At 65.0% G+C, this 56,128-nt stretch carries 53 protein-coding genes and 1 pseudogene (2 of these 54 cut by a window edge); 25 read left to right on the top strand and 29 right to left on the bottom strand.

The window, feature by feature from the left end:
* Positions 1–1,021: the 3' portion of an MFS transporter gene (locus ACSHT2_RS23445; RefSeq protein WP_440642911.1), read on the top strand. 605 nt of this gene lie to the left of the window's left edge; 1,021 of the gene's 1,626 nt are visible here — the last part of the coding sequence; the start codon falls outside the window, past its left edge; the stop codon is at positions 1,019–1,021.
* 65 nt (positions 1,022–1,086) lie between these two features.
* On the opposite strand, the gene ACSHT2_RS23440 is transcribed toward ACSHT2_RS23445, so the two are convergent.
* Entirely contained in the window at positions 1,087–1,560 is a 474-nt protein-coding gene (locus ACSHT2_RS23440) for a secondary thiamine-phosphate synthase enzyme YjbQ (RefSeq protein WP_440636818.1), read from the bottom strand.
* A gap of 8 nt (positions 1,561–1,568) precedes the next feature.
* Complete coding sequence (locus ACSHT2_RS23435) at positions 1,569–2,087, bottom strand: hypothetical protein (protein WP_440636816.1); 519 nt, start codon at positions 2,085–2,087, stop codon at positions 1,569–1,571.
* Between the two features lie 359 nt (positions 2,088–2,446).
* Here ACSHT2_RS23435 and ACSHT2_RS23430 point away from each other — a divergent pair, with 359 nt between their 5' ends.
* From ACSHT2_RS23430 to ACSHT2_RS23410, 5 genes are all read left to right on the top strand, one after another.
* Positions 2,447–2,821, top strand: a complete 375-nt coding sequence (locus tag ACSHT2_RS23430) for an AtpZ/AtpI family protein (RefSeq protein ID WP_440636814.1) — start codon at positions 2,447–2,449, stop codon at positions 2,819–2,821.
* A gap of 112 nt (positions 2,822–2,933) precedes the next feature.
* Positions 2,934–3,683, top strand: a complete 750-nt coding sequence (locus tag ACSHT2_RS23425; protein ID WP_370137631.1) for a F0F1 ATP synthase subunit A — start codon at positions 2,934–2,936, stop codon at positions 3,681–3,683.
* 53 nt (positions 3,684–3,736) lie between these two features.
* Positions 3,737–3,967: a F0F1 ATP synthase subunit C gene (locus ACSHT2_RS23420; protein ID WP_007599451.1), complete on the top strand. Its 231-nt coding sequence runs from the start codon at positions 3,737–3,739 to the stop codon at positions 3,965–3,967.
* Between the two features lie 66 nt (positions 3,968–4,033).
* Positions 4,034–4,600 (top strand): F0F1 ATP synthase subunit B, encoded by a 567-nt coding sequence (locus ACSHT2_RS23415; RefSeq protein ID WP_440636812.1) that lies wholly within the window; start codon positions 4,034–4,036, stop codon positions 4,598–4,600.
* Positions 4,601–4,605: 5 nt separating this feature from the next.
* Positions 4,606–5,091, top strand: a complete 486-nt coding sequence (locus ACSHT2_RS23410) for a F0F1 ATP synthase subunit B family protein (RefSeq protein ID WP_440636810.1) — start codon at positions 4,606–4,608, stop codon at positions 5,089–5,091.
* 194 nt (positions 5,092–5,285) lie between these two features.
* On the opposite strand, the gene ACSHT2_RS23405 is transcribed toward ACSHT2_RS23410, so the two are convergent.
* The 5 genes from ACSHT2_RS23405 to ACSHT2_RS23385 all read right to left on the bottom strand — a co-directional run bounded on the left by ACSHT2_RS23405 (position 5,286) and on the right by ACSHT2_RS23385 (position 10,626).
* Positions 5,286–5,939 carry a hypothetical protein gene (locus ACSHT2_RS23405; protein ID WP_440642910.1) on the bottom strand — a complete coding sequence of 218 codons (654 nt, stop codon included), beginning with the start codon at positions 5,937–5,939 and terminating at the stop codon, positions 5,286–5,288.
* 160 nt (positions 5,940–6,099) lie between these two features.
* The gene (locus ACSHT2_RS23400; RefSeq protein WP_028178162.1) at positions 6,100–6,687 is read right to left on the bottom strand and encodes a GNAT family N-acetyltransferase; all 588 of its coding nucleotides are present in this window, start codon (positions 6,685–6,687) and stop codon (positions 6,100–6,102) included.
* Between the two features lie 41 nt (positions 6,688–6,728).
* Positions 6,729–8,018 carry a M16 family metallopeptidase gene (locus tag ACSHT2_RS23395; protein WP_440636808.1) on the bottom strand — a complete coding sequence of 430 codons (1,290 nt, stop codon included), beginning with the start codon at positions 8,016–8,018 and terminating at the stop codon, positions 6,729–6,731.
* A complete protein-coding gene (gene thrC, locus ACSHT2_RS23390; protein ID WP_440636806.1) occupies positions 8,015–9,433 on the bottom strand; it encodes a threonine synthase in 1,419 nt (472 codons plus the stop codon). The genes ACSHT2_RS23395 and thrC overlap by 4 nt, the downstream gene beginning before the upstream one ends.
* A gap of 548 nt (positions 9,434–9,981) precedes the next feature.
* Complete coding sequence (locus ACSHT2_RS23385) at positions 9,982–10,626, bottom strand: response regulator transcription factor (protein ID WP_124161277.1); 645 nt, start codon at positions 10,624–10,626, stop codon at positions 9,982–9,984.
* An 86-nt stretch (positions 10,627–10,712) separates the two neighbouring features.
* On the opposite strand from ACSHT2_RS23385, the gene ACSHT2_RS23380 reads away from it, so the two are divergent.
* The gene (locus ACSHT2_RS23380; protein ID WP_440636803.1) at positions 10,713–12,044 is read left to right on the top strand and encodes a histidine kinase; all 1,332 of its coding nucleotides are present in this window, start codon (positions 10,713–10,715) and stop codon (positions 12,042–12,044) included.
* A gap of 10 nt (positions 12,045–12,054) precedes the next feature.
* On the opposite strand, the gene ACSHT2_RS23375 is transcribed toward ACSHT2_RS23380, so the two are convergent.
* The 9 genes from ACSHT2_RS23375 to coxB form a co-directional block, all read right to left on the bottom strand.
* Positions 12,055–12,420: a YybH family protein gene (locus tag ACSHT2_RS23375; RefSeq protein ID WP_440636801.1), complete on the bottom strand. Its 366-nt coding sequence runs from the start codon at positions 12,418–12,420 to the stop codon at positions 12,055–12,057.
* Between the two features lie 117 nt (positions 12,421–12,537).
* Complete coding sequence (locus ACSHT2_RS23370; protein WP_440636799.1) at positions 12,538–13,290, bottom strand: SURF1 family protein; 753 nt, start codon at positions 13,288–13,290, stop codon at positions 12,538–12,540.
* Positions 13,287–13,688 (bottom strand): DUF983 domain-containing protein, encoded by a 402-nt coding sequence (locus ACSHT2_RS23365; RefSeq protein WP_440636797.1) that lies wholly within the window; start codon positions 13,686–13,688, stop codon positions 13,287–13,289. Before ACSHT2_RS23365 ends, ACSHT2_RS23370 begins: the two co-directional genes overlap by 4 nt.
* Before the next feature lie 96 nt (positions 13,689–13,784).
* A complete protein-coding gene (locus tag ACSHT2_RS23360; protein ID WP_319337807.1) occupies positions 13,785–14,681 on the bottom strand; it encodes a cytochrome c oxidase subunit 3 in 897 nt (298 codons plus the stop codon).
* 77 nt (positions 14,682–14,758) lie between these two features.
* Positions 14,759–15,403: a cytochrome c oxidase assembly protein gene (locus ACSHT2_RS23355; protein ID WP_440636795.1), complete on the bottom strand. Its 645-nt coding sequence runs from the start codon at positions 15,401–15,403 to the stop codon at positions 14,759–14,761.
* Positions 15,404–15,408: 5 nt separating this feature from the next.
* Entirely contained in the window at positions 15,409–15,573 is a 165-nt protein-coding gene (locus ACSHT2_RS23350) for a CoxF protein (protein WP_212457868.1), read from the bottom strand.
* Positions 15,574–15,580: 7 nt separating this feature from the next.
* A complete protein-coding gene (locus tag ACSHT2_RS23345) occupies positions 15,581–16,525 on the bottom strand; it encodes a heme o synthase (protein ID WP_440636793.1) in 945 nt (314 codons plus the stop codon).
* A 61-nt stretch (positions 16,526–16,586) separates the two neighbouring features.
* Complete coding sequence (gene ctaD / locus ACSHT2_RS23340; protein ID WP_440636791.1) at positions 16,587–18,212, bottom strand: cytochrome c oxidase subunit I; 1,626 nt, start codon at positions 18,210–18,212, stop codon at positions 16,587–16,589.
* 86 nt (positions 18,213–18,298) lie between these two features.
* Positions 18,299–19,153 carry a cytochrome c oxidase subunit II gene (coxB, locus tag ACSHT2_RS23335; protein WP_440636789.1) on the bottom strand — a complete coding sequence of 285 codons (855 nt, stop codon included), beginning with the start codon at positions 19,151–19,153 and terminating at the stop codon, positions 18,299–18,301.
* Between the two features lie 460 nt (positions 19,154–19,613).
* On the opposite strand from coxB, the gene ACSHT2_RS23330 reads away from it, so the two are divergent.
* From ACSHT2_RS23330 to ACSHT2_RS23315, 4 genes are all read left to right on the top strand, one after another.
* The gene (locus tag ACSHT2_RS23330) at positions 19,614–20,147 is read left to right on the top strand and encodes an invasion associated locus B family protein (RefSeq protein ID WP_319337796.1); all 534 of its coding nucleotides are present in this window, start codon (positions 19,614–19,616) and stop codon (positions 20,145–20,147) included.
* A 118-nt stretch (positions 20,148–20,265) separates the two neighbouring features.
* On the top strand, positions 20,266–21,693 hold the full coding sequence (tldD, locus tag ACSHT2_RS23325) for a metalloprotease TldD (protein ID WP_440636787.1): 1,428 nt from the start codon (positions 20,266–20,268) through the stop codon (positions 21,691–21,693).
* Positions 21,690–22,469, top strand: a complete 780-nt coding sequence (gene lepB, locus ACSHT2_RS23320; RefSeq protein WP_440636785.1) for a signal peptidase I — start codon at positions 21,690–21,692, stop codon at positions 22,467–22,469. Before tldD ends, lepB begins: the two co-directional genes overlap by 4 nt.
* 48 nt (positions 22,470–22,517) lie before the next feature.
* Positions 22,518–23,084 (top strand): nucleotidyltransferase family protein, encoded by a 567-nt coding sequence (locus ACSHT2_RS23315; RefSeq protein WP_440636783.1) that lies wholly within the window; start codon positions 22,518–22,520, stop codon positions 23,082–23,084.
* A 143-nt stretch (positions 23,085–23,227) separates the two neighbouring features.
* Here ACSHT2_RS23315 and ACSHT2_RS23310 read toward each other — a convergent pair whose 3' ends face one another.
* The 3 genes from ACSHT2_RS23310 to ACSHT2_RS23300 form a co-directional block, all read right to left on the bottom strand.
* Positions 23,228–23,794, bottom strand: a complete 567-nt coding sequence (locus ACSHT2_RS23310) for a PAN domain-containing protein (RefSeq protein ID WP_440642909.1) — start codon at positions 23,792–23,794, stop codon at positions 23,228–23,230.
* A 166-nt stretch (positions 23,795–23,960) separates the two neighbouring features.
* Positions 23,961–25,331: a glutamate--cysteine ligase gene (locus ACSHT2_RS23305; protein ID WP_440636781.1), complete on the bottom strand. Its 1,371-nt coding sequence runs from the start codon at positions 25,329–25,331 to the stop codon at positions 23,961–23,963.
* Between the two features lie 99 nt (positions 25,332–25,430).
* Positions 25,431–25,925, bottom strand: a complete 495-nt coding sequence (locus ACSHT2_RS23300) for a MarR family winged helix-turn-helix transcriptional regulator (RefSeq protein ID WP_440636779.1) — start codon at positions 25,923–25,925, stop codon at positions 25,431–25,433.
* A 125-nt stretch (positions 25,926–26,050) separates the two neighbouring features.
* Here ACSHT2_RS23300 and ACSHT2_RS23295 point away from each other — a divergent pair.
* Positions 26,051–26,375: pseudogene (locus ACSHT2_RS23295) on the top strand (glutathione S-transferase N-terminal domain-containing protein); the annotation flags it as partial.
* 231 nt (positions 26,376–26,606) lie between these two features.
* Complete coding sequence (locus ACSHT2_RS23290; RefSeq protein WP_440636777.1) at positions 26,607–26,915, top strand: hypothetical protein; 309 nt, start codon at positions 26,607–26,609, stop codon at positions 26,913–26,915.
* 417 nt (positions 26,916–27,332) lie between these two features.
* Here ACSHT2_RS23290 and ACSHT2_RS23285 read toward each other — a convergent pair whose 3' ends face one another.
* From ACSHT2_RS23285 to ACSHT2_RS23270, 4 genes are all read right to left on the bottom strand, one after another.
* On the bottom strand, positions 27,333–29,546 hold the full coding sequence (locus ACSHT2_RS23285) for an FAD-dependent oxidoreductase (protein ID WP_440636775.1): 2,214 nt from the start codon (positions 29,544–29,546) through the stop codon (positions 27,333–27,335).
* A gap of 19 nt (positions 29,547–29,565) precedes the next feature.
* On the bottom strand, positions 29,566–30,774 hold the full coding sequence (locus ACSHT2_RS23280) for an acetyl-CoA C-acetyltransferase (protein ID WP_440636773.1): 1,209 nt from the start codon (positions 30,772–30,774) through the stop codon (positions 29,566–29,568).
* Positions 30,775–30,831: 57 nt separating this feature from the next.
* Positions 30,832–32,622 carry an acyl-CoA dehydrogenase C-terminal domain-containing protein gene (locus tag ACSHT2_RS23275; protein ID WP_440636771.1) on the bottom strand — a complete coding sequence of 597 codons (1,791 nt, stop codon included), beginning with the start codon at positions 32,620–32,622 and terminating at the stop codon, positions 30,832–30,834.
* A gap of 96 nt (positions 32,623–32,718) precedes the next feature.
* On the bottom strand, positions 32,719–33,102 hold the full coding sequence (locus ACSHT2_RS23270) for a nuclear transport factor 2 family protein (RefSeq protein WP_440636769.1): 384 nt from the start codon (positions 33,100–33,102) through the stop codon (positions 32,719–32,721).
* Positions 33,103–33,301: 199 nt separating this feature from the next.
* Here ACSHT2_RS23270 and ACSHT2_RS23265 point away from each other — a divergent pair, with 199 nt between their 5' ends.
* The 4 genes from ACSHT2_RS23265 (at position 33,302) to ACSHT2_RS23250 (ending at position 39,608) form a co-directional block, all read left to right on the top strand.
* Complete coding sequence (locus ACSHT2_RS23265; RefSeq protein WP_440636767.1) at positions 33,302–33,892, top strand: PadR family transcriptional regulator; 591 nt, start codon at positions 33,302–33,304, stop codon at positions 33,890–33,892.
* Between the two features lie 306 nt (positions 33,893–34,198).
* Entirely contained in the window at positions 34,199–37,579 is a 3,381-nt protein-coding gene (locus ACSHT2_RS23260; RefSeq protein WP_440636765.1) for a hypothetical protein, read from the top strand.
* A 344-nt stretch (positions 37,580–37,923) separates the two neighbouring features.
* Complete coding sequence (locus ACSHT2_RS23255; RefSeq protein ID WP_440636763.1) at positions 37,924–38,841, top strand: sulfite exporter TauE/SafE family protein; 918 nt, start codon at positions 37,924–37,926, stop codon at positions 38,839–38,841.
* Positions 38,838–39,608: a TIGR02186 family protein gene (locus tag ACSHT2_RS23250; RefSeq protein ID WP_440636761.1), complete on the top strand. Its 771-nt coding sequence runs from the start codon at positions 38,838–38,840 to the stop codon at positions 39,606–39,608. The genes ACSHT2_RS23255 and ACSHT2_RS23250 overlap by 4 nt, the downstream gene beginning before the upstream one ends.
* A 114-nt stretch (positions 39,609–39,722) precedes the next feature.
* Here ACSHT2_RS23250 and ACSHT2_RS23245 read toward each other — a convergent pair whose 3' ends face one another.
* Entirely contained in the window at positions 39,723–40,634 is a 912-nt protein-coding gene (locus tag ACSHT2_RS23245) for a DMT family transporter (protein ID WP_440636759.1), read from the bottom strand.
* Between the two features lie 98 nt (positions 40,635–40,732).
* On the opposite strand from ACSHT2_RS23245, the gene ACSHT2_RS23240 reads away from it, so the two are divergent.
* Positions 40,733–41,596 (top strand): LysR family transcriptional regulator, encoded by an 864-nt coding sequence (locus tag ACSHT2_RS23240; RefSeq protein WP_440636757.1) that lies wholly within the window; start codon positions 40,733–40,735, stop codon positions 41,594–41,596.
* A gap of 23 nt (positions 41,597–41,619) precedes the next feature.
* On the opposite strand, the gene ACSHT2_RS23235 is transcribed toward ACSHT2_RS23240, so the two are convergent.
* The gene (locus ACSHT2_RS23235; protein WP_440636755.1) at positions 41,620–41,877 is read right to left on the bottom strand and encodes a hypothetical protein; all 258 of its coding nucleotides are present in this window, start codon (positions 41,875–41,877) and stop codon (positions 41,620–41,622) included.
* Between the two features lie 206 nt (positions 41,878–42,083).
* Between ACSHT2_RS23235 and ACSHT2_RS23230 the strand changes: the two genes are divergently transcribed.
* A complete protein-coding gene (locus ACSHT2_RS23230) occupies positions 42,084–44,600 on the top strand; it encodes a glycogen/starch/alpha-glucan phosphorylase (protein WP_440636753.1) in 2,517 nt (838 codons plus the stop codon).
* 225 nt (positions 44,601–44,825) lie between these two features.
* Positions 44,826–45,641: an acyl-CoA thioesterase gene (locus tag ACSHT2_RS23225; RefSeq protein ID WP_440636751.1), complete on the top strand. Its 816-nt coding sequence runs from the start codon at positions 44,826–44,828 to the stop codon at positions 45,639–45,641.
* 237 nt (positions 45,642–45,878) lie between these two features.
* On the opposite strand, the gene ACSHT2_RS23220 is transcribed toward ACSHT2_RS23225, so the two are convergent.
* The 3 genes from ACSHT2_RS23220 to ACSHT2_RS23210 all read right to left on the bottom strand — a co-directional run bounded on the left by ACSHT2_RS23220 (position 45,879) and on the right by ACSHT2_RS23210 (position 51,188).
* Positions 45,879–47,495 carry a phosphoenolpyruvate carboxykinase gene (locus tag ACSHT2_RS23220; protein WP_440636749.1) on the bottom strand — a complete coding sequence of 539 codons (1,617 nt, stop codon included), beginning with the start codon at positions 47,493–47,495 and terminating at the stop codon, positions 45,879–45,881.
* Positions 47,496–47,779: 284 nt separating this feature from the next.
* On the bottom strand, positions 47,780–50,374 hold the full coding sequence (locus ACSHT2_RS23215; RefSeq protein WP_440636747.1) for a CHAT domain-containing tetratricopeptide repeat protein: 2,595 nt from the start codon (positions 50,372–50,374) through the stop codon (positions 47,780–47,782).
* Positions 50,375–50,438: 64 nt separating this feature from the next.
* Positions 50,439–51,188: a HugZ family protein gene (locus ACSHT2_RS23210; RefSeq protein ID WP_440642908.1), complete on the bottom strand. Its 750-nt coding sequence runs from the start codon at positions 51,186–51,188 to the stop codon at positions 50,439–50,441.
* Positions 51,189–51,429: 241 nt separating this feature from the next.
* On the opposite strand from ACSHT2_RS23210, the gene ACSHT2_RS23205 reads away from it, so the two are divergent.
* The 5 genes from ACSHT2_RS23205 to ACSHT2_RS23185 all read left to right on the top strand — a co-directional run bounded on the left by ACSHT2_RS23205 (position 51,430) and on the right by ACSHT2_RS23185 (position 55,413).
* Positions 51,430–52,131 (top strand): response regulator transcription factor, encoded by a 702-nt coding sequence (locus tag ACSHT2_RS23205; protein WP_008542552.1) that lies wholly within the window; start codon positions 51,430–51,432, stop codon positions 52,129–52,131.
* Positions 52,132–52,246: 115 nt separating this feature from the next.
* A complete protein-coding gene (locus ACSHT2_RS23200; RefSeq protein WP_440636746.1) occupies positions 52,247–54,043 on the top strand; it encodes a stimulus-sensing domain-containing protein in 1,797 nt (598 codons plus the stop codon).
* Positions 54,040–54,564, top strand: coding sequence for an HPr kinase/phosphorylase (locus ACSHT2_RS23195; RefSeq protein WP_440636744.1), 525 nt, complete (start codon positions 54,040–54,042; stop codon positions 54,562–54,564). Before ACSHT2_RS23200 ends, ACSHT2_RS23195 begins: the two co-directional genes overlap by 4 nt.
* A 133-nt stretch (positions 54,565–54,697) precedes the next feature.
* Positions 54,698–55,099 (top strand): PTS sugar transporter subunit IIA, encoded by a 402-nt coding sequence (locus ACSHT2_RS23190; protein ID WP_024339151.1) that lies wholly within the window; start codon positions 54,698–54,700, stop codon positions 55,097–55,099.
* Positions 55,096–55,413, top strand: a complete 318-nt coding sequence (locus ACSHT2_RS23185; RefSeq protein WP_271531350.1) for an HPr family phosphocarrier protein — start codon at positions 55,096–55,098, stop codon at positions 55,411–55,413. The genes ACSHT2_RS23190 and ACSHT2_RS23185 overlap by 4 nt, the downstream gene beginning before the upstream one ends.
* Positions 55,414–55,648: 235 nt before the next feature.
* Here the strand turns inward: ACSHT2_RS23185 and ACSHT2_RS23180 are convergent, their stop codons facing one another.
* On the bottom strand, positions 55,649–56,128 hold the final stretch of the coding sequence (locus ACSHT2_RS23180; RefSeq protein ID WP_440636742.1) for a glycosyltransferase family 39 protein. The gene runs 1,149 nt beyond the window's last position; 480 of the gene's 1,629 nt are visible here — the last part of the coding sequence; the start codon falls outside the window, past its right edge; it ends in the stop codon at positions 55,649–55,651.

Genomic DNA, 56,128 nt, shown 5'->3' with positions numbered 1-56,128 from the left:
CCTCAACGAATCGCCGATCTTCCAGAAGATGAAGGACGAGGGGAAGGGTTCGAAGGCACCGCTGACGGAAGCCTTCGGCAACTGGCAGAACGGCAAGCTCGTGCTGCTCGCCCTGCTCGGCGGCGTGATGGGCCAGGGCGTGGTCTGGTACACTGGCCAGTTCTACGCGCTGTTTTTCCTGCAATCGATCCTGAAGGTCGACGGCTACACCGCTAACCTGCTGATCGCCTGGTCGCTGCTGCTCGGCACCGGCTTCTTCATCGTGTTCGGCATGCTGTCCGACAAGATCGGCCGCAAGCCGATCATCCTCGGCGGCTGCCTGATCGCGGCGCTGACCTTCTTCCCGATCTTCAAGATGATCACCACCAACGCCAACCCGGCGCTGGAGAAGGCGATCGAGCAGACCAAGGTCGAGGTGGTGGCCGATCCCGCAGGGTGCGGCGACCTGTTCAACCCGGTCGGCACCCGCGTCTTCACCGCACCCTGCGACACCGCGCGCGCCTTCCTGTCGCTGTCGTCCGTCAAGTACTCGACGACACCCGGTCCCGCCGGCTCCGGCGTGAAGATCATGATCAACGGCAAGGAAGTGCCCTACACGAACGCCAAGGACGGCAACCCGGCGGTTCTCGCCGCGGTGCAGGCGGCGGGCTATCCGAAGGCGGGCGACGCCGGCATCGTGAAGATGGCGCATCCGCTCGACATCTTCCGTCCGCAGGTGGCGGCGATCATCGGCCTGCTGTTCATCCTGGTGCTGTTCGTCACCATGGTGTACGGCCCGATTGCCGCAATGCTGGTCGAACTGTTCCCGACCCGCATCCGCTACACCTCGATGTCGCTGCCCTACCACATCGGCAACGGCTGGTTCGGCGGCCTTCTGCCGGCGACCGCCTTCGCCATCGTGGCCTCGACCGGCGACATCTATGCCGGCCTCTGGTACCCGATCATCTTCGCGTCCATCACCGTCGTGATCGGTTTCTTCTTCCTGCCTGAAACCAAGGACGTCGACATCAAGGCGACCTGATCGAAGCAGCGATCGACAACACGAACCGGCCGCGGACTCCCCGCGGCCGGTTTTGTTTTGAGCGCTTACTGATTGCTGCCGATGAATTGCAGCACGACCTCGCGGCGGTGCGGACGGCTGCGATGCTCGATCAGATAGATCGCCTGCCAGGTGCCGAGCGCGAGCTTGCCGTTCAGCACCGGGACCTGGAGCGAGGTCCCCGTCAGCATCGTCTTGATGTGCGCGGGCATGTCGTCGGGTCCCTCTGTGTCATGGGTCCACCCGGCGTTCTCCGGTGCGAGCCGTGACAGTGCCGTGGTGAGATCAACCAGCACGGAGGGATCGGCGTTCTCCTGAATCGTCAGCGAGGCCGAAGTGTGGCGGATGAACAGCGTCAGCGCGCCATCGCGCGCGCAGGCCTCATTGATGAATTTCGCAGCTTCGCTGGTGAGATCGACGAAGTCTCGCCCGGGTGTCGGCACCGTCAACAGGGCGGTACTGATGACCGTGGCCTGCACGATCGATGGCACCGAGCGCGTCAGCTGTTTTTCAGGCGTCATTCAAACTCTCAAATCTTCCCCGACACGTCCTTCTGCACGCGGTTGGCCATGTCGATCAGCCGCCGCCAGGCTTTTTCCAGGAACGACATCACGCGATCGACGTCCTGGTCGCTCGGCAGCGGAATCTCGATCTTGCGCTCGCCTTCGGCGACCTTGGGCTCCGCCTTCTTCAGCGGGTCGGATTTCGGCAATGCCTCGTCGATCTTGCCCGACACCGTCGGTCCGGCCGCGAGCTGTCCCTTCAGCCTCTCGACCTCGGCCTGGAGCCTGCCGATCTCGGCGTCGAGTGCGGTCCGCTCGTCGGGCACCGCGTAGCAGGCCCAGCCGGCGTCGTTCTTGGCGCAGGTCGATACCGTGCCGGTGCGAGTGTCGAGCCGCAGCACGCCCTCGGGGATGGGAGTCATGCTGTAGCGACCATTTTCGCCGTCGGGCCCGGATTGCGCGGCCACGAGGCCGCCGCTGACGATCATCACCGCGGCCGCCGCCGCAAGCCGCCATGATGTTGTGGATGACTTCGCTGGTCTCATCGCCCTCTCCGCCACGGCGCTACTGCGGCTTCTGCGCAATTCTACACCCCCATCGAGCAATCCGCCGCCAAAAACCCGCCTCTGAAATCAACGAACGCGATGGCTTCTTTGATCCAGGCAGTGCGGCGAAAGGACAGCTACATCCACCGATCGAGAGGAGACCTGCTGCGGTGCGGCGTCACGCTGTGTGCAGCGCTGCCGCGCACGCCAATATCATCAAATGAATCAGATACATAACCGAAATCGACGCAATCGTGACTTGGCTTGACTTGATTATGGGCCATCAGTATGGTCCGCGCGGCTTTTGAGGGTGACGGGCGCAATTTCCATTCAGCCGCAGCGTTTCGGGTCTTCGTTGCATGACACAGGGCACGGGACACGGCGAGAATGAAGATCGCGATAGATCGTCCAAGGAAGCCGCGCTTTCCGAACGGCTCGGAAGTCTTGATCAGCGGTTGTCCGAATTTCGCGACCGCCGGAGCAAGACCGAGCAACCCGCAGGTGACGGTGGAGACAGAGCGGCCAGAGCCTCGGCAATGGCGCTTGGTTTCCGGTTATCCTCGGAGTTGATCGCCGGCGTCGCTGTCGGAGCGGGGATTGGCTGGGGGTTCGACCGCTTGCTGTCGACGTCGCCCTTCGGATTTATCGTGTTCCTGCTGCTGGGCTTCGTGGCTGGCGTGGTGAACGTGGTGAGAACGGCGGGCGCGGGTCAAAACAGGCGCGGTGATTCGTAGCCGGTCCCCACCAGGAGAGGAATGATCGTGCCGGCCTCGCCGGTACGGGCCGGCCCGGCCGGCAGACCGAGACCCGCCGGCATTGCCCGGCAGACCAAGAGATGCCGCGCTGATGAAAATCGACCCGATCCACCAGTTCAACATCGAGCCTCTCTTCACTCTGGGCCATATCGGCAATCACACGATCGCCTTCACCAATTCGTCGCTCTACATGCTGGTGGCGGTGGCGATCATCTCGATCCTGATGCTTGCCAGCGGCACGCAGCTGGTTCCCGGGCGCCTGCAGTCGGTCGCCGAAATCTCCTACGAATTCGTCGCCTCGACCATCCGTTCGACGGCCGGCGCGGAAGGCATGAAGTTCTTCCCGCTGATCTTCTCGCTGTTCATGTTCATCTGCGTCTCGAACCTGGTGGGGATCATTCCCTATACCTTCACGGTCTCGAGCCATTTGATCGTCACCGCGGCGCTCGCGTTGTTGGTGTTCTTCACGGTCCTGATCTACGGCATCTACAAGAACGGCCTGAAATTCTTCAAGATTTTCGTTCCCCACGGCGTCCCCATCTACATCCTGCCGCTGGTCATGTTCATCGAGATCCTGTCGTTCTTCCTGCGGCCGGTCTCCCACAGCGTTCGTCTCTTCGCCAACATGCTGGCCGGCCACATCGCGTTGAAGGTGTTCGCAGGCTTCGTCGCCATGCTCGGCTTCTCGCTCGGCGCCATCGGCTGGGTCGGCGGCGTGCTGCCGCTGGCGCTCACGGTCGCGCTGACCTCGCTCGAGATCCTGGTCGCGTTCCTCCAGGCCTATGTGTTCGCGATCCTGACCTGCATCTACCTCAACGACGCCATTCATCCGGGACACTGAGCGGTCCGGGGAATTTCCACCCACAACCCCATCTTTCTTCCAAGGAGTCTAAAATGGATCCGGCAGCAGCAAAACTTATCGGCGCGGGCATCGCGTGCATCGGCATGGGCGGTGCGGGCGTCGGCGTGGGCGTGATCTTCGGCAACTACCTCGCCGCAGCCGTGCGCAACCCGTCGGCCGCTCAGGGCCAGTTCGGCAACCTGATCTTCGGCTTCGCCGTGACCGAAGCGCTCGGCATCTTCTCGCTGCTGATCGCGCTGCTGCTGCTGTTCGTTCCGCTCTGAGGACGACGTTTTTCGCGCCGTTCCCATTCCTTGGGACGGCGCGTGTGACAGCAACAGGAGAACTCCATGGCTGAGAGTCATGGCGGCGCGAAAGGTCCGGCGGCGGGAGCTCACACCGAGGCTGACGGTGGTCACCACGGTGGCGGTTTTCCGCCGTTCGAGAGCAGCAGCTTTGCTTCACAGCTGGTGTCGCTCGCGATCTTCTTCGTCCTGCTTTACGTGATCGTGTCCAAGCTCGCCCTGCCGCGCATCGGCGGTGCGATCGAGGCGCGTCAGAACAAGATCGAGGGCGACCTCGCCGAAGCGCAGAAGCTGAAGGACCAGTCCGACGCGGCGCTGAAGGCCTATGAAAGCGAGCTCGCTGCGGCGCGCACGCGGGCACAGGCGATCGGCAACGAATCCCGCGACAAGGCGAATGCGCAGGCGGAAGTCGAGCGCAAGGCACTGGAAGAACAATTGGCGGCCAAGCTCGCCGGGGCGGAGAAGACCATCGCCTCGACCCGCGCAGCCGCCATGAGCAACGTCCGCGGCATCGCGGCCGATGCGGCAGGTCAGATCGTGCAGCAGCTCACCGGCGTCGTTCCGGACGCCGCGTCGGTCAATGCCGCGGTCGATGCGTCCTTGAAGGGTTAGTCGAGATGTTCTTCGAACCTGAATTTTGGGTCGCCGTCGCCTTCGTGATCCTGATGGTCGTGTTCGGCTATCTCGGGGTCTTCAAGATGGCGATGACGGCGCTGGATCATCGCGCCGAACGCATCAAGGCCGAGCTCGACGACGCCGCGCGTCTCAGGCAGGAGGCGGCCAAGGTGCTCGCCGACTACAAGGCGCGCAGTGCCACGGCCGAACGCGAGGCTGCCGACATCATCGCCAACGGCAAGGCCGAAGCCGAGCGCATCGCGACCGAGGCCAAGGCGAAGATGGAAGACTTCGTGGCCCGCCGGACCAAGACCGCGGAGAGCAAGATCGCGCTCGCCGAGGCCCAGGCGCTGGCTGACGTCCGCGCCGCAGCCGCGGAAGCCGCCGTCCAGGCCGCTTCCACGATCCTGTCGCGGTCGGTCAAAGGCCAGGTCGCCGACGACCTGCTCGCCAAGGGCATCAACGAGGTTCGGCAGAAGCTGAACTGAGAGCGTCGCCTTCACCAGACAGCAAAAGCCGGCGCGATGAGCGTCGGCTTTTTTTGTCGTCTGAAAGACCCTCGTGTCCCGGACGCGGCGCGGCATGCAATGACGGGACGCTGAGCCGGGACCAGCTGTGCCGCGGCTTGGCCCCCGGCTCTGCAGCACTGAAGAAGCGCCGCGTCCGCGGCACGAGTCTTACCTTACTTCTTCTTCCGCCCCTTCGGCTCGGGCGCGAGCGCCTGCGGGTCGAAGCCGACATAGAAGATGTAGGAATCGGCATCCTTGGCCGAGGGCACTGGATAGCTCAGATCCTCGGCGACAAAGGTAAAGGGCACGCTGCCGCCTTCCGTCATCTCGACCGTGGTCCGGTAGGCCTTCGAGGCGATCACCTTCTCACCGATGCCGCCCTGCACCACCGCGACGCGTAATGGGACGTCGACCGTAGCAGGCGCACCGGCGGGACCGGCGATGACGCGGCCCTGGATTCCGATCCGGGCGGTGATGTCGCCGCCGTTTCGGGCGCATTCGCGCGCCATCTTGGTGATTGTGGCCTGGAAGCGGATGTCGTTACCGACAGCCTGCTTGCCGCTCGCACCGACCGCATAGGTGGAGGCACCGGCGCGCACGGTGACCTGCGGGCAATCGAGGTCGTCATCGGCTGGTGGCTGGCCGGGCGCGGGCGCCGGATTGGGCTGCGCCGGCTCGTCCGGCTTGCCACCGAACAGGCTCTTGAAGCGGTCGCTCAAGGATTGGGCCGCCACCGGCGAGACGCACGCGAGCGCAATCGAGAGCGCCAACGCGACCGCAGTCCCCCGCCGCAACGCTTTCCGCGATGACCGAAACTCCTTCACCATCGACACCCATACTCCATCACAATATCCCGACCCAACCACCGGCCGGCCCGCGCCGTTATATCGCCAAAATCGGCGAACCCAAGGCGAACAAACAAGGCAGGCGAATAGTGCAGCAAACAAGGCGGGACCATCAAAGATCTTGGCCGCACCGGATGGCAGCTCAGCCGCGGAAATCCTCGTGCAGCAGGCCGAACAGCAGGTGATCCTGCCAGACCCCGTTGATGCAGAGATATCGGCGCGCCAGGCCCTCGCGCGAGAAGCCGCACTTCTCCAGCACCCGGATCGACGGCGCATTGGTGGGGATGCAGGCCGCCTCGACTCGGTGCAGATTGAGCTCGCCGAACAGCGTCGGCAGCAGCACCCGCAGCGCGGCCGTCATGTAGCCGCGATGGGCATGAGGCTGGCCGACCCAATAGCCGATGGTGCCGGCCTGCACGATGCCGCGCCGGACATTGGCCAGCGTGATGCCGCCGACCAGGGCGCCGTCGAGTTCACGGAAGATCAGAAAGGGATAGGATCGGTCCGCGGCAATGTCTTCGGAATAGCGGCGCAGGCGGCGCCGGAAGCCGGACCGGGTGAGATCGTCCGAGGGCCAGATCGGCTCCCAGGGCGTGAGATAGTCGCGGCTGGTTTCCCGCAAATGAGCCCATTGCAGGAAGTCCGACATTTGCGGCGCGCGCAGCAAAAGCCCGTTGCCGCGCGGCGCGAGGGTGGCGGGTCCACTGGATGGCAGGCGAAAGAGGGCCATGGTGATGCTTTCCGGGGCGGGGCGCCCTTGGGACGCGGCTCCTAGTGCAGCCGCGCCTTGGCGCGCGCCCGGGTCAATCCTTCCGCGAAAGATACCGCCGTGTCCAGACCCCTGCCGCTGCCCAACGCGACAACAGCGGGCCGGCTCCGCAACAGCAGCGCACGCGCCGCGTCCCTTGTCGATTCGACGCTGACGGCATCGATCCGGGCCACCAGTTCCTGCGCCGTCTGCGGCCGCCCGTAGGCGAGCACATGCCGGGCCAGCTGCTCGGCGCGGGAGGAGCAGCTCTCCAGTGCCATCAGGAGACCCGCCTTCATCTGCGCCTTGGCCCGGGCGATCTCGGCCTCGGTCAGCGTCTCCACCGAATCATTCATGATGTCGACCACGACCTCCATCATCTCCGGCGCGTCGGCCGGGTCGGTGCCGGTGTAGAGGCCGAAGAAGCCGGTGTCGGTATAAGGCGCGTGGAAGGTGTAGATGGAATAGCAGAGACCGCGCTTCTCGCGCACCTCCTGGAACAGTCGCGACGACATTCCGCCGCCGAGGATGTTGGTGAAGACCTGGAGCGAGAACAGCGACGGGTCGCTCTGCGGCACGCCTTCCAGCGCCAGCGTCAGATGCGCCTGCTCGAGCTCGCGATGCACCACCTTGTTACCGCCCTTGCCGAATTGAGCGGTTTGCGGCTTCGGCCCCGGCGTCCCCTCGAAACTGGCAAAGCGCCTCTCGACCTCGGCGACCACCTGGCTGTGATCGACCGCGCCGGCCGCCGCCACCACCATGTCGGGCCCGCGATAGTGCGTCGAGAGGTAGCCGCGCAGCATGTCGCGGTTGAAGGTGCGCAGCGTCTTGGCCGTGCCGAGCAGGGAACGACCCATCGGCTGGTCGGGATAGCAGAGCTCGTTCAGATGCTCGAACACGACGTCGTCGGGCGTATCCTGCGCGGCACCGATCTCCTGCACGATGACGTTCTTCTCGCGCTCCAGCTCGTCGGGCTCGAAGGCGGGATTGGCGAGGATGTCGGCGAGCACATCGAGCGCGAGCGGCACGTCGGCCTTGAGCACCCGCGCGTAGTAGGACGTGGTCTCGGTCGAAGTACCGGCATTGAGGTCGCCGCCGACCGCCTCGATCTCCTCGACGATCTCGCGCGAGGAACGCTTGGTCGTGCCCTTGAACGCCATGTGCTCGAGCAGGTGCGAGATGCCGTGCTCGTTCGGCTTCTCGTCGCGTCCGCCGACGCCGGCCCAGACGCCGAGCGCCGCAGTCTCAAGATGGGGCATCTCGTCGGTGACGACGGTCAGGCCGGAGGCAAGTTTGGTCATCTCGACGCTCATCCGGCAACTCCTTGCTTTGCGGCGCGGCTGAACGACAGCACGAACCGCTCGACCTCGGCCTGATCGTTCTTCATCACCCTCATGTGTTCGGATTTGGTCATCAAGCCGTCGAGCCAGACCGGCAGTTGCGGCCGCTGGCCGCAGGCCGCCTCGACGGCATCGGGGAATTTGGCCGGATGGGCGGTGGAGAGCACGATGCTCGGCACCCTCGTGTCGGTGGTGTCGCGGTCCGCGACAGCGAGCGCCACTGCCGTATGGGGATCGACCAGTTCGCCTGCTTCGCGCCAGGCGGCGCGGATCGCAGCCGCAGTCTCGGTCTCGTCGGCGCGCCCTGCATCGAACTCCTCGCGGATTGCGGCGAGCGTTGCATCGGGCAGCACGAAACGTCCGGACTGCTTCAGCGACTCCATCAGACGGCGCACGCCTGCTGCATCGCGCCGGCTCGCCTCGAACAGCAACCGCTCGAAATTCGACGAGATCTGGATGTCCATCGACGGCGACGCCGTCGCGTGCACCTCGCGCACCTCGTAAATTCCGGTCTTCAGCGTCCGCGCCAGGATGTCGTTGACGTTGGCGGCGATGCGCAGGGTGCGCACCGGCAGCCCCATGCGCTTGGCGACGTAGCCGGCGAAGATGTCGCCGAAATTGCCTGTCGGCACGACGAAATCGACCGCGCGCGCCGGCGCACCGACGGCAACGGCGGAGGTGAAATAGTAGACCACCTGGGCGACGATGCGCGCCCAATTGATGGAATTGACGCCGGACAGCGAGGTCGCATCGCGGAATCGATGATTGTTGAACATCCCCTTCACGATCGCCTGGCAATCGTCGAAGGTACCCTCGATGGCGAGCGCATGGACGTTGGCCGCGCCTGTCGAAGTCATCATTCGCCGCTGCACCTCGGAGATGCGACCGTGCGGAAACAGCACGATGAGATCGACATTCTCGAGTCCCGCAAAGGCTTCGACCGCGGCGCCGCCGGTGTCGCCGGAGGTGGCGACCACGATGGTGGTGCGCTGGCCGCGCTTGGCAAGCACGTGGTCCATCAGCCGCGAGATCAGCTGCATCGCCACGTCCTTGAAGGCGAGCGTCGGACCGTGGAACAGCTCCAGCACGAACTGGTGCGGCGACATCTGGCGCAGCGGCACCACCGCGGGATGGCGGAAGGTGGCATAGGCCTCGTTCGCCATACGACCAAGCTCGGCATCCGTGATCTCGCCGCCGGCGAAGGGACGAATCACATCGACCGCAACCTCCCAATAGGGGCGGCCGAAGAAGCCGGCGATCGTCTCGGTCGGGAGTTCCGGCCACGTCGCCGGCACATACAGGCCACCGTCGCGGGCAAGCCCGGTCAGCATCACGTCACAGAAGCCGAGTTCGGGGGCCTCGCCCCGGGTCGAGATATAACGAGTCAAACTGCCCTCCAAAGGCCGGACCGAACCGAGGCCAGGTCCTTAAGCCTTTGATTTTACGAAATTACTTGATAACAGCCAGAGGCCTTGGGCTACCATAAAGTGTTTTGCGGCATCGGGAAACCGCTTCCGGCGCTCCCCCCGTCCATTGAAAAAGGGCTGCGGCATTGCCGCAGCCCTTCTCTTGGAAGGTCTGTCGTTGTGTGCAGACCGGTTTGCTTCGTCGGGGTCGCCGCCCGTCAAAACTGTTCTGGCAAGCTTTCGTCGCCTGTCACGAAATCGTCAAGGGCCAAAACCGTGCCGGCCGAAGAATGTTCCTATTTTTCCCGCCACGCTTCGAGCGCCGACTGAAACCGTACAGCCGGGGGTCTATTCCAAATGCGACTTTTTCCCGAAAGATTGTCCGCTGCAGGAACGAATACAGCCTCGGCCCATTGTGTCCGCGGATGGGTGTCAGCCCGTTGTCCATGCATTGCCCGGCCAACGGCGGCGTCGATCCGTCGACCGAACCGCTGCATCCTGGAGCAGCCGGTTCGGTCTCTGGCAGAAGGTCAGTTCATCCCGATTTCCACTGCGATCCGGATCAGGTCGGAGTGGTTCTTGGCGCCCAGCTTCTGCTTGAGCAGGGATGTGGTGTTGGCCACGGTTTTGTAAGAGATACCGAGCGCCTCGGCGACCTCGACGATCTTGTCGCCGCGTCCAAGCAGGCGGAGGATTTCGAGTTCCCGCGGCGTCATTTGCGAGGCCGGATTGGCTTTGATCGCCGCACCGGAGAACGTCACGGCTTCCGCAAGCTGCGGCGAGATGAAATTGTCGCCCGCGACCACCTTGCGCACCGCTTTGAGCAGCATCCGGGGATCGTCGCCCTTGGAGACATAGCCCTGCGCTCCAAGCTCGACTGCCCGCACCACAAAGGCCGGATCGTCGTTCATGCTGAACATGATGATCTTGGCGTCGGGATCGTCCTTGCGGATGCGTCGCATCAGCTCGAAGCCGGAGACATCGGGCAGGCTGATGTCGATCACGGTGACGTCGGGCCGCTTGCTGACATAGGCGCGATGCCCGGATTTGGCGTCGCTCGCCTCGTCAATGCGAATTGAATGGTCGGATGCGAACAGGGTGCGGCAACCGGACAACACCACGGGATGGTCGTCGACGATCAGGACCCTGGTCGCCAGCTTGGCGGTATCTTGCATCGCGCACTCTCTTGTTTTCCGACTCATAGACCGGCGGGAACAAATGGAAAGAGTAAATCCCGCCGATGCGCGTTAGAATTGGCCTAATGTGGCAACGACTTTCGTTCAGGACGCAACTGTTTCTTCCGCTCGGCGCCAGCTTTCTGGCAGCGCTGATCCTGGCGGGCGCGCTGCTCCAGATATTCGCAACGGGCCAATTGGCGGCGGAGAACGAGCCGAGACGGCGTTCGACAGAGGCCATCGCCGCCGCGCTCAACCACACCCTGCGCACATCGGACAATCCACGGCAGACGCTCGAGGCCTTTGTCCATTCTTTGGACACCTCCTCCGATATCCAATTCCGCGCGCTGGATGCAGGTCCCGCGCCGTCGCCGAAGGACGGCCTGCACAAGCCGCATGGCGTGCCGCAATGGTTCATCGACCTTCTCGCCATCCCCGACATGGATGCGGCATCCCCGGTGACGATCGACGGCAGACGCATCGGCGATATCGTATTCCTGCAGGATATGTCGGCTGATCTGTTCGAGAAATGGATCGGCTTTCTCGCGCTCACCAGCCTGGTCGCCGTGCTGATGGTTCTTACCGGCACGATCGCCTATGTCTTGGCGGGATCGGTCTTGCGACCCCTGCGAGATCTCGGCCAAGGTCTCACGCGAATAAGACGGGGCGATTACGCCAGGCCGATTCCGGTCGGGGGTCCGCCGGAAATCCGGCAAGGCTGCGAAGAGGCGAATGCGCTGGCCGCAACGCTGGCGCAACTGAGCCAGGACAATCGCGATCTGCTGCACCGCCTGGTGTCGCTCCAGGACGACGAGCGGCGCGATCTCGCCCGCGAATTGCACGACGAACTCGGACCGCTGCTGTTCAGCATCCGAGCCGGCACGATCGCGCTGGTCGAGGCTGCGCCGCCAGTAGGACATTTCGGCAGTTCGGTACAGGACCTGCTGCAATCGGTCGAGGCGCTCCAGCAGACCAATCGCCGTATCCTCGATCGGCTGCGGCCGCTCTATATCGAGGAGCTGGGCCTATCGACCAGCGTGCAGACGCTGCTCCGGACCTTTCGCAATCAGGCACCGCATATCATCCTGACGGACACGATCGACGCCGATCTGAACATGATCGGCGGGCCGTTGGCCCAAACCGTGTATCGGCTGATCCAGGAGGCACTGACCAACGTGCTGCGCCATGCCAACGCCAGCAGCGCTCATGTACGGGCGACCGTCGCCAGCGAGACGCTCGCCATCGAGATCTCCGATGACGGCGGCGGCTTTCCTGCGGGCAACGTCTTCGGCCGGGGCTTGACCGGCATGCATGAGCGCGTGCGCGCGCTCAGCGGATCGCTGTCCCTGTTGCGCGTGGATGAGCGAACTTACGTCCGCTGCCGTCTTCCTGTCGACACGACGCGGGACGCGCCATGATCAGGCGAGACTAGCATACGCAGCCATCATGCGCGTTCTGGAGTGCGGGCTCGCATACCGTGCTGCGGATCTTGCCTTCCGGGCTGAAGCGAAACGAGGCCTGAATGCGCAGCGCGCCGGCGACGGAATATTCGAGATCGACGCCGTGGGGCGCCGGATGGATTTCCTCCAGCCCGAAACCTACCGACAAGAAGGCGCTGAGCCGCGGCTGCCAATAGGCTTCGAGTTCGCCCCGTCCCTGATATCGCTGCGTGCCGTTGCACGTGCATTCGAGCTGGGCGTCGTCGGCATAGAGATCGAGCAGCGCCGTGAGGTCGCCCTTCCGGCAGGCGTCCACCCAATCGACGATAATTCCCATCTGGTCGAAATCGCTCACGCCGCAATCCTGTCTGCCGCGGAAAGTACCAGCGGCTTAGGACCACACTCGTGAATATGCGCTGAATAATAAACTCCGGGCGATACCGGGTTCCCTTCGAGATTGTTCCGGATAGGCTCAGCTCTGCCGCCGGCCTCTTGCCCACACGGCGAAGGCGATCAGAACGGCGCCTGCAAGCGTGAACCAGGTCATGGCATATTGCAGGTGATCGTCCTTCAGATTCACGTCGAGCGGCCCCGGACGCGGAACGCCATTCGCAGGCGAGGGATGTTCGAGATCGACATAGAAGGGCGCAACCGCGCCCCAGCCGAGCGCGCTTGCGATTTCCAGATGATCGCGCACGAACCAGAGCCGCTTGTCGCGATTCTCCGCCGGTGTCAGCCAGCCTGGCGCCTCGGGAAAGCGCAGATAGCCGGTGAGCGCCACCGGCTGGCCCGTGACGAGCTTCTTCACCGCGCGATCCTCGACACCGCGATCCTGCATCGTGTTCTCGACGAACCCCGCATCGATCACGACCTGCTCGCCCGTGGGTAGTCGCGCCGGCAGGAACGCCCAGGTGCCCGGGCCGGAAGCGTCCTTGCGCACCGCGGAGCCGGAGGAATAGACCATCGCATCGGGCAGGGCTGCGTAGGTGGCGGTGAAGCTGACGCGGCGGAATTCATCGCGAGCAGGATTCAGCGCGGTCCACACCGCCGGCGGCGGCAGTGCGACGGGCGCCGCCGCAAGCCGCTCGGTGAGCGCCGCTATCAGCTCGTGCTTGGCGGTCCGGCGCTGCAGCTGCCAGACACCGAGCGCGACGAACGCGGCCGTCAGGAACAGCGTGAACAGCGCGAAGCCGCCCACGCGGGCCTTGCGCGCAGGCTCGTTCATTTCTCGCGATCGATCAACCGGCCCGGCGCCGCCTTGTGATGGAACTGCAGCGCAATCAGCAGCGATTTCATCGCACGCAGCGGCAGCAGCGTGGTGGCGAGGATCAGCGGCAGCCAGAGCGCCGCATGCAGCCAGAACGGCGGCTGGTACTTGACCTCGACGACGAGCGCGCAGCCGACCACGATGGCGCCGGCGAGCATGATGATGAAGATCGCCGGACCGTCGCCGCTATCGATGAAGGCGTAGTCGAGGCCGCAACGGTCGCACGCGGGCGCGAGCGTCAGGAAGCCCGCATAAAGCTTGCCCTGGCCGCAGCGCGGGCATTTGCAGGCAAGCCCGCGCATCGCGCTTTGCAGGACGGTGGTTTCGGACTGGGATGTGCCGGCGGTGTCGTTCATGATGGCGGACCCTATCACAGTTTCCGCCGAACTTTCGGCGGCCGGCAAGCGAAAGGGCGGCCCTGCGGCCGCCCTTTCTGATCGGTTCGATGCAACTTAGTGCGCGGCGTGGGCCATGGTCTCGGCGCCGCGTCCCCAGACGTAAATGCAGAGGAACAGGAACAGCCAGACCACGTCGACGAAGTGCCAGTACCAAGCGGCGAATTCGAAGCCGAGATGCTGCTTCGGCGTGAAATGGCCGGCATAGGCGCGGAACAGGCAGACCAGCAGGAAGATGGTGCCGACCAACACGTGGAAGCCGTGGAAGCCGGTCGCCATGAAGAACGTCGCGCCGTAGACATTGCCGGCGAAGGAGAACGCCGCGTGGCTGTACTCATAGGCCTGCACGCAGGTGAACGCCGCACCGAGCACGACGGTGAGGATCAGGCCGTATTTCAGGCCCTGGCGGTCGTTCTCGAGCAGCGCATGGTGCGCCCAGGTCACGGTGGTGCCGGAGGTGAGCAGAATCAGCGTGTTCAGGAGCGGCAGATGCCAGGGATCGAAAGTCTCGATGCCCTTCGGCGGCCAGGTGCCGGGGACCGAGCAGGCGCCGGGCTGGGTGCCGAGGCCGCAGCCGAACACCGCGTCGCGGGTGGCATGGACGGCATCGGCCGGAAACAGCGCGGCATTGAAATAGGCCCAGAACCAGGCGACGAAGAACATCACCTCGGAGGCGATGAACAGGATCATGCCGTAACGGTGATGCAGCTGCACGACACGGGTGTGGTCGCCCTTGTACTGAGCTTCCTTGATCACGTCGCCCCACCAGCTCGCCATGGTGTAGAGCACACCCACGGTGCCGACGCCGAACACGATCGGCGCGGCAGAGAACATGTGGTGCATCCAGGCGATCGCGCCGACCGCCATGATGAAGGCCGAGAGCGAGCCGACGGCCGGCCAGGGAGAGGGATCGACCAGGTGATAGTCGTGATGCTTGGTGTGCGCCGTAGCCATTCCGTCTCTCTCCTCAATCCCGTGCCTGTCAGGCACTTATCCCCTTGTTTCCAACCGCCTGAGCGTGAGCCCGGCGGTCAAAGATTTCCCTTGCGTTTGTCGTCCCCGCTGGCGGCGAGCGGCTTCACCACCGGATCGCGCACCGGATAGAACGTGTAGGACAGCGTGATCGTGCTCAACCTGTCATTCTCGTGGTCACTGGCGATCGACGGATCGACGTAGAACACGACCGGCATCTCGCGCTTCTCGCCGGGCGCCATGGTCTGCTCGGTGAAGCAGAAGCAGTTGATCTTCTGGAAATAGGAGCCGACCGTCAGCGGCGCGACGTTGTAGGCGGCCTGGCCCGCAGTGGTGCGCGCGGCCTGATTGGTCACGGTATAGAAGACGGTCACGACCTGGCCGATATTGACCTCGATCTCGCTCTGCTCCGGCTCGAACTTCCAGGGCAGGCCGGCCGCGACGTTGGAATCGAAGCGCACCGAGATCTTCCGCGCGATCGGGCCGCTGGCCGGCGCAGAGGTCGCGACCTGCGTCGTGCCGTTGAATCCGGTGGCGCGGCAGAACCAGTTGTAGAACGGCACCGCTGCGTAGGAAGCACCGACCATCAGCGCGACCACGCCGCCGCAGATCGAGGCGACCAGCGCGTCGCGGCCAAGGCCATCGAGACGGCCCTTGGTGGCCGTCCGGCTCTGATCCCGCGATATGGTCGGCTCGTGATCCATGTTTCCTACATCGGCCGCACTAGCACCGCCGGTCCCTTGACCATGGTGACGGCGAAGAACAGCAGCACGAGCACGCCGAGCGCGAGCGCGATTGCGATCGAACGCTGACGACGGCTCTTCTTCTGCGCCTCGGTGAGGACGATTCCATCTGGCTCAGGTTTGTCAGCCATTCCTGCCTCATGCGCCCCCAACCATCGGAGCAAGCGCCCGGTACACGACCTCGGCCAGCAGGGTCGCGAACAGCGCGAACAGATACAGGATCGAGAAGGCAAACAGCTTGCGAGTCGCGCGCAGCGACTGGCTGCGTTCGCGGCGCATATAGACGTTGATCGCGAGCACCAGCATACCGGCGCCGAGGATCAGCGAGACGATGCCGTAGACGGCATCGAAATAGCCGAGCGCCCAGGGCGCCGCGGCGACCGCGATCAACACGATGGTGTAGAGCAGGATCTGGAGACGGGTCGCGTCGGGCCCGGCGACGTTGGGCAGCATCGGAACGCCGGCGCGCGCGTAGTCGTCGGAGCGGAACAGCGCCAGCGCCCAGAAATGCGGCGGGGTCCAGAAGAAGATGATGGCGAACAGCAGCAGCGGCTCGACGTCGACCGTGCCCGTTACCGCAGCCCAGGCCACCACCGGCGGCAGCGCGCCGGCGGCGCCGCCGATCACGATGTTCTGCGCGGTCCAGCGCTTCAGGCCCATCGTATAGATCACGACGTAGAAGAAGATGGTGAAGGCAAGCAGCGCGCCGGCGATCCAGTTGACGAGGATGCCGAGGGTCATCACCGAGAAGAAAGCGAGCGTCATGCCGAACGCCATGGCTTCGGGACGGGTGATGCGGCCGCGCGGGAGCGGCCGGTTCGCCGTGCGCGACATCTTGGAGTCGATATCGCCTTCGAGCGCCATGTTGAGCGCCCCGGAGGCGCCGGCACCGACCGCGATGCAGAGCAGCGAGGTGATCGCCAGCACGGGGTGGAAATGCCCGGGCGCCATCGCCATCCCGACCAGCGCGGTGAAGATGACCAGCGACATCACCCGGGGCTTGAGCAGCGCGAGATAGTCGCCAACCTCCGCTTCGGAGATGCGGGGATTGATGTCGATGGCGTTCTGGTCGAGGACGGACACTTAGATCTACTCACTTCGTTATAGCGCCGCGGCGCCCGTCACGGGCGCCGCGGAAGATTGCTTACTGCACGCGGGGCAGCACTTCGAACTGGTGGAAGGGCGGCGGCGAGGACAGCGTCCACTCCAGCGTGGTCGCGCCGGCACCCCAGGGGTTGTTGCCGGCCGGCACCTTGCGGGCGAAGGCGTCGATCACGCAGTAGAGGAAGATCAGCACGCCGAAGCCGGAGATGTAGGAGCCGATCGAAGAGACCAGGTTCCAGCCGGCGAAGGCATCGGGATAATCGACGTAGCGGCGCGGCATGCCCGACAGGCCGAGGAAGTGCTGCGGGAAAAACACCATGTTGACGCCGACGAAGGTGACCCAGAAGTGCGCCTTGGCCAAAGTCTCGTTGTACATGTAACCCGACATCTTCGGGAACCAGTAGTACCAGCCGGCGAAGATCGCGAACACCGCACCGAGCGACAGCACGTAGTGGAAGTGCGCGACGACGTAATAGGTGTCCTGCAGCACGCGATCGACGCCCGCGTTCGCCAGCACGACACCGGTGACGCCGCCGATCGTGAACAGGAAGATGAAGCCCACCGCCCAGATCATCGGGGCGCGGAATTCGATCGAGCCGCCCCACATGGTGGCCACCCAGGAGAAGATCTTCACGCCGGTCGGAACCGCGATGACCATCGTGGCCGCGACGAAGTAGGCCTGCGTCGCCGAGGACATGCCGACCGTGTACATGTGATGCGCCCACACCACGAAGCCGATGCCGCCGATCGCGACCATGGCGTAGGCCATGCCGAGATAGCCGAACACGGGCTTGCGCGAGAAGGTCGAGACGATCTGGCTGATCATGCCGAAGCCGGGCAGGATCAGGATGTACACCTCGGGGTGACCGAAGAACCAGAACAGATGCTGGAACAGCACGGGGTCGCCGCCGCCGTCGGGTGCGAAGAACGTCGTGCCGAAATTGCGGTCGGTGAGCAGCATGGTGATCGCACCGGCGAGCACCGGCAGCGACAACAGCAGCAGGAACACCGTCACCAGGATCGACCACACGAACAGCGGCATCTTGTGCAGGGTCATGCCGGGCGCGCGCATGTTGAAGATGGTGGTGATGAAGTTGATGGCACCGAGGATCGACGAGGCGCCCGCCAGATGCAGCGACAGGATCGCGAAGTCGACGGCCGGGCCCGGATGGCCGGAGCTCGACAGCGGCACGTACATGGTCCAGCCGGCGCCGACGCCGTTGGCGCCCGGCTCGCCCTCGACGAAGGTCGACATCAGGAGCAGCGCGAAGGACGCCGGCAGCAGCCAGAACGAGATGTTGTTCATGCGCGGGAACGCCATGTCGGGCGCGCCGATCATCAGCGGCACGAACCAGTTGCCGAAGCCGCCGATCATCGCGGGCATGACCATGAAGAAGATCATGATCAGGCCGTGGGAGGTCACGAACACATTGTAGGTGTGCGTCTCGTGGAAGACCTGCACGCCCGGGTACATCAGCTCGGCACGGATCGCGATCGACATCACGGCACCGATGACACCGGCGATGACCGCGAAGATCAGGTACATCGTGCCGATGTCCTTGTGGTTGGTCGAGTAGACGTAGCGGCGCCATCCGGTCGGATGGGCGTGCTCGTCATGTCCGTGGTCTTGGGCGTGATCGCCGTGTGCCGCTGCGCTCGTTGCCATTTTCAAATCCTGCCTTGCGTCCCGTTCGGACCTTGGGAGGTCCCGCCCTTTTATCGCTTTCAGTCCCTCAAGCCGTCACCCGACGCTTACTGCGTCGGGCCGGCCGCGGAGGCGTAGGTGCTGGTGCCGCCGCTCGCATATTTCTTCTTCGCCGTCTCGACCCAGGAGGCGAACTCCTGGTCGCTCACCACGCGCACGGCGATCGGCATGAAAGCGTGATCCTTGCCGCACAGTTCCGAGCACTGACCGTAGTACATGCCCGTCTTGGTGGCCTTGAACCAGGTCTCGTTCAGGCGGCCCGGAATGGCGTCGATCTTGATGCCGAAAGCCGGCACCGCGAAGGCGTGGATGACGTCGGCGCCGGTGGTCTGGACGCGAATCACCTTGTTGACCGGCACCACCATCTCGTTGTCGACGCCGAGCAGGCGGGGCTGCTTGTCCTGCGCCATCAGCGAATCGAACTCGAACTTGCCGTTGTCGGGATAGGCATAGGACCAGTACCACTGCTTGCCGGTCGCCTTGATGGTCAGATCCGCCTTCGGCACGTCGAGCTCCAGGAACAGAAGCCGGAAGGACGGCACCGAGATGCCGACCAGGATCAGCACCGGAACGAGCGTCCAGGCCACCTCGATCAGCGTGTTGTGAGTGGTCCGCGACGGCACCGGATTGGCCTTCGCGTTGAACTTGATGACCACGATCACGAGCAGCGCCAGGACGAACAGCGTGATCAGGGTGATCAGCACGAACAGGAAATTGTGGAACCAGATGATGTTGTCCATCACCGGGGAACCGGACTGCTGGAGCGTCCACTCCCACGCCGCCGGTTGCCCAAGCTCGGCGAATGCCGCACCACCCGTCGCCAGCGTGATGCCAGCCGCCGCCAAGGCGATGGTGGCCAATCCCAGCAATTGCCGGCCCACCCGACCCATCGACATCCTCATGCCGTTCGCGCTCCCCTTACGAAATCACCCCAAGTGCATTCCCCTGTTTCCGGGAAACGCTTATTCGACCCGCCAGTCCGACAAACCGCCACGCAAGAATACCTCTAAGAGGAATTGGGGCCAGATCGCTAGAACGCGAAATCAAGCCTCTCAAACCATAATTCTTGATCTATCGCAATGCAGTCTTGAGCTCGGTCTGTCAGCCATCACCGGCAAGATATTTCCTAGAAACATCAAACAAAAATACCGTTTCCCGGGATGCCGCGGCTTGACAGCGGAATTGCCCGCGGTAGGCACTGGCGGATGGCCGCGCAGGAGCCTGATTCGCGCGGACGGCTGCGGCGCGAGGCGGCGCGGAATTTGCTTGGGAATCGCCTTCAAGACGCCGTCATTCCCGTATCACTCCGCCGGATTAGTCCGCCACGCGCGAGCGACCCAGGCGAGCAGAGGGACCGACCCGATGGGGCTTTCGAGATCGATGGCAAAGCCGGCTAACGGCCTTCCGGCGCTGGCCGCCCTCCTGGCTGCAATCGTCCTCCTGGTACTCCCCGGCCTCGCCCATGCGCAGGGCGCGGTCCGCTCCGTCCATGGCGACTGGCAGATCCGCTGCGACACCCCGCCCGGCGCCCAGACCGAGCAATGTGCCCTGATCCAGAGCGTGGTGGCGGAAGACCGCTCCAATGCCGGCCTGACCGTGATCGTGCTCAAGACCGCCGACCAGAAGAGCCGCTTGATGCGCGTGGTCGCCCCGCTCGGGGTCCTCCTGCCCTCCGGCCTGGGCCTCAAGCTGGACAACCAGGACGTCGGCCGCGCCGGGTTTGTCAGATGCCTGCCCAACGGCTGCGTGGCGGAAGTGGTGATGGACGACAAGCTGCTCGGCCAGCTCCGCAGCGCCAAGACCGCTACCTTCATCATCTTCGAGACCCCCGAAGAAGGCATTGGCTTCCCGCTTAGCCTGAACGGGCTCGGCGAGGGCTACGACAAGCTGCCGTAGCGGCGGATGGGGCGCCGGTGAGCGATCCTATTGTTTCCGTAATGTGAGGCTTGGCGCCCTCGCGGAACCGGTCCGAAACCATTATCTTGCCTCACAGCCCCCGATAATGGACGGACGCATGACCAACCCTGCAACAACCTCCCTGCTCGACCGTGCCAATCTCGACCGCGACCAGGTTCGCAACGAGGTCGCGCGCGGGCTTTCGGGCGCCGACGACGGCGAATTGTTTCTGGAGTACAGCCAGACCGAAGCGCTGATGTTCGACAATGGGCGGCTGAAGCAGGCGACCTACGACACCTCGCAGGGGTTCGGCCTGCGCGCCGTCAAGGACGACGCGGTCGGCTACGCCCATTCCTCCGACGTGTCGCTGCCGGCGCTGATTCGCGCGGCGGACGCGGTCGCAGCCGTGCGCGGCGGCTATTCGGGCAGCTTCGCGGCACCGCCCCCGCACACCAATGTGCGGCTCTATGGCGATGACAATCCGCTTGATGCGCCCGGCTTCGAGACCAAGGTCAAGCTGCTCGCCGAGATCGACGCTTACCTGCGCGACAAGGATCCGCGGGTGCGGCAGGTCAGCGTCAGCCTTGGCGCGACCTGGCAGGTCGTCGAGATCCTGCGGCCCGATGGCGAAAGCTATCGCGACATCCGTCCGCTGGTACGCGTGAACATTTCCGTCGTCGCCGGCCAGGGTGACCGCCAGGAGAGCGGCAGCAAGGGCTATGGCGGCCGCGCCGGCTACGCCGAATTCATCGAGACCAGGTCCTGGCGCGAGGCCGCCGACGGCGCACTGCGCGAGGCACTGGTCAATCTGGAATCAATTCCGGCACCGGCCGGCGAGATGGACGTCGTGCTGGGCGCCGGCTGGCCCGGCGTGATGCTGCATGAAGCGGTCGGCCATGGCCTGGAGGGCGACTTCAACCGCAAGAAGACGTCGGCGTTTGCGGGACTGATGGGCCAGCAGGTCGCGGCCAAGGGCGTCACCGTCGTCGACGATGGCACCATTGCCTCGCGGCGCGGCTCGCTGTCGATCGACGACGAGGGCACGCCGACCAACCGCACCGTGCTGATCGAGGACGGCATCCTCGTCGGCTACATGCAGGATCGCCAGAACGCACGCCTCATGAACATGAAGCCGACCGGCAACGGCCGCCGCCAGGGCTATGCCCATGTGCCGATGCCGCGCATGACCAACACCTACATGCTGGCGGGCGACCGCGATCCGGCCGAGATCCTCGCCTCGGTCAAGAACGGCGTCTTCGCAGCGAATTTCGGCGGCGGCCAGGTCGACATCACCTCGGGCAAGTACGTGTTCCAGTGCACCGAGGCCTACAAGATCGAGAATGGCAAGCTGGGAGCGCCGCTGAAGGGCGCCATGCTGATCGGCAACGGGCCGACCGACCTGCATCGCATCCGCATGGTCGGCAACGACCTTGCGCTCGATACCGGCATCGGGACCTGCGGCAAGAACGGTCAGGGCGTGCCGGTCGGTGTCGGCCAGCCGTCGCTGCTGATGGAACGCATCACGGTGGGTGGAACCGGCGCATGAGCGTGGAAGACAAAGTGACTGTCACCCCCAAGCGGAAAAGCAGCGGCTGGGGTAGCCAACTCGTGCAGCTCGCCGGCATCGTCGCCGCGGTCTTCATCGCCAAGGGCGCGCTCGCCGAGCCGTTCTACGTGCCGTCGGGCTCGATGGAGCCGACGCTGCTGATCGGCGATGCGCTGCTCGCCTCGAAATTCCCCTATGGCTACGGCACCTCGTCGCTGCCGATTCAGATCAGCCTGCCCGAGAGCGGCCGGGTGTTCGCGGAGACGCCAAAGCTCGGCGACGTCGTCGTGTTCCGCTGGCCCGGCGACCGCTCGCAGGCCTGGGTCAAACGCGTCGTGGGGCTGCCCGGCGATCGCATCCAGATGCGGCAGGGCCAGCTCTTCATCAACGACCGTCCGGCCGAGCTGAAGCCCGACGGCGTCGGCGCCGCCGAGGACGACCGTGGCGGCAGCGAGCCTGCCTATCGCTATGTCGAGACGCTGCCGAACGGCGTCTCGCATCTGATCTTCAAGATGCGCGACAACGGTCCGCTCGACAACACGCCCGAAGTGACGGTGCCGGCCGGGCATCTCTTCGTGCTCGGAGACAATCGCGACAATTCCGCCGACAGCCGCGTGCCGCTGCGCGCCGGCGGCGTCGGCCTGTTGCCGATCGACAATCTGATCGGCCGTGCCGATGCCGTGCTCGGCTCCTGGGATCTCGGCATGCGCGGCCAGCCGGTGTGGACCTGGCTGTCCGGGTTCAGGCTGACCCGGTTCTTCACCGCCGTGCATTGACGACGAACACCTGCATCTTTCCTGCCAGCGAGAGCGGGAGCAGCAGCGATGACCCGCGACGAATTTGTCGCTTCTGTTCTGCGGAATCACATCAACGCCGCGATCATCGACGAACTCCGTCGTCTCGCGCTGTCTGACGGCTGGCTGGTCGCCGGCTGCCTGGCGCAGACGGCGTGGAACGTGCTCACGGGCCGCCCGGTCGATCATGGCATCGCCGATTACGACGTGTTCTATTTCGATCCCGACACCTCGTGGGAAGCGGAAGATTTGGTCATCCGCAGGCTGCAAGCGGGGCTCGCGCATCTCGGCGCCAGGATCGAGATCCGCAACCAGGCGCGCGTGCATTTGTGGTATCCCGGCAAACACGGCCTGCCCTATCCACCGTTGACCCGCGCGACGGACGGCATCGACCGCTTCCTGACGAAGAATACGCAGCTGGGTATCCGGCGCCCCGGCGGGGAATTCCAAGTCTATGCGCCGCACGGGTTCGACGACATCGCGAAGTTGATCGTGCGGCCGAACAGGGCGCCGAATTTTTCCGCGGCCAATTACGAGGCGAAGGCTGCGCGATGGAAGGCGCTGTGGCCGGAGCTCACGGTGATGGCGGCGGAGTGAGCAAGACTCTCGTGTCCCGGACAAGGCGTCGCGACGCGGCGCAGAGCCGGGAGCCATCGTGCAAAGATTGCGGGGCCGCAATGGGCCCCCGGTTCAGCAGCGCATCACTTTGTGCTGCGCTCGCCCAGGCACGAGTACGAGCATCACCGCACCACGCCCGACGTGAATCCCGCCTTGCGGCGCGGCGGCTTGATCTCCTTCTTCAGGAAACAGCGTGCTTCGCGCCCGACATAACCGGGACGGGCATAGGTGAAGGCGCGGCATTTGTTGTCGGCGGTACAGGCAGCCTTGCAGGCCTCCACACCTTCCCCGTCCTTCAGCTCGAAATTGCGCAGATCGCCGCCAGGGCGGTCGATCGACGTCTCGACGCCCTCGACGCGCGGCTCGATCACGCCGGCGCCGCGCACCCCGGAGATGCAGCAACTTCCCGGCACGCGCGGCGGCACGGTGTTCTTCAGCCAGCAGACCGCCGAGCCGCCTTCGACGTCGGGATAGCTGAAGCTCCAGGAGCGGCAGCGGCGATCACGCTCGCACAGCAGCGCGCAATCCTCGGGATCGCCCGACGTGACCGGCGTGCTGAAGTAGTCGCCGCCGGGCCGATCGAACGCCGTCTGGGCAGGCGCCGGCACGCTCGCAAATGCAAGCGAAAGCAGCGCTACACATGCCGCGACGCTGGCCATGACGGCCCCGGACAGGCGGCCCTTCCCCATCGGAACAGCTTTCGAGTTATTGACGACGCTCAGGTTTTTCGAGCCGGCCATTTGATCGCCGCAAACCTGTATGGGCGATGAACGGCTCAAGTCCCGATCGTTGGCCTAAAGCATGATCCGGAAAAGTGTGACGCGGTTTCCGAGAAGATCATGCGCAAACAAGCTCCTAGAACGCGTACTCGGCGTAGACCGGTTCCACCGAGCCCTTCCAGGGACCGTTGAACTTCTCCAGCATCTCCTCCGCCGGCGTCCGGCCGGAATCGATGATGCGATCGAGCGGCTCGAGGTGCCGGGTCTCGTCGCGGCCAAGCTGGTCGATCTGGCCGCGCCGGCGCAGGCCGGCATGTGCCAGAACGAGGCACTCCTTGGCGATCTCGAACAGATAGCGATCCTTGATCCGCGACTTGAAGCCGAAGCGCGGCACGTCATCGCGCAGGGCCTGACGCTCATGCGCGGTCCAGTGCTTCACCATGTCCCAGGCGGCGTCGAGCGAAACGTCGTCGTAGAGCAGCCCGACCCAGAACGCCGGCAGCGCCGGTAAACGGCCCCACGGACCGCCGTCGGAGCCGCGCATTTCGAGATAGCGCTTGAGCCGCACTTCCGGGAAGATCGTCGAGAGATGGTTGGCCCAGTCCGACAGCGTCGGACGCTCGCCGGGAAGATTGTTGTTGCGGCCGTCGAAGAACGCGCGGAACGAGGAGCCCGACACGTCGATGTACTCCTCGCCGCGCTTGACGAAATACATGGGCACGTCGAGCGCGTAATCGACATAGCGCTCGAATCCCATGCCGTCCTCGAACGCCCACGGCATCATGCCCGCGCGCGCGTTGTCGGTGTCGCGCCAGATCTCGGACCGGAACGACAGGAAGCCGTTCGGCTTGCCCTCGGTGAACGGCGAGTTGGCGAACAGCGCAGTCGCGACCGGCTGGAGCGCGAGCGAAACGCGCAGCTTCTTGACCATGTCGGCTTCGGAGGAGAAGTCGAGATTCGTCTGCACCGTGCAGGTCCGGTACATCATGTCGAGGCCGTACTGACCGACCTTCGGCATGTAATTGGTCATGATCTTGTAGCGGCCCTTGGGCATCACCGGAATATCGGCGCGCGACCAGGACGGCGTCATGCCGAGCCCGAGAAAGCCGATGCCGAGCGGCGTTGCGATCTCGCGCACCTGTGCCAGATGCGCCATCAACTCGCTCTGGGTCTGGTGCACATTCTCGACCGGCGCGCCGGACAGCTCGAACTGTCCGCCGGGCTCGAGCGAGATCGCGCCGCCACCGGTGACGTCGTAGAGGCCGATGATGTTGCCCTTCTCCATGATCGGCTCCCAGCCGAGCAGGAGCTTCATGCCTTCGAGCAGCGCGCCGATGCCGCGTGCACCTTCGTACGGCACCGGACGGTGTCCTTCGAGCGTGAACGGCGTCTTCTCGTGCTCGGTGCCCATGCGGAATTCGGACGGGTCCTTGCAGCCCGCCTCGAACCACGCGACGAGCTCGTCGCGCGATTGCAGCGGCGTCATATCGATCTGGTCTCGCGCCATATCAAACTCTAATCAAAAGGCGCTTCGACCGAACGCGCGCGGGTGACAGGGATGGCCCGCGAACCCACCGGTTGCACGGACGAGCGGTTTGCCGCGCGATCATCGCGACGGCATGCTTTCGTTGACGCCCGCGGGCGGCAGTTTCATCTCGCCGCACGAGCAGCCCAGGCGATCGAGCAGATTGCTGAGCTTGACGGCATCGGTATCGGACAGTTTCGAGCCGACATATTTCTCGATCGCGGCCGAATAGGCGCCCCACATCCGCTTCTGCAACTCGCGGCCGGCTTCCGTGATCTCGACGAACTGGCCGCGCTTATCGATCTTGCATTCACGCCGCGAGGCGAGGCCCTCGTCGACCAGGCGGTCGATCAGCCGCGAGGTAGAATATTGAGGGATCAACATTTGCCGCTCGAGTTCGACCGGCCGCAGCTCGCCCGAGGGCGCCCGCGACAATTCGAGCAGCGCGTCATACCAGGCCAGCGGTGGGAAGCCGGCCTTCTTCAAGTCCTGCTCGACGCAATCGAGCACGCGGCTCTGCACCCGCATCAGGCGGATCCAGGCGGCTGTTGCCTCGGTCGATGGTCTGCGTTTCATGGTTCCGCTCAAGCTCGTCGCCCGTCTCTTACTCCATTCGATGCACCTGCATCAATATTGACTATTTCAAGCAGGTGCATGTAGTTGCCCTTTCGGCCGAACCAAGCATCCGGCGGAGAAATTCCGTGAAACCGTACGATTCGACCGGTGCCTGCCCGCTGTCCCCACATCGCCCTCCTGCAAGCCGGCCTGCCCTGTGAGCTGGTCGAGGTCGAATCGGCGCCAAGAGGCTCGAAACGGTTGGGGATTATCTAAAGCCGAACCCTGGGGCCAGGTCCCTGCGCTGGGCCTCGACAGCGGTGAGATCGTGACCGAAGGCCCGGTGATTGTCCAGATGATCGCCGTCAGGCCTCAGCCGAGGCGCTGGCGCCGGCCCGCGACAATTCCGAGCACCACGAGCTGAATTTCCTCACCTCCGAGGAGCGCAAGAGCTTCGGTCCGTTGTTCGCAGAGCACGACCGGCGAGGCGACGAAGAACTCGGATCGATCCAACTCTTTGCCCGCATTATTCGCAAAATCCGAATATCTAAGATGCACTGACATCAATTTTACGAGCATTGTCAGGGTTAACGATAACTCTGCGTCGTGCACTCCGCAGCCGTCACAATCCTTGTGAGAGCACTCCACTTGGCTCAGCTTCAGCGAGGAACACGACGCAGACCACCGGACTGGGAAGCTATTGTGACGGCTGTACTCCTTCTCCTGCTCGCGAGCGCAATCACTGGCTTGGCGACGGGACTAATCTTCCGAGTCTGGACTCTGTTGCTGGTCTCGCCGGCCACCGCGATCCTTACCGCAGCGGTCCTTCAGACCTCGGGCTTTGGATTTTGGACGGGCATTCCAATCGTCGTCGGCTGCCTGATCGCCGGCCAGCTCGCCTATTTGGCAGCGACGTTCTACCTGCACAGAGGGGAGCTCTCAATGCAGGACGACATCGACGGCGAGCCAGGCAAGCACGGCCATCGCGACATCAAGAATGAGAACGAGTAGGACCAGGCCGACCCACGAGGGAATTTTTCTGCGCCGACGGAGGAACCCGCGGCGCGGCCACGACCGACCCAGCAGCAATGGGGGCGCGTATCTTGCCGTAACGCCGGCTGCGCTGTCTTGAGACACCGTGGGGATCATTGCGGGACACCTTCAATGCTACTGGGCCATCCGGTGGATCATCAGCAAGAGCGGTGCCAGGGCGGAGCGTGGCTGCGACGGGAAGCGTGACACGGAAACGCGTCAACATTGCGAACCATGTGATCGGCGACGACGTCGAAGGAACATCTCCAGGAGACAGTTGCCTCATGAACATGATCGGGCCGCGCATTCTCGCCGTTCGGAGACGAAAAATAAAAAGGCCGGATCAATGATCCGGCCTTGCTGTTCTCGGATGCGCAGCCCGGGCTACCGGCAATCCTAGGCCGCCGCCTTCTTCGGCGCGAAGCGTCCGTAGAAGGTCTCGCCCTTCGCAGCCATCTCCTCGAGCAGCTTCGGCGGGGTGAAGCGCGAGCCGTACTTGGCCTCCAGCTTGTGGCAGAGCTCGACGAACGCCTTCGTACCCATGAAGTCGATATAGGACAACGTGCCGCCGGTGAACGGCGCAAAGCCGAAGCCGAGGATCGAGCCGACATCCGCTTCGCGCGGATCGGTGATGACGTGGTCCTCCACCGTCCGCGCGGCTTCCACGGCCTGCACCACCAGGAAGCGCTGCTTCAGCTCCTCGATATCGAGCGTATCGGGGTCGAGCTGCTTCGGCTGCAGCGCTGACAAGCCTGGCCACAGGCTCTTCTGGCCTTTGCCCTTCTCAGGGTAATCGTAGAAGCCCTTGCTGTTCTTGCGGCCGAGACGCCCCTGCTTCTCGACCATCTCGACCATCAGCTTCTTCTGATCCGGATTGATGGCGTTGGGGCCGAGATCGGCCTCCGTCGCCTTCATGATCTTGAGGCCGAGGTCGAGCGCGACTTCGTCGGACAGCGAGAGCGGGCCGACTGGCATGCCGGCCATCTTGGCGCAGTTCTCGATCATCGCCGGCGGCACGCCCTCCAGGAACATCTCGTTGCCTTCGGCGACGTAGCGGCCGACGCAGCGATTGGCGAAGAAGCCGCGAGAGTCGTTGACGACGATCGGCGTCTTGCCGATCTGGCGGACGTAGTCGAGCGCGGTCGCAAGCGCGACATCGCCGGTGTTCTTGCCGAGGATGATTTCGACCAGCATCATCTTCTCGACCGGCGAGAAGAAATGGATGCCGACGAACTTGCCCTGGTCCTTGAAGCTCTCCGCCAGCGAGGTGATCGGCAGCGTCGAGGTGTTCGACGCGAAGATCACGTCCGGCTTCAGATATTCCTGTGCCTTGGCAAAGGTGTCCGCCTTGACCTTGCGGTCCTCGAACACGGCCTCGATGACGAGGTCGACGTCCTTCAGCGCCGCATAGTCCGCGGTCGGCGTGATGCGCGCGAGCAGCGCTTCGGCATCGGTGGGCTTGGCGCGGCCCTTCTTGATCTGCTCCTCGATCACCTTCTGCGCATGTGCCTTGCCCTTGTCGGCACTCTCCTGGTCGCGGTCGATCAGGACGACGTCGAGGCCGGCGCGGGCCGAGACGTAGCCGACGCTCGCACCCATGAAGCCCGCGCCGATCACGGCGATCTTCTTCACCCTGGTCGGCGGCACGTCCTTCGGGCGGCGCGCGCCCTTGTTGAGCTCCTGCATCGACAGGAACAGGCTGCGGATCATCGCGGCCGCTTCCTTCGAGCGCAGCACCGAGGTGAAGTAGCGCGACTCCACACGCAGCGCAGCGTCGATCGGCAGCTGCAGGCCCTCATAGACGCAGCTCATGATCGCGCGCGCGGCGGGATAGTTGTCGTAGGTCTCGCGGCGGTAGATGGCGTTGCCGGCCGGAAACATCATCATGCCGGCCTTGGAGAACACCGGACCGCCCGGAAGCTTGAAGCCCTTCTCGTCCCAGGGCGCGACGGCCTTGCCGCCGCCCTTGATCCAGTCCTTGGCGGCCTTGATGAGGTCAGCGGCGGGAACGATGGCATGGATCAGGTTCAGCGCCTTGGCCTTCTCGACCGTGACGGGATCGCCCTTGAGCAGGATCGTCATCGCGTCCTGCGGCGGCACCAGACGCGGCACGCGCTGCGTGCCGCCGGCGCCGGGGAACAGGCCGACCTTGACCTCGGGCAGGCCGAGCCGCGTCTTGGGATTCTCGGCCGCGACTCGATAGTGGCAGCACAGCGTGATCTCGAAACCGCCGCCGAGCGCAAGACCGTTGATCGCAGCCGCCCAAGGCTTGCCGGAGGTTTCGATCGAACGCAGCACCAGCGAGAAGCGACGGCTCTGGTCGAACAGCATCTGGTTCGCCGCGGTCTCGCCCTGCTCCTTGAACACCTTGGCGTAGGCCTGGTTCATGCCTTCAAGCATGGAGAGATCGGCGCCGGCGCAGAACGCTTCCTTCGCGGAGGTGATGACGACGCCCTTCACCGCCGCATCGGCGGTGGTCGCCTTGACGATCGCCTCGAGCTCGTTGGTGGAGGTCTCGTCGAGCACGTTCATCGAACGGCCCGGGATGTCCCAGGTGACGAGCGCGATACCGTCGGAATCGGTCTCAACCTTGAAATTCTTGTACGACATGCTGGTTGCTCCTCAACCCTTAGACGCGCTCGATGATGGTCGCGGTGCCCATGCCGCCGCCGATGCACAGCGTGACCAGGGCGGTCGACTTGTTGGTGCGCTCGAGCTCGTCGAGCACGGTGCCCAGGATCATCGCGCCGGTAGCACCGAGCGGATGGCCGAGTGCGATGGCGCCGCCATTGACGTTGATCTTGGCGGTGTCGATGTCGAAAGCCTGGATGTAGCGCAGCACGACGGAGGCGAAGGCCTCGTTGAGCTCGAACAGGTCGATGTCCGACTTTTTCATGCCCGAGCGCGCGAACAGCTTTTCGGTGACGTCGACCGGACCGGTCAGCATCATCGCCGGCTCGGAGCCGATGTTGGCAAACGCGCGGATTTTTGCCCGCGGCTTCATGCCGTACTTGCTGCCCGCTTCCTTGCTGCCGAGCAGCACGGCGCCGGCGCCGTCGACGATGCCCGAGGAGTTGCCGGCGTGGTGCACGTAGTTGACGCGCTCGATCTCGGGATGCGACTGCACCGCGACGCCGTCGAAGCCGCCCATCTGCGCCATCATGGTGAACGACGGCTGCAGCTGCGCCAGCGACTGCATCGTCGTCGAGGGACGCATATGCTCGTCCTTGGCGAGGATGGTGAGGCCGTTGATGTCCTTCACCGGCACCACCGACTTGTCGAAGCGCCCCTCGTCCCAGGCCTTGGCCGCGCGCTGCTGGCTCTGCACGGCGTAGGCGTCGACGTCGTCACGCGAGAAGCCATATTTGGTCGCGATCAGATCGGCCGAGACACCCTGCGGCATGAAATAGGCCGGCACCGCAATCGAGGGATCCATCGGCCACGCGCCGCCGGAAGCGCCGATGCCGATGCGGCTCATGGATTCGGCGCCGCCGCCGATCACCAGCTCATGCTGACCGCTCATGATCTGCGCCGCAGCGAAGTTCACGGCATCGAGGCCGGAGGCGCAAAAGCGGCTGATCTGCACGCCGGGCACGGCATCGCCGAGACCGGCCTTGAGCGCTGCGAAGCGCGCGATGTCGGAACCAGCTTCACCAACGGGATCAACCACGCCGAACACGACGTCGTCGACGGAATCTTCGGGAAGGTTGTTGCGGTCCTTCAGCGCCTTCAGCGGCACGGTGGCGAGCGCAAGCGCCGTGACCTCGTGCAGTGCGCCGTCCGCCTTGCCGCGGCCGCGCGGGGTGCGAACGTGGTCGTAGATGAATGCCTCAGGCATGACGCCCTCCTGATGTGATGTTCAGATGCGATTGGGAGCAGGCAGCGGAAGCAGGCCTCAGAAAGCTTCCGCCGGCAATTCCATGATGGTGGCGCAGCCGGCCTGGATGCGCGCGAGATTGGCCGCAGTCTCCGGCAGCATCCGCTCCATGAAGAAGCGGCCGGTGACGAGCTTGGTCGAGAGATAGGGCGTCGCCCCGCTCTCGGCAATCTTGGCCTGCGTCACCTTGGCCATCTTCGCCCACATATAGCCGAGCGCCACGAAGCCGAAGAGATGCAGGTAGTCGGTTGCGGCAGCGCCCGCATTGTCCGGCTTCGCCATCGCATTCTGCATCAGCCAGGTGGTGGCCTGCTGGAGATGGCCGAGCGAGGTCGAGAGCGGCGTGATGAAGGGCTTGAGCGCCTCGTCGCCGCCATTCTCCTTGGCGAAGGCCATGACCTCGCCGAAGAAGGCCATGATGGCGCGGCCGCCGTCGCGCGGCAGCTTGCGGCCGACGAGGTCGAGCGCCTGGATGCCGTTGGCGCCTTCATAGATCATCGCGATGCGCGCATCGCGCACGAACTGCTCCATGCCCTGCTCGGCGATGTAGCCGTGGCCGCCATACATCTGCTGCGCCTGCACCGCGTTGGCGAAGCCGTAGTCTGTGAGGAAGGCCTTCAGCACCGGCGTCATCAGGCCCATGTGGTCGTCGGCGGCCTGGCGGTCCTTGGGATCCTCGGAGCGGTGGGCGACGTCGCTCTTCAGCGCGGTCCAGATCACAAAGGCGCGCGCGGCCTCGTTGAAGGCGCGGATCGAGAGCAGCGTGCGGCGCACGTCGGGATGCACGATGATCGGATCGGCCGGCTTGTCCGGCGCTTTCGCGCCGGTGAGGGAGCGGCCCTGGATGCGCTCGCGTGCATAGGCGACCGCGTTCTGATAGGCGACCTCGGACTGCGCGAGCCCCTGCACGGCGACGCCGAGGCGGGCCTCGTTCATCATCACGAACATGCCCTGCATGCCCTTGTTCTCTTCGCCGATCAGCCAGCCGGTGGCGTTGTCGTAGTTCATCACGCAGGTGGAATTGCCGTGGATGCCCATCTTGTGCTCGATCGAGCCGCAGACGACGCCATTGCGGGCGCCCACCGAACCGTCGGCGTTCACCAGGAATTTCGGCACCACGAAGAGCGACACGCCCTTGATGCCGGCGGGTGCACCCTCGATGCGGGCGAGCACGAGATGGATGATGTTGTCGGCGAGATCATGCTCACCGGCCGAGATGAAGATCTTGGTGCCGGTGATCCTGAAGCTGCCGTCGGGCTGGCGCACCGCCTTGGTGCGGAGCATGCCGAGGTCGGTGCCGCAATGCGGCTCGGTGAGGTTCATGGTGCCGGTCCACTCGCCCGCCACCATCTTCGGCACGTAGGTCTTCTTCTGCTCGGGCGTGCCGTGCACCAGCAGCGCCGCGGTCGCGCCCATGGTCAGGCCGCCATACATCGAGAACGCCATGTTGGCGGAGATCTGGAATTCGTTGACCGCCTGGCTCAGCGTCACCGGCAGGCCCTGGCCGCCGTATTCGGTCGGCGCCGACAGGCCGAGCCAGCCGCCCTCGACGACCTGCTTGAACGCTTCCTTGAAGCCTTTCGGCGTGGTGACGCTGCCGTCGTCGGCGCGCTTGCAGCCTTCGAGATCGCCCACGCGATTCAGCGGCTGCAGCACCTCTTCGGCGAGCTTGGCGGCTTCGCCGAGGATCGCCTCGCGCACGTCGCTCGATGCGTCGGAGAAGCCCGGCAGATTGTCGTAGCGGTCAATCTGGAAGACGTCGTTGAGCAGGAAGTTCACGTCTTCGACGGGGGCTTTATAGATCGGCATGGAGTTCTCCCGGCATGGGCCTTGAAATGATGTTCGTGCGGTTCCCGCGGCGCGTTTGCCCGCGAGCTTAGCGGGTTCGGCAACCTCAGGGCAGTGTCATGATTGGGCGGCCAGCTGCTCCGCCATCAGACGGTGCAGCATGTTGATCGCCTTGAGCGGACGCACCATCACCTTGAAATGCGTGATGCATCCCTCGCCGTCGAAGCTGATGATGTCGACGCCGTTGATCTCGATGCCGTCGATCATGGTCTTGAATTCGAGCACGGCGCCGCGCTCGTTCCTCCACTCACCCACATAAGTGAAGGTCGGACCGCCGAGCACCTGTTCGGCACTGGAGAGATATTTGAAGGTGAGGTCGCGCCCGCGCTGCGGCGTGTGAACGACGGGGCTTTCGAAGACGGCATCGGGGTGCAGAAGATCCCAGAGCGCTGTGCGGTCATGAGACTTCATGTAAGCGTACCAGGAATCGAGGCCGGTCATTCTCGGGTGCCTCCCTGAAGGCCTGGGCAAAAAAACGCGAAAACAACCCCAGGCACAGTAGCGAGCAAGTTGATTCCGCTGGGTTTTCGGAACGGGTCTTTGCCCGGCCCCTCAGCTGCCTCATATGCACATTGACGCATATGCGCCGATGCGCATAAAGTCAAGCCAATTGGTCAAGGTCGATAACAGGAGACCGGTCATGGCACTGGGCGACGCAATCCTCGCATGCCTGACGGAACGTCCGATGACGGGCTACGAGCTCGCCAAGACGTTCGATTCCTCGATCGGCTTCTTCTGGAAGGCCGACCACCAGCAGATCTACCGCGAACTCTCCAAGCTGCGCGACCGCGGCTACATCCAGGGCCGCGAGGTCGTCCAATCCGGCAAGCCCAACAAGCTGGTTTATACGCTCACCCCCGAAGGCAGAACAGCGCTGCGGCACTGGGCCGCGCGGCCAAGTACGCCGGCCTCGACCAAGGACGACCTCCTGGTCCGCCTCCATGCGCTCGACAGCATCGACATCGAGCCGCTGCGCGCCGATTTGATGGCCCGGCTCGAGCACCACCGCGACCGCCACGCCAATTACGAGCGCATCCTGAAGAAGCGTTTTCCGGACGGCACGGCAGAGGGCAGGCTCGACCTCGGAAACCTGCTCCTGCTCCGCCTGGGAGCCCGCCATGAGCAGATGGTGGCCGACTTCTGCGAGGAGACGCTCGAGGCACTCTCGGCGATGAGCGGCAAGGCTACCGTGGTGCCGATCGAGGATGGCAAGCGCGAGGGGAAGGGCTGAGGGGCCAGGATTGCTGCGTCATGGCCAGGTTCGTCCCGGCCATCCACGACCTTTCGCGCGGCACCGAAGAACGTGGATGCCCAGGACAAGCCCGGCCATGACGACCAGCGGTGCTAGTCACCCCGAGTTCCCCGCCCAACTTTAAGACAGCGGCGACGCGTTCCTTAACTCGTTATTTACCGTAACAGGAAAAAGTCGGTTTTCGAGGCAGACGACCCGCGCCAAATTCGATTGTCTTTGCAACCGGGGCGCGTGGGGAGGCTGGAGGCGCCGGGTGGGGCGCCGGAGTCGGAACCGGACAGAGTCATGAATTCGCGCGTATCGTGGAGTGTTGACGGCATCGACCCATCCGTCCGGGAGCGGGCCGAAGCTGCTGCGCACAGAGCCGGCATGTCACTCAACGATTGGCTGAACTCCACGCTCGGCGAGGCTGCCCCGCCGAACTTTCGCGGACCCTACGACCAGCGTCCGCAGCACATGCCGAGCCAAGGACCCAGTGAGGAGAGCCGCGAAGTCGCCGACATCCACCAGCGGCTCGACGCGATCACCCAGCAGATCGAACGGATTTCCAAGCCGGCCCCGCGTCAGGACGTCTCGCGCGAGCAGGGCGTCGCGCGTCAGCTCAACGATGCGATCTCGCGGCTCGATGCGCGCCTGTCGCAAATCTCCCGCCCGCAGCGGCAACCGCAGCAGCCGCAGGCCCCACGCCCCGCCCCGGCCGACACGCGCCAGCGCCAGGCCGATGCGGTCGAGCGCGCGGCCGCGCAGGTCTATCGCAGCTCACCGCCCCTGAGCCCGGCTTCGTTCGACGTCGCGGTCGCCGAGATCACCGCGCGCCAGAGCGAGCTCGACGGCTTTGCGCCCAGGCAGATGCCGCCGCGTGCCGCGCCGCCAATTGCGCCCGCGGCTCCTTACGCGCCGCCTATGGCGCCGCCCGCGCCTGCCTACGCGCCGCCGCCACCGCAGCCGGGGCCGGATTTCTCATCGCTCGAGCGCCACCTGCTCAAGATCACCAGCCAGATCGAGTCGCTGCAGCGTCCCGACAATACCGAGCAGGCGATCAACGCCTTCCGCAGCGAGCTTGCCGAAATCCGTGCCGCCATCACCGAGGCGATGCCGCGGCGCGCGATCGAATCGATCGAGAACGAGATCCGCTCGCTGCACCGTCGCATCGACGAGACCCGGTCCAACGGCACCGACGGCCAGGTCCTCTCGGGCATCGAGCATGCGCTGTCCGACATCAAGCAGGTGCTGCGCACGCTGACGCCGGCCGAGCAGCTCACCGGCTATGACGAGGCGATCCGCAATCTCGGCGCGAAGCTCGATCTGATCCTGCGCGCCAATGATGATCCCTCGACGGTGCAGCAGCTCGAAGGCGCGATCTCGGCGCTGCGCGGCATCGTCTCGAACGTGGCTTCCAACGAGGCGCTGGCACGGCTTTCCGAGGACGTGCAGCTGCTGTCGTCCAAGGTCGACCAGATCACCCGCGCCTCCGGCCACGCCGACAGCTTCGCGGTGCTGGAGCAGCGCATCGCCGCGCTTACCGCCGCGCTCGAAACCCGCGAGCGGCCTCAGCCATCCGAGAGCACCGAGCACCTCGAAGCCGCGATCCGCGCGCTGTCGGACCGCTTCGACCGTATGCAGGTCGGCAACGATTCCGCCTCCACCTTCGCGCATCTCGAACAGCGCGTCTCCTATCTACTGGAACGGATAGAAGCCGCCTCCGATCCGCACAACGGCAATTTGAGCCGAGTCGAGGACGGGCTGCACGACATCCTGCGGCACCTGGAGCGGCAGCAGGCGACCTATGCCGCGCTGGCCGAGAGCCGCAACTCCGCGCCGCCCGCGGATTCCGGCATGGTCGATCTCGTCAAGCGCGAGCTCGCCGACATCCGCTTCAGCCAGTCCGAAACCAACCGTACCACCCAGGACTCGCTGGAAGCGGTCCACAGCGCACTCGGCCATGTCGTCGATCGCCTCTCCATGATCGAGGGCGACCTGCGCACGGTGCGCACCGCACCGCCGGCTCCCGCGCCGCAGCCGATGCCCATGCCGATGGCGCCTCCCATGGAGCCCGCGCCGATCGCGCGCGAACCGCGGCAGCAAGCACAGCAGCCGAAATACGATCCGAAGCCCGAGCTTCCGAATCCGGCCGCGGCGCAAGCCGCCTTCGCCGCCGCGCCGCGCGAATTCCACGCTGCTGCCCCCACGCCGCCGCCGGTGCCGACGGCGCCGCCGGTTCCGCCCCGCGCGATCAGCGAAATCCTGGAACCGCATACGGTGCCGCCGCGCGCCGCGCTCGCGCCGGAATTGCCACCGGATCATCCGCTCGAGCCGGGCACACGGCCGGGCGGACGCGTCGCCACGCCGTCGGAGCGCATCGCCGCCTCCGAGAGCGCGATCAGCGGAATTCCCGCCGCGCCGAAGGAGCCGGTGTCGTCGTCGAGCTTCATCGCGGCCGCACGCCGCGCCGCGCAAGCCGCCGCCGCGCAGCCGGAAAAGACCGGCCGCGCCGCCAAGGCAGGGGCTGACCGGTCCAAGGACAAGGGCAAGGACGGCGGTTCGACCATCACCTCGAAGATCCGCTCGCTGCTGGTCGGCGCGAGCGTGGTCGTGATCGTGCTCGGCACCTTCAAGATGGCGATGAACCTGCTCGAAGGCGGCAGCCCGCCGCCGGCGCCGCAGGCCATGGACGATACGTCCAGCCAGCCGGCGCCGCTGGCCCCGCCGCCCCCGGTCGAGACCAAGCCTGCCACGCCCGAGCAGGTCACGCCGTCGATGACGTCGCCGACGCCGATCGGACGGCAATCCCAGAACAATGCCGCGCCGGCGCCCGCCGCCAATCCGGGCAGCTCGGCGTCGGTTGAAATCCCGCCGGCGCCTGCCGCTGCACCGCCGGCCTCTAGCGACGTCACCGGCGCGCTGTCGGGCACGAGCCGCGCCAAGCTCGGCCTCGTCCAGGTGCCGCCGAGCGAGAGACTGCCTGACGGCATCGGCGGCCCAGCCTTGCGCACCGCCGCGATGAAGGGCGATGCAACCGCGGCCTACGAGATCGGCGTGCGCTTTGCGGAAGGAAAGGGCGTCGCCACGAATTACGACGAAGCGGCGAAGTGGTACGACCGCGCGGCGCAGGCCGGCGTGGTGCCCGCGATCTTCCGCCTCGGCACGCTCTACGAAAAGGGCCTTGGCGTGAAGAAGGACGCCGACATCGCCCGCCGCTACTACACCCAGGCTGCCGAGCGCGGCAACGCCAAGGCGATGCACAATCTCGCGGTGCTCGACGCCGACGGCGGTGGCCGCGGTGCCAACTACAAGAGCGCGGCGCAATGGTTCCGCAAGGCGGCCGATCGCGGCGTCGCCGACAGTCAGTTCAACCTCGGCATCCTCTATGCCCGCGGCATCGGCGTCGAGCAGAACCTCGCCGAATCCTACAAATGGTTCAGCCTGGCGGCCGCGCAGGGCGATGCGGACGCCGCCGGCAAGCGCGACGACGTCGCCAAGCGTCTCGACCCGCAATCGCTCGCCGCCGCCAAGCTCGCGATCCAGACTTTCAGCGCCGAGCCGCAGCCCGACGATGCGGTCAATGTCATGGCGCCCGCCGGCGGCTGGGACACCGCGCCGCAGGCAAGCGCGAAGCCGGCGCCGAAGCCGGTCGCGGCCAAACGCTCGGCCTCCGCGGCGCATTAAGCCCGAGTAGTTTTAGACGAACAGAACGAGCCGCGCGCTCAGGTGCACCTCTCCCGCTTGCGGAAGAGGTCGCGCCGCAGGCGCGGGTGAGGGCTCTCGCCTCTTGGGGGTTCTCGCTTGCGGAGACACCCTCTCCCCAACCCTCCCCCGCAGGCGGGGGAGGGAGCGCACCTTCGGTGCCGCAACCATCGTGTCTCCTTCAGGCTCTCTCCATCGCCATTCACCACACCCGAAATTCCCGGTCCCTCCCCGCTCCGAATTCCGCTATTGAGGGGCGCGGCAATCGTTCCGTCCTTTCCGCGAGCATTCCGCGTTCGTCGATCCGCTCGCCGGTGCGTGGTTCAATGCAGCTTTACCTCCCGATCGCCGATCTTCCAGTCAACGTCTTCCTGGTGCTCGCCATGGGGGCCGCGGTCGGCTTCGTCTCCGGCATGTTCGGAATCGGCGGCGGCTTCCTGATGACGCCGCTGCTGATCTTCATCGGCATCACGCCGGCGGTGGCGGTTGCCTCCGTTGCCAGCCATATCGCGGCCTCGTCCTTTTCCGGCGCCCTATCCTACTGGCGACGGCGCGCGATCGATCCGGCGCTGGCAAGCGTTCTGCTCTGCGGCGGCGTGACCGGCACGGCACTCGGCGTCTGGACGTTCACGCAGCTGCGCGCGCTCGGCCAGCTCGATCTGATGATCGCGCTGTCCTATGTCGTGCTGCTCACCACCGTCGGCAGCCTGATGTTTTCCGAGGGCCTGCGCGCGTTGATGCGGACCCGGCGCGGCGCACTGCCGCCGCGGCGCACGCACAACTGGATCCACGGCCTGCCGCTGAAGATGCGGTTCAAGCGCTCGAAGATCTATCTCTCGGTGATTCCGGTCGTGGTGGTCGGCATCGTGATCGGCTTCATCGGCGCCATCATGGGCATCGGCGGCGGCTTCATCCTGGTGCCGATCATGATCTATCTGCTCAGGGTGCCCACCTCGACGGTGATCGGGACCTCGATGGTGCTGACGCTCGTCACGATGCTGTTCGCGACCATGCTGCACGCCGTGACCAACCACCTCGTCGACGCCGTGCTGGCGCTGATCCTGATGGTCGGCGGCGTCACCGGCGCGCAGTTCGGCGCCCGCGCCGGCCAGAAGATCCGCGGCGAGCAGCTGCGGTTGCTGCTCGGCCTGCTGATCCTCTCGGTCGGCGTCCGCTTCGCGATCGAGCTGGTGGTCCAGCCCTCGGATCTCTTCACCATTCGCGAGCTGGGAGTGAGCGGATGACGCGCACGCTTCTCGCCATCGTTCTCGTCCTGCTGCTCGGCGGTGCTGCGCGGGCCGAGCGGCTGATCGTGTCGGTCTCCAACCACCGCGTCACGGTGACACCGAACTATTCCGGCGAGGAGCTGGTGCTGTTCGGCTCGGTCGAGAGGGACGCCGCGACGCCGGCCGACCGCACGGCCTACGATCTCGTCGTCACCGTGAGGGGCCCGCGCGCCGACATGGTGACACGGCGCAAGGAGCGCACATTCGGCATCTGGATCAACACCGACTACCGGCAGTTCCTGCAGGTGCCGAGCTATCTCGCGCTGTTCGCCAACCGCCCCTTCGACGCGATCACCTCGCCCGAGATCGCACGGCGGCAGCAGATCGGGCTCAACAACGTGCTGCTGACGCAGCGGGTCGGCGGCGATTACGCCGACGTGGTGCCGAACGATGCGTTCCGCTCGGCCTTCATTCGCTTGCGCACCCAGCGCGGCCTCTATCGCGAGGATCCGAGCGCGGTGACGTTCCTGACACCAACGCTGTTCCGCACCGGCATTCCACTGCCCGCGGAGGTGCCGATCGGGACCTATGAGATCGAGATCAAGCTGTTTGCGAACGGCGCATTCATCGGCAAGACCGAGACCGCGTTCGAGATCGTCAAGGTCGGCTTCGAGCAGTTCGTCGCGACCACCGCACGGCACAACGGGCTGATTTATGGTCTCGCCACCGTGGCGATGGCGCTGATGACGGGATGGATGGCGTCGATCGTGTTCCGGAAGGATTGAAGACCATTGTCATTCCGGGGCGCGCGCAGCGCGAGCCCGGAATCCATTCATCCGCAGAGTTGGTGGCCCGATGGATTCCGGGCTCGACGCTTCGCGTCGCCCCGGAATGACGGCTCACAGCGCCACCTTCGCCGGTCGCGTCACCAGATAAATGCCAAGCGCCACCGGGATGATGCCCAAGAGATCGCGCGCCTCGACCTGCTCGCCGAGCACGAGGAACGCGAACAGCATGCCGAGCGGCGGCATCAGGAAATGATAGGCGCTGGCAGCGGTGGCGCCGCACACCTTCAGCAGTTGAAACCAGAGCCAATAGGCGAGGATCGAGCCGCCGAGCACGAGGAAGGCGAAGGCGCCGATCAGGCTCGGCGTATAGTCGATCGCATGGATATCGGCGAAGGTGAGCGCGACCGGCGTCAGCACGATGCCCGCGGCGAGGTTCTGCACGCCGTTGCCGATCCACAAGGACCCCTTCGGCGCCAGCAGCTTGAACAGGATGGTGCCGGACACGAGCGAGGCCAGCGAGGCCAGCGTGAAGACGATGCCGTGCAGGGAATCGGTACCGACCGACAGGCGGTGCCAGACGATCGCCGTCACGCCGATCACGCCGAGCAAGAGGCCGCTCGCCTTGCGCCACGTCATGCCTTCGCCGAGCAAAATCGCGGCGAGCGCCGCCGTGAACACCGGATTGGCCGAGACGATCAGTCCGCCGAGGCCGGCGGAGACCGATTGCAACCCGGTGTAGCCGAGCCCGAGATAGAGCGCGTTGTTGGCGATGCCGAGCACGGCGAAGACGGCGGCGTCGCGCCAGGACAATGACCAATCGTCGCCGCGGATCAGCGTCGCAACGAGAATCAGGATGCCGGCCAGCGAGAAGCGCGCAGCGAGCAGGATCAGCGGCGGGCAATGGGTGACGCCGATCTTGCCTGCGACGAAGGCATAGCTCCAGAGCAGGCAGAACAGGCCGATGGCGAACGGCAACGTGTTGAAACGGCTGCGGGGCGCGGGAAGCGAGGTGGCGAGCGACATGAGGGCATTCTCCTGAGCCCTCGATCTAGAGAGATGGCTTGTCATTTGGAAATTAAATGATTAACTCCACGCCAGTTGAATTTCGAATGGATGCGCCCATGCTCGATCTGGAGCTCCTGCGCAGCTTCGTCTCGGTGGTCGAGGCCGGCGGCTTCACCCGCGCCGGCGCCCGCGTCCACCGCACGCAGTCGACCGTGAGCCAGCAGATCAAGCGGCTGGAGGAGGATGTCGGCCAGCTGCTGCTGCACCGCGACGGCAAGGACGTGCGGCCGACCGAGGCCGGCGAGCGCCTGCTCTCCTATGCGCGCCGATTGCTCTCGCTCGCCGAGGAGGCGCGGGACGTGCTGCGCCAGCCTGATAGCGAAGGCGCGATCCGGCTCGGCATCCCCGAGGATTTCGCGGCGTACCGGCTGCCCAAATTGTTGGGTGCGTTCTCGCGCTCGCATCCGGGCCTGCGGCTCGACGTGCGCGCCGACCAGAGCAAGCACCTGGCCCGCGATCTCGAACGCGGCGAGCTCGATCTTGCGCTCTACAAGCGCGAGGCCGGCGGAAAGGACGCGATCGCGGTGTGGCCGGAGCGGGTGCACTGGGTCACCAGCAAGAGCCATCCGGTCGACATCAACGTGTCGTCGGTGCCGCTGATCGGCTTTCCGCTCGGCTGCATCTATCGCGCCGGCGCCATCCACGCACTGGAAAGCGCGGGCCGCGCCTGGCACACCGCCTATACGTCATCGAATCTCGCCGGCATCCAGGCCGCCGTCGCCGCCGGCATGGGCCTGAGCATCCTGTCGGAGATGTCGATCCAGTCCGAGCACCGCGTGCTGACGGCGAAGGAGGGCTTTGCGCCGATCAACAAGACCGAGCTCGCACTGATGGCTGCGCCGGATGCGAGCCCGGCAACGCTGCGGCTTGCCGATCGTCTCGCGGAGTTTTGCGACACGGTGCAGACCAAGGCGGCTTGAGCTCGCTGGACCTCCGGCGTCTCTCAATTGGCCGCGGACAGCAGCTTGTCGCCGCACGCATTTGCGTAGAACTTGCCGCCGCATTGGCGCTTGATCGCGGCGCAGCGGGCTGCGCGCGACGCATTCTGCGGGATCGTGAATCCGCAACTGAGACCGTCGGCGCTGAGACCGGATTTGCCGGCGGCAAAGGCCGCGCCGGAGGCGCTGATGCAAACGACGAGCAGGCCCGCAACGGCGATTTCGATCGGCAATCGCGTCAGCAGTCGTGTCAGCGGTCTCATGGGGCGCCTCCTCCACACTGATGGCTGAATCTTTCGTAATCTAGCACCGAATCCCGGTTTCTCCGTGCTCGCCCGGGTTCCCAACTCGGCCCGTTCCTTGCATAAATTTGCGCCAGCGCAGTGCACGCGCGCACGGGCGACAGTTCCGGTGCAAGGGCAGGACGCGTAGATTGGTAAGAGTTCTTTCGACCCAGGAAGTGACGGCTTTGCAGGATTCATCGTTCCAACCCAGTTTTCCGGCCCCCGGACAGCCCATCGACGAACTCGCGCTGGCTGAGATCAAGGGCGCGATCCTGGCAAAGCTGCGCCTTGCCATCGGCAAGGACGCGGGCATGGCGACCAAGCACGACTGGTACCAGGCCGCAGCACTGGCTCTGCGCGACCGCATCGTGCATCGTTGGCTCACGGTCGAGAAGCACAGCTACGATGCCGGGCGCAAACGGGTCTATTATCTCTCGCTCGAATTCCTCATCGGCCGCCTGTTCACCGACGCGCTCAACAACATGGGGCTGCTGAAGATCTTCGAGGTCGCGCTCGGCGATCTCGGCGTTTCGTTACCCGAGCTGCGCAAATGCGAGCCGGACGCGGCGCTCGGCAATGGCGGCCTCGGCCGGCTCGCCGCCTGCTTCATGGAGAGCATGGCGACGCTCTCGATCCCCGCGATCGGCTACGGCATCCGCTATGATTTCGGCCTGTTCCGCCAGATCATCAACCAAGGCTGGCAGCAGGAATATCCCGATGAATGGCTGAGCTTCGGCAATCCCTGGGAATTGCAGCGGCCGGAGGTGATCTACGACATCAATTTCGGCGGCGGCATCGAGCATGTCGACGACAAAGGCCGGGACCGCGCCATCTGGCATCCTGCGGAGACCGTGCAGGCGATCGCTTATGACACGCCGATCGTCGGCTGGCGCGGCCAGCACGTCAATGCGCTGCGGCTGTGGTCGGCGCGCTCACCCGATCCGCTGAAGCTCGATGCCTTCAACAAGGGCGATTATGTCAGCGCCAGCGCCGAGCAGTCGCGCGCGGAGGCGATCTGCAAGTTCCTCTATCCGAACGACGAGAGCCCTGCGGGACGCGAGCTGCGACTGCGCCAGGAATATTTCTTCGTCTCGGCCTCGCTGCAGGACCTGGTGAAGCGGCACCTCGGCTCCGACGGCCAGCTCCGCAGCCTCGCGAGCAAGGTCGCGGTGCAGCTCAACGACACCCATCCGAGCCTCGCCGTCACCGAGCTGATGCGGATCCTCGTCGACCTCCACAATTTCCGCTGGGACGAGGCCTGGAAGATCACGGTCGCCACCCTCTCCTACACCAACCACACGCTGCTGCCCGAGGCGCTGGAGACCTGGCCGGTCGAGCTGTTCGAGCGGCTGTTGCCGCGGCATCTGGAGATCATCTACCGGATCAACGTGCAGCATCTGGCGCTCGCCGAGGCGCGCTGCCCCGGCGACATCGACTTCCGCGCCTCGGTCTCGCTGATCGACGAGAAGAGCGGACGCCGCGTGCGCATGGGCCAGCTCGCCTTCGTCGGCTCGCACCGCATCAACGGCGTCTCGGCGATGCATTCCGACCTGATGCGCGAGACCGTGTTCCACGACCTCAACCATCTCTATCCCGGCCGCATCACCAACAAGACCAACGGCATCACCTTCCGCCGCTGGCTGATGCTGGCGAACCCGAAGCTGACCGACCTGCTGCGCGAGACCTGCGGCGAGGCCGTGCTCGACGACCCCACCCAGCTCTCGCTGATCGAGGCGCGCGCCAGCGACGTCGAGTTCCAGAAGGCATTCCGCAGCGTCAAGCACCACAACAAGACGGCCCTGGCGCGCCTGATCGGCGAGCGGCTCGGCATCAAGGTCGATCCGAGCGCGCTGTTCGACGTGCAGATCAAGCGCATCCACGAGTACAAGCGCCAGCTGCTCAACGTCATCGAGACGGTCGCGCTCTACCAGTCGATCAAGGACGATCCCAACGCCAACTGGGTGCCGCGGGTGAAGATCTTTGCCGGCAAGGCGGCGGCGAGCTATCGCTACGCCAAGCTGATCATCAAGCTGATCAACGACGTCGCCGAAATCGTCAACAACGATCCCGCGATCGACGGCAAGCTCAAGGTCGTGTTCCTGCCCGACTACAATGTCAGCCTCGCCGAGGTGATCATTCCCGCGGCCGATCTCTCCGAGCAGATCTCCACCGCCGGCATGGAAGCCTCCGGCACCGGCAACATGAAGCTGGCGCTCAACGGCGCCATCACCATCGGCACGCTCGACGGCGCCAATATCGAGATCCGCGACTATGTCGGAGCCGAGAACATCGCGATCTTCGGCATGGAGGCCGGCGACGTGATGATCCGGCGCAAGCAGGGGCTGGATGCCTCCGACGTGATCCGCAATTCGCCGAAGCTGCAGCGCGCCATCAACGCGATCGGCGCCGGCGAGTTCTCGCCCGGCGAGCCCGGCCGCTTCGAATCGATCGCGCATGCGCTGCGCTATCTCGACCATTACATGGTCAGCGCCGATTTCGATTCCTATTACGAGGCGCAGCGTGCGGTCGATGCGCGCTGGCTGGTCTCGTCGGCATGGACACGCGCCTCCATCCTCAATGTTGCGCGCATGGCCTGGTTTTCCTCCGACCGCACCATCCGCGAATATGCCGAGGAAATCTGGAACGTGCCGGTCAACCCGACCACACCGCTTCTGCCGGACCTGCGCGACGCCGCAGGCTGATTTTCCGTGGCGTGAAACGGGCGTTACCTGCGAGGTTATTGCATCAGGCGCAACGGATGGTGATATGATTGTCATCATCCCCACGGCGGCGTCAGCGAGACGAGCGCTGCAACGTCAAACGCCGTCATTGCGAGCGCAGCGACGCAATCCAGGTTCTTTCCACGGAGACAGTCTGGATTGCGTCGCTGCGCTCGCAATGACGGTGGGGCAACACCGAGGACTTCAATGCACGCCAAGCTCCCGCACCCGTTCGACGACGCCACCCGCGTCACCGCCGGTGACTCCAGCTGGCAGGGGCACACCAGCGACGATTACTGGGCCTTCGTCGGCCCATTCGGCGGCGCCACCGCCGCGACCATTTTGCGCGCGCTGATTGAGCATCCGCAAGCCGCCGGCGATCCGCTCGCACTCACCGTCAACTACTGCGCGCCGATCGCGAAGGGGCCGTTCGATCTCGACGTGCGGCTGGTGAAGGCCAACCGCTCCAGCCAGCATTGGAGCGTCGAGCTCAGCCAAGGCGGCGGCGAGGTCGCAACGCTCGCCACGGCGGTGTTCGCCGAGCGCCGGCCGTCCTGGGAGCACAGGGTGGCGCAATATCCGGATGCAAAGCCGTTCGAAGAGACGCTGCCATTCCCGAAGATCTCGGCGTCCTGGGCCAACCAGTACGAATTCCGCTTCGTCGAGGGCGAGATGCGGATCGGCCCGCAGCAGGCCGAGCCGGCCAGCACCTATTCGAAGATCTGGATCAGCGACCGCACGCCGCGCAAGCTCGACATGCTGTCGCTGACGTCGATGTCGGACGCCTTCTTCGGCCGCATCTTCCACGCCAGGCGCGAGCTGGTGCCGTTCGGCACGGTGTCGCTGACCACCTATTTCCACACCGACAGCGACGAGCTCGCGACTGAAGACATCACCCGCGTGCTCGCGACGGCCGATTCGAAGATCATGCACAAGAGCTACGCCGACCAGAACGCCGAGCTGTGGTCGCCGAACGGCAGGCTGCTCGCGACCACGACGCAGATCGCGTATTTCAAGGCCTGAGGTCTCGCACCGATGTCGTCCCCGCGAACGCGGGGACCCATAACCACAGGGAGTAATTTGGCGAAGACTCATAGTGACCCTTTCTTCGCCGGCACTTGCACTGCACTCTCTCGATAGATCACGCGGTATGGGTCTCCGCGTACGCGGGGACGACACTGAGTGTGTGGTTCGCGCAAGTGCCCATAAACAAAAAGGGCGGCCTTGCGGCCGCCCTTTTGCATTTCAAACGCTGCGAGCTTACTCCGCGGCCAGCTTCAAGTCCGGCGCGGCAGCGCGGACCTCGGCATCGACCTGGGCTTCGAACTTGGCAAAGTTCTTCTGGAACATGCCGACCAGCGCGCGGGCGGTCTTGTCGAACTCGTCCTTGTCCTTCCAGGTGTTGACCGGGTTGAGGATCTCGCTCGGCACGCCCGGCAGCGCGGTCGGGACCGCGAAGCCGAAATATTTGTCGGTGCGGAATTCGACGTTGCGCAAGCTTCCGTCGAGCGCGGCGGTGAGCAGCGCGCGCGTCACCTTGATCGGCATGCGCGAGCCGACGCCGTATTTTCCGCCGGTCCAGCCGGTGTTGACGAGCCAGCAGTCGACATTGTGCTGGGCAATGAGGTCGCGCAGCATGTTGCCGTAGACGGAGGGGTCGAGCGGCAGGAAGGGCGAGCCGAAGCAGGTGGAGAATTCCGGCTGCGGCTCGTTGCCGAGACCGCGCTCGGTGCCGGCGACCTTGGCGGTGTAGCCGGAGAGGAAGTGATACATCGCCTGCGCCGGCGAGAGCTTTGCGATCGGCGGCAACACGCCAAAGGCGTCGGCGGCGAGCATCACCACGTTCTTCGGTTGCGGCGCGCGGCCGGTGCGCGAGGCGTTCGGGATGAAGTCGAGCGGGTACGCCGAACGCGTGTTCTCGGTCTTGGAGCCGTCGTCGAAATCGACCACGCGGGTGTCTTCGTCGAGCACGCAGTTCTCGAGCACCGCGCCGAAGCGCGTCGAAGCCGCATAGATCTCCGGCTCGGCTTCCTTCGAGAGCTTGATGCACTTGGCATAGCAGCCGCCCTCGAAATTGAAGACGCCGTTCGGGCCCCAGCCGTGCTCGTCGTCGCCGATCAGCGTGCGGTTGGGATCGGCCGACAGCGTGGTCTTGCCGGTGCCCGACAGGCCGAAGAAGATCGCGGTGTCGCCCTTGGTGCCGACATTGGCCGAGCAGTGCATCGGCATCACGCCGCGCTCGGGCAGATAGTAGTTTAGCGTGGTGAAGACCGACTTCTTCATCTCGCCGGCATAATAAGACCCGCCGATCAGGACGATCTTGCGGGCGAAATCGATCGCGACGACGTTCTCCGAGCGCACGCCGTGGCGTTTAGGATCGGCGCGGAAGCTCGGCATGTCGATGATGGTGAGCTCCGGCACGAAGGTCGACAGCTCGATCGCCTCGGGGCGGATCAACAGCGTGCGGATGAACAGCGAGTGCCAGGCGAGCTCGGTGAAGACGCGCGTCTTGATCCGGTAGGCCGGATCGGCACCACCGTAGAGATCCTGCGCAAACAGCTTCTTGCCTTCGGCGTGCTTGAGGAAGTCCTGGTAGAGCGTCTCGAACTGCTCCGCGGTGATCGACTGGTTGCCGGCCCACCACATCTTCTCGTCGGTGGTGGCGTCACGCACCGTGAACTTGTCCTTCGGGCTGCGCCCGGTGAACTCGCCCGTGTCGGCGCAGAGTGCACCGTCAGCGGACAGCACGGTCTCACCCGCCGCGAGCGAGTATTGATAGAGTTGCGGCGCACCGAGATTCCAGTGCACCTGCTTGAGATTCTTTAAGCCGAATTTGTCGGCGCCGAAGGCACCGTTGCGCACGCCCGTCTCTTGCACGAAAGAATCCTCCTAGAACCCGCGACACTCAGCGCGACCAAGTTTGGCGCCCGCGGTCATCTTGATCAATGGGCCGTTCGGCCTCGGCTGAACGACCTAATAATGATGAACGCTGACGTTGCCAAGCTGATCCCGCAGGATTTGGTTTATTCAAGGACCGCGCCAAACGTCGCGCATGTCAGCTCTGAGCAACCGCGGCAGAAAAGTACGTATGATCGCGCAACCAAATGCGCGTTTGCGCGTTTCACGGGGTTATTGCGATGCACAATCCCTCCGGCGCAATTTTACCTGGCCTCACCTTCGCCGATCAGTGCGAACGGCCCCCACATCGCGGGATAGGCGTTGCGCGGCGACGAGGCGTCGTCGAGGTAGGCTAACATCGCACGGCGCAAGGCTTCGGCACGACCGATCTTCGGTTCGTTCTTGAGCAGCTCGAACGTCGACGTGGTCAGGCGGGTGGCAGCTTCCGAATCCACGGCCCAATGCGAAACCAGCAGCGCGCGGGCACCTGCGTAGAAGAACGAGCGCGCCAATCCCGACAGCGCCTCGGCCCCGGGCTTGTCGCCCGCGATGGTGTTGCAGGCCGACAGCACCACCCAGTCCGCATTGAGCTTGAGCTGGGCCACCTCGCTCGCGGTGAGAAGACCGTCGTCGAGCTCCGACGGCTGATCCGGAATGGAGAGTGCAAGCGAGGGTTCACCCAGTCCCTTGACGTCGCCGGCGACAAGGCCGTGGGTGGCAAAGTAGATGATGCCGTATTGGGCAAGCGCTGCACGCTTCAGCGTCGTTTCGCTGGCATCGCGTCCGAGATGGATATCGGCCGCGGCGGCGCCGACGTCCCTCGCCACCGCATTCAGTTCGTCGGCGGTGTCGGGCAGCTGCGGCAGCGCCTGCGCCAGCCGCGCGCGATCGACGCCAGCGCCGCGCCAGAACTCGGCATAGGCAATCGTCGCGATGCTGCGCGCGGCGACCTTGCCGTTCGCAGCGCGCCGGTCGCCAGGACCTTCCGCTGCAGGACTGAACACGGGATCGCCGAATCCGGTCATCGGCTTGACGCCGCGATCCCTGCGGGCAAAGGCGCGCAGCGATTTCAGGCTGATCACCGACGGCAGCACCGAGACGGCCTGACGCCGCAGCAGCCAGGCGGCGTCGCGATAGCCTTCGGGCCGGTCAGGGATCGCCACTTGCGGTTTCTCCGTGACCAGCAGATGAAATGGCAGTGCGGTCAGCGCGGCCGACGGCACGACCAGCAGACTGCGCTTGTCCTTCGTCAGCGCCTCGACAGGGCCGAGCAGCGCGGCATAGAGCTCGCTCGCGAGCGCAAGATCGAACAGTCCCGATTTGCCGGAGGCATCGCGCGCCTTGCCGACATCCAGGCCCCTGCGGAAGGCTGCCACCTTCTGCGCCAGCGCATCCGCTCCGAGAGAAATCTTTTTCCAGTCGACGGCATCGCGCCTGATCGCCACGACATAGCTCTCATTGTCGACGACGGAGTAGATCACCATCGCCTCGTCGGCCGAGAGCAGCGGCTGGATTTCCTTCACGGTCAGCGGCTGCGGGTTGGAGAGGGAGGCATAGTCGGGAAACTCGACTGCGAGCGTCTTCTGCAATCCATTGCGCGCGCTCGCGATCGCCGCGAGCCGCGCGCGGCTGCGCTGCTCGGCCGCGGCGTCGCGCTGCGCGGGCTGCTTCGACACCGCAGCGATGATCGCCTTGTCGAGCGCGTCGGACTCGGCTGCGAGATCCTGATCGCTGCGCACGAGCTCGGCGAGCCGATCGCTGCCGGCCGCCAACCGCACGGCGAGCTTGTTCACGGCAGAGGCGGCGGAAGATTGCTGGCCGCGCTGGATCGCGCCGAGCGCATCATCGAGCGCCCCGTCGTTCGCCAGCAGCGATTGCTGCCGCGCAGCGAACAGGATCGGCAGCGCGACACGCAGCCGGGCACGATTGGCGGCGAGCGTCTTCTGCGCGAACGGCAAAGCGTCCGCAGTTCGTCCCGTCGCCTGAAGGAAATGGGCGAGATTGCTCGTCGAGGTCGCGACATCAGGATGATCGGCCCCCAGTGCAAGCTCGCGGATCGCCAGCGCGCGACGATAGAGCGGCTCGGCATCGGCATGGCGCTGCTGGTGCTCGTAGAGCCCGGCGAGATTGTTGAGCGAGCGCGCGACATCGGGGTGTTCCGACCCCAGCACCTTCTCACGGATCGCGAGCGAGCGCTTGATCGGAGCTTCGGCATCGGCGTCGCGATTGAGGTCGCGATCGACCTGACCGATGTTGTTGAGGACGGTCGCGACCGCGGGATGCTCGGGCCCGGCTGCTTTCTGATAGATCGCGAGCGCACGCCGGAACAGCGACTCGGCGTCGGCAAAGCGCTCCTGCTTCACATAGAGCGTGGCGAGATTGTTCAGGGCTCGGCCGACATCGGGATGCTCGCGCGACAGGCTCTTTTCGCTGACGGCGAGTGCGCGCCTGAACAGCGGTTCGGCTTCGGTGAAGCGGCCCTGCCGTTGATACAGCGCGGCGAGATTGTTCAGCTCAGGTGCGATCAAGCCGGTGTCGAGGCCGAGCGACTTTTCCATCAGCGCGATGGCGCGCTTGTAGATCGGCTCGGCCAGATCGTCGCGGCCCTGGCCGGCATGGACCTGGCCGAGATTGTTGAGCGCGGCGGACAGTTCGCGACCGTCGTTGGCCTTCTCCAGGCTCGCGACCATGGCCTGCGCCAGGGGCAACGCTTCCGCATATTTGCCGGCCTGATTGAGTGCGTTGATCCGCGCCCCCTGTGCGGCGAGATCGCCCTTCTGGGCGGGGGCCGGGGTGGCAAGCAACGTGGTGATCGCGAGCGCCAGACCCGCAGCCGATGCCATACGATGACGCGTCATGACCCCTCTCGCTGCGAGCCCGAAAACCATCACGGTCATGGGTCGCAGCGACGGGTAGCGGCGTTCAAGTCGTTGCGCCCTGGTCCATCTTCTTGCGCGCTTCGCCAGCGAGGCGGACCAGCATCTTGCGCAGCGCCGTGCCATCCGTCACCCGCTCCGGGAAGTCCAGCCGCAATGTGGTTTGGCCGTCCTGCATGTCGAGGCCCTCAGGGTCACAGCCGGTGCAGCGCCAGTCGGCCTCGGCGGCGCCGAGGAGCTTTGTTGCATAAAGGTTCATGGCGTCGCGATGGTCGGCATTCATGTGCTCGACGGCCCCCTCTTCCGCCGCCAGCAGGTCCTCGGCGCCGGCGAGGTCGGTGAGAAACTGATCGGGCCTGAGGTCGACGATGCGGCCGAAGCCCGCGACCAGATGGGTTCCCGTGGGCCGGATCCGGAAGAAGGAGAAATCCTTAAACGAAACAAAGCCCTCCGCCGACGGATGGGCACTGAGATACCGTCGCCGCAGCAGATCCTTGTCGCTGTCGGCCTCCTCCGCCCGGCCGGACAGCATGATCCGGGCGCCTTCCAGGGGATCGCCGGCCACGCGCTCGTCCAGCATCAGCGAGACCCGGCTGTCCGCGAGGACGTTCCGGGTGTGCACGGCGAGGCGCGAGATCAGCAGGATCGGCGATCCATCCGGGTGGCTGGCGAGATTGACGAGGGAACAATAGGGATCGCCGTTGCCGGTCATCAGCGTCGCCAAGGCCCCCTGCCGGGACCGCCGCAGCAGCGATTTGGCGAGCTTTCCGGGGTCGAAATCGGCGGTCGGCTGCATCGGCTTTCTCGAGTCAGGTGGTTGCATGAGGGGCCTTCTTTCGGGTAAACGAGAGTCCGGTTATGGGTCGAGATGCGGCGAATCTGCCGTGTTTCGTGGAACTTGGTCACACTTCAGCCCAGCTTGCATTGCTCGGTGACAAGGTTCGAACGCCAACTTCGGCACCCATGTATGCGGCGCATCACTGGATTGCTCGCCGTTTCAAGCCACGACCCAAACGGAAAGCAGAAAGCAGAGGCTCATGCCCACAATCGCTTTGGTCGACGACGACCGCAACATTCTCACATCCGTCTCGATCGCGCTGGAAGCCGAAGGCTACCGCATCATGACTTACACCGACGGCGCCTCCGCGCTCGACGGTTTCCGCACCACCCAGCCCGATCTTGCCATCCTCGACATCAAGATGCCGCGCATGGACGGCATGGAGACGTTGCGCCGTCTCAGGCAGAAATCCGACCTGCCGGTGATCTTCCTCACCTCCAAGGACGAAGAGATCGACGAGCTGTTCGGCCTCAAGATGGGCGCCGACGACTTCATCCGCAAACCATTCTCGCAGCGCCTCCTGGTCGAGCGCGTCAAGGCGGTGCTGCGCCGCTCGGCGCCGAAGGACCCGACCGTCGCGCCGAAGGAGAACGACGCCAAGGCGCTCGACCGCGGGCTGCTGCGCATGGATCCGGAACGCCATACCTGCACCTGGAAGAACGAGCCGGTGACGCTGACCGTCACCGAATTCCTGATCCTCCAGGCGCTCGCGACCCGGCCCGGCGTGGTGAAGAGCCGCAACGCGCTGATGGACGCCGCCTATGACGACCAGGTCTATGTCGACGACCGCACCATCGACAGCCACATCAAGCGGCTGCGCAAGAAGTTCAAGGTGGTCGACAATGAATTCGAGATGATCGAGACGCTCTACGGCGTCGGCTACCGCTTCAAGGAAGCCTGAGGCTCACGCAGCTTCACGAAAGACGAGAGCATCGCCGGTTCTGATTCCATCGGGACCGGGATCGCTCTAGGATGCGGGGACCTTCGCATAAGCTGTCCTAACGCGGGCGTAAGCATTGCTGGACCGAACGCAGCCTGATCCAAACCAGAGCGCCGGGGATGTCGCATCCGACGGCGTTCCGGAGCAGTTTGCCGAAGCCAAGCCGCAGGGCTGGCGGCCGCTGAACTGGCTGAAGCGCGCCGGGCAGTTCTTCTTCGCGCTGTCCTTCTCGAGCCTGACCCGCCGCATCGTCTCGCTCAACCTCGCCGGCCTCGTCGCGCTGGTGGCGAGCATCCTGTACCTGTCGCAATTCCGCGCCGGCCTGATCGATGCGCGCGCCCAGAGTCTCCTGGTGCAGGCCGAGATCATCGCCGGCGCGATCGCGGCCTCCGCGACCGTGCAGACCAACGCCATCACCATCGATCCCGACAGGCTGCTCGACCTCAAGCCGGGCGAGACCTATGGCGGCTCGGACGAATATTCGCCGCTGGACTTCCCGATCAATCCGGAGCGCGTGGCGCCGGTGCTGCGCACCCTGATCTCGCCGACCAAGACGCGCGCCCGCATCTACGATCCGAACGGCAGCCTGCTGCTCGACAGCCGCAACCTCGAAAACGTGCTGCGCTTCGATCTGCCGCCTCCGGCCGAGAAGCCCGGTATCGTCGAGCGCGGCATGGTCGCGGTGCGCACCTGGCTGAACCGCGGCGACCTGCCGCTCTATCGCGAACTCGGGCCCGAGAACGGCAATGGCTATGCTGAGGTGGGAGACGCCCTGCAGGGCCAGAAGCGCTCGATGGTGCGGGTCAATGCGCGCGGCGAGGTGATCGTGTCGGTCGCGGTCCCGGTGCTGCGCTCGCGCGCGATCCACGGCGCGCTGATGCTGTCGACGCAGGGCGACGACATCGACCAGATGGTCACCGCCGAGCGCCTCGCCATCCTGAAGGTCGGCGGCGTCGCCGCCGCCGTCATGATCATGTTGTCGCTGTTGCTCGCGAGCACGATCGCCGGGCCCGTGCGCCGGCTCGCCGACAGCGCCGAGCGCGTCCGCCGCCGCATCAAGGCCCGCATCGAGATTCCCGACTTCACGCGCCGCCGCGACGAGATCGGCCACCTCTCCGGCGCGCTGCGCGACATGACCAGCGCGCTCTACAGCCGCATCGAGGCGATCGAGATGTTCGCCGCCGACGTCGCCCATGAATTGAAGAACCCGCTGACCTCGCTGCGCTCGGCGGTCGAGACGCTGCCGCTGGCGCGCAACGAGAACAGCCGCGCGCGCCTGCTCGAAGTGATCGAGCACGACGTCAAGCGGCTCGACCGGCTGATCTCCGACATCTCCGACGCCAGCCGCCTCGATGCCGAATTGCAGCGCCAGGATGCGGTCCCGGTCGATCTGCGCCGCCTGTTGACGACGCTGGTGTCCGTCGCCAATGAAACCAAGCTCGGCCACGACGTCGCGGTCGAGACGCGCTTCGAGGGCCGGAGCCCGAACGACACCTTCTCCGTGACCGGCCATGATTCACGGCTCGGGCAAGTGGTCTCCAACCTGCTCTCCAACGCGCAATCGTTCTCGGAAGCCGGCAGCAAGGTGCGCCTCACTTGCCGCCGCGTGCGCGGCGAGATCGAGATCGTGGTCGACGACGACGGCCCCGGCATTCGCGACGACGCGCTGGAGCGCATCTTCGAGCGCTTCTACACCGACCGTCCGCATCAGGGCTTTGGCCAGAACTCCGGCCTTGGCCTGTCGATCTCCAAGCAGATCATCGACGCCCATGGCGGACGCATCTGGGCGGAGAACCGTCCCGGCCCGCTGGATGCCGACGGCGCTCCGGCGGTTGCCGGCGCGCGCTTCGTGGTGAGGCTGCCGGCCCTATGAGCGACGCCGGGTCCAGCGTTCACGCCTCCGCCGTCAAGGTCGGATCTCTGGCGGTGCTGATCCGCGGGCCCTCGGGCTCCGGCAAGTCGCGCCTTGCCTTTGATTTGATCATGGCCGGACGCTCGGGCGTGGTGGAAAGGGCCGTTCTGGTCGGCGATGACCGTGTCCATCTGGCGACAGTCGGCCACGAAATTGAGGTGCGGCCCGCGCCGGTCTTGGCCGGCCTGATCGAGATCCGGGGCTTGGGGATCCGCCGCTGCGACTTCGTGGAGCATGCGACTGTCGGTCTCGTGGTCGATCTGGACGCAGCGGATGCGGAGCGCCTGCCACCGGCGGAATCCCTGAAGACAGGCATTTTAGGTGTCGAATTACCGCGAGTCCCGGTCGGCCGCGGCTATTCGCCCCTCCCCCTGGTTGTTGCGGCCTTGACCACTACCAAGAGTTCATCCTCCGTTAACCTTTCCGGCGATTGTTTGAAGGGAAATTGTAACCATATCAACCCCAGTATCGCGACCGAATAGACCGGCGCAGCTCCCCTTATCCATCCGTCTAGATTCAGGGAGATACGCAACATCCCCCCTTGCGCGGGGGCTCTGGATGGTCAAAGTGGCGCGTTCGTGCGGTGCACCAAAAGCGCCCGCGAGGAGTTTTCCGATGATTGGTCTAGTACTTGTGACCCACGGGCGCCTTGCCGACGAATTCAAGGCGGCGCTTGAACATGTCATGGGTCCACAAAAGCAAATCGAAGCGATCACGATCGGCGCCGAAGACGATTCCGATCTCTGCCGAAGCGACATCATCGAGGCGGTCAACCGCGTCGATTCCGGCGACGGCGTTGCGATCCTCACCGACATGTTCGGCGGCACGCCATCCAACCTTGCAATATCCTGCATGAGCCGGCCCAAGGTCGAAGTGCTCGCGGGGATCAACCTTCCCATGTTGGTGAAGCTCGCAAAGGTGCGCGAGGAGCGTTCGCTGCCCGATGCGATCGCGATGGCTCAGGAAGCGGGCCGCAAATACGTCACCATCGCCAGCCGCGTCCTCGCCGGCAAATGAGCGGGGAGGCGTCACAAGCGGGGACAGGCGTGCCCGCGGGCGCGATCTCCAAGGATCTCCTGATCATCAACAAGCGCGGCCTGCATGCCCGTGCCTCCGCGAAATTCGTCCAGGCGGTCGAGCGCTTCGACGCGCAGGTGTGGGTGACGCGCGGCGGCGAGACCGTCGGCGGCACCTCGATCATGGGCCTGATGATGCTCGCCGCCGGACCCGGCACGACGATCACGGTATCCGCCGCCGGCACGGATGCCGAAGCCGCGCTCGCGGCGATCACCGAACTCGTCGAGAGCAAGTTCAACGAGGAAGGGATTTAGAGCATGATCCGGAAAAGTGCGCAGCGGTTTTCCGAAAAGATCATGCTTAAACAACAACCTAAAGCGCGATGACGATTCATCCTGATCGCATCGCGCTTTAGGCTTGTCATTCCGGGATGATGCGACAGCACCAGACCTCAGGTGCGCAATTGCGCACCGGGGAATCTCGAGATTCTCAGATGCGCAATCGCGCACCGCTGCTCGATGCTGCGCATCGCCCCGGAATGAGCTTCGGTCACTTCGCCGCCGGCGGCGCGATGTAGATGTTCCAGCTCATCGACGCGCCCGCTTTGCCGTGGGTGAAGCGGCGCGTCGCCATCACGATGCGCTCGGCGTTCGGGGCGGTCTCGGACACCCATTTCTCGAACTTGGGCAGGCGTTCGTCGGTCGGGTCAAACACGCCAATGAAGCCGTACTTCTTGACGTCATCACGCGAGGTCAGCCCGGAATCCCAGGCTTCGATCGGCAGCAGCGCGGCCGGATGATCCGGACTGTAGAACACCAGCGGCTGGATCGACTCCATGGTGCCGGCGACGACGGCCCAGCGCGAGGCGAAGCGCGCGTGCCAGGCCTGGGTCAGCTCGCGCGCCAGCTCCGAGCGCGCGCCATAGGTCGCGGTGTTGCCGGCATTGGCCGCCATCTCGCGCGAGGCGATCCAGGGCGAAGCGGCAAGCGTCGCGGCACTGAGCACGAGCCAGATCGCGGCGATGTTGAA

Source organism: Bradyrhizobium sp. PUT101, assembly GCF_052043945.1.
Taxonomy (GTDB): Bacteria; Pseudomonadota; Alphaproteobacteria; order Rhizobiales; family Xanthobacteraceae; genus Bradyrhizobium.
Note: the sequence above shows the minus strand (reverse complement) of the source record. Positions and strands in the feature narration are given on the sequence as shown.

Excerpts from the sequence above, each read along its gene's own strand:
- tldD (WP_440636787.1), top strand. The coding sequence starts at position 20,266 with ATGACCAACCCTGCAACAACCTCCCTGCTCGACCGTGCCAATCTCGAC.
- ACSHT2_RS23330 (WP_319337796.1), top strand. The coding sequence starts at position 19,614 with ATGGGGCTTTCGAGATCGATGGCAAAGCCGGCTAACGGCCTTCCGGCG.
- ACSHT2_RS23250 (WP_440636761.1), top strand. The coding sequence starts at position 38,838 with ATGACGCGCACGCTTCTCGCCATCGTTCTCGTCCTGCTGCTCGGCGGT.
- ACSHT2_RS23255 (WP_440636763.1), top strand. The coding sequence starts at position 37,924 with ATGCAGCTTTACCTCCCGATCGCCGATCTTCCAGTCAACGTCTTCCTG.
- ACSHT2_RS23305 (WP_440636781.1), bottom strand. The coding sequence starts at position 25,331 with ATGGCGCGAGACCAGATCGATATGACGCCGCTGCAATCGCGCGACGAG.
- ACSHT2_RS23355 (WP_440636795.1), bottom strand. The coding sequence starts at position 15,403 with ATGGATCACGAGCCGACCATATCGCGGGATCAGAGCCGGACGGCCACC.
- ACSHT2_RS23420 (WP_007599451.1), top strand. The coding sequence starts at position 3,737 with ATGGATCCGGCAGCAGCAAAACTTATCGGCGCGGGCATCGCGTGCATC.
- ACSHT2_RS23385 (WP_124161277.1), bottom strand. The coding sequence starts at position 10,626 with ATGCAAGATACCGCCAAGCTGGCGACCAGGGTCCTGATCGTCGACGAC.
- ACSHT2_RS23405 (WP_440642910.1), bottom strand. The coding sequence starts at position 5,939 with ATGGTGAAGGAGTTTCGGTCATCGCGGAAAGCGTTGCGGCGGGGGACT.
- ACSHT2_RS23280 (WP_440636773.1), bottom strand. The coding sequence starts at position 30,774 with ATGCCTGAGGCATTCATCTACGACCACGTTCGCACCCCGCGCGGCCGC.
- ACSHT2_RS23360 (WP_319337807.1), bottom strand. The coding sequence starts at position 14,681 with ATGGCTACGGCGCACACCAAGCATCACGACTATCACCTGGTCGATCCC.
- ACSHT2_RS23370 (WP_440636799.1), bottom strand. The coding sequence starts at position 13,290 with ATGAACGAGCCTGCGCGCAAGGCCCGCGTGGGCGGCTTCGCGCTGTTC.
- ACSHT2_RS23440 (WP_440636818.1), bottom strand. The coding sequence starts at position 1,560 with ATGACGCCTGAAAAACAGCTGACGCGCTCGGTGCCATCGATCGTGCAG.
- ACSHT2_RS23265 (WP_440636767.1), top strand. The coding sequence starts at position 33,302 with ATGGCACTGGGCGACGCAATCCTCGCATGCCTGACGGAACGTCCGATG.
- ACSHT2_RS23205 (WP_008542552.1), top strand. The coding sequence starts at position 51,430 with ATGCCCACAATCGCTTTGGTCGACGACGACCGCAACATTCTCACATCC.
- ACSHT2_RS23400 (WP_028178162.1), bottom strand. The coding sequence starts at position 6,687 with ATGGCCCTCTTTCGCCTGCCATCCAGTGGACCCGCCACCCTCGCGCCG.
- ACSHT2_RS23315 (WP_440636783.1), top strand. The coding sequence starts at position 22,518 with ATGACCCGCGACGAATTTGTCGCTTCTGTTCTGCGGAATCACATCAAC.
- ACSHT2_RS23260 (WP_440636765.1), top strand. The coding sequence starts at position 34,199 with ATGAATTCGCGCGTATCGTGGAGTGTTGACGGCATCGACCCATCCGTC.
- ACSHT2_RS23225 (WP_440636751.1), top strand. The coding sequence starts at position 44,826 with ATGCACGCCAAGCTCCCGCACCCGTTCGACGACGCCACCCGCGTCACC.
- ACSHT2_RS23365 (WP_440636797.1), bottom strand. The coding sequence starts at position 13,688 with ATGAACGACACCGCCGGCACATCCCAGTCCGAAACCACCGTCCTGCAA.
- ctaD (WP_440636791.1), bottom strand. The coding sequence starts at position 18,212 with ATGGCAACGAGCGCAGCGGCACACGGCGATCACGCCCAAGACCACGGA.
- ACSHT2_RS23240 (WP_440636757.1), top strand. The coding sequence starts at position 40,733 with ATGCTCGATCTGGAGCTCCTGCGCAGCTTCGTCTCGGTGGTCGAGGCC.
- ACSHT2_RS23395 (WP_440636808.1), bottom strand. The coding sequence starts at position 8,018 with ATGAGCGTCGAGATGACCAAACTTGCCTCCGGCCTGACCGTCGTCACC.
- ACSHT2_RS23245 (WP_440636759.1), bottom strand. The coding sequence starts at position 40,634 with ATGTCGCTCGCCACCTCGCTTCCCGCGCCCCGCAGCCGTTTCAACACG.
- lepB (WP_440636785.1), top strand. The coding sequence starts at position 21,690 with ATGAGCGTGGAAGACAAAGTGACTGTCACCCCCAAGCGGAAAAGCAGC.
- ACSHT2_RS23310 (WP_440642909.1), bottom strand. The coding sequence starts at position 23,794 with ATGGGGAAGGGCCGCCTGTCCGGGGCCGTCATGGCCAGCGTCGCGGCA.
- ACSHT2_RS23300 (WP_440636779.1), bottom strand. The coding sequence starts at position 25,925 with ATGAAACGCAGACCATCGACCGAGGCAACAGCCGCCTGGATCCGCCTG.
- coxB (WP_440636789.1), bottom strand. The coding sequence starts at position 19,153 with ATGAGGATGTCGATGGGTCGGGTGGGCCGGCAATTGCTGGGATTGGCC.
- ACSHT2_RS23195 (WP_440636744.1), top strand. The coding sequence starts at position 54,040 with ATGAGCGACGCCGGGTCCAGCGTTCACGCCTCCGCCGTCAAGGTCGGA.
- ACSHT2_RS23235 (WP_440636755.1), bottom strand. The coding sequence starts at position 41,877 with ATGAGACCGCTGACACGACTGCTGACGCGATTGCCGATCGAAATCGCC.
- ACSHT2_RS23415 (WP_440636812.1), top strand. The coding sequence starts at position 4,034 with ATGGCTGAGAGTCATGGCGGCGCGAAAGGTCCGGCGGCGGGAGCTCAC.
- ACSHT2_RS23410 (WP_440636810.1), top strand. The coding sequence starts at position 4,606 with ATGTTCTTCGAACCTGAATTTTGGGTCGCCGTCGCCTTCGTGATCCTG.
- ACSHT2_RS23285 (WP_440636775.1), bottom strand. The coding sequence starts at position 29,546 with ATGTCGTACAAGAATTTCAAGGTTGAGACCGATTCCGACGGTATCGCG.
- ACSHT2_RS23275 (WP_440636771.1), bottom strand. The coding sequence starts at position 32,622 with ATGCCGATCTATAAAGCCCCCGTCGAAGACGTGAACTTCCTGCTCAAC.
- ACSHT2_RS23350 (WP_212457868.1), bottom strand. The coding sequence starts at position 15,573 with ATGGCTGACAAACCTGAGCCAGATGGAATCGTCCTCACCGAGGCGCAG.
- ACSHT2_RS23215 (WP_440636747.1), bottom strand. The coding sequence starts at position 50,374 with ATGACGCGTCATCGTATGGCATCGGCTGCGGGTCTGGCGCTCGCGATC.
- ACSHT2_RS23425 (WP_370137631.1), top strand. The coding sequence starts at position 2,934 with ATGAAAATCGACCCGATCCACCAGTTCAACATCGAGCCTCTCTTCACT.
- ACSHT2_RS23380 (WP_440636803.1), top strand. The coding sequence starts at position 10,713 with ATGTGGCAACGACTTTCGTTCAGGACGCAACTGTTTCTTCCGCTCGGC.
- ACSHT2_RS23435 (WP_440636816.1), bottom strand. The coding sequence starts at position 2,087 with ATGAGACCAGCGAAGTCATCCACAACATCATGGCGGCTTGCGGCGGCG.
- ACSHT2_RS23210 (WP_440642908.1), bottom strand. The coding sequence starts at position 51,188 with ATGCAGCCGACCGCCGATTTCGACCCCGGAAAGCTCGCCAAATCGCTG.
- ACSHT2_RS23185 (WP_271531350.1), top strand. The coding sequence starts at position 55,096 with ATGAGCGGGGAGGCGTCACAAGCGGGGACAGGCGTGCCCGCGGGCGCG.
- ACSHT2_RS23430 (WP_440636814.1), top strand. The coding sequence starts at position 2,447 with ATGACACAGGGCACGGGACACGGCGAGAATGAAGATCGCGATAGATCG.
- ACSHT2_RS23190 (WP_024339151.1), top strand. The coding sequence starts at position 54,698 with ATGATTGGTCTAGTACTTGTGACCCACGGGCGCCTTGCCGACGAATTC.
- ACSHT2_RS23270 (WP_440636769.1), bottom strand. The coding sequence starts at position 33,102 with ATGACCGGCCTCGATTCCTGGTACGCTTACATGAAGTCTCATGACCGC.